The sequence below is a fragment of the Cerasibacillus terrae genome, from assembly GCF_008039555.1.
Lineage (GTDB): Bacteria > Bacillota > Bacilli > Bacillales > Amphibacillaceae > Cerasibacillus > Cerasibacillus terrae.
Map to the genome: position 1 here is coordinate 1 of NZ_VDUW01000014.1, position 57357 is coordinate 57357.

General features: G+C 34.2%; 57 protein-coding genes, 1 rRNA gene, 1 pseudogene and 1 other annotated feature. Of the genes and pseudogenes, 14 read left to right on the top strand and 45 right to left on the bottom strand.

All coding sequences use genetic code 11. The features are described from left to right. Window positions 1-282: 282 nt before the first annotated feature. From FHP05_RS13965 to FHP05_RS15425, 4 genes are all read right to left on the bottom strand, one after another. A complete protein-coding gene (locus FHP05_RS13965; RefSeq protein ID WP_147670382.1) occupies window positions 283-963 on the bottom strand; it encodes a metal-dependent hydrolase in 681 nt (226 codons plus the stop codon). 164 nt (window positions 964-1127) lie between these two features. Continuing rightward, window positions 1128-1796 carry a PspA/IM30 family protein gene (locus tag FHP05_RS13970; protein ID WP_147670384.1) on the bottom strand — a complete coding sequence of 223 codons (669 nt, stop codon included), beginning with the start codon at window positions 1794-1796 and terminating at the stop codon, window positions 1128-1130. A gap of 160 nt (window positions 1797-1956) precedes the next feature. After that, the gene (ald, locus tag FHP05_RS13975; RefSeq protein ID WP_147670386.1) at window positions 1957-3075 is read right to left on the bottom strand and encodes an alanine dehydrogenase; all 1119 of its coding nucleotides are present in this window, start codon (window positions 3073-3075) and stop codon (window positions 1957-1959) included. Window positions 3076-3209: 134 nt separating this feature from the next. Continuing rightward, window positions 3210-3368, bottom strand: a complete 159-nt coding sequence (locus FHP05_RS15425) for a hypothetical protein (RefSeq protein ID WP_191126364.1) — start codon at window positions 3366-3368, stop codon at window positions 3210-3212. A 188-nt stretch (window positions 3369-3556) separates the two neighbouring features. On the opposite strand from FHP05_RS15425, the gene FHP05_RS13980 reads away from it, so the two are divergent. After that, window positions 3557-3988: a universal stress protein gene (locus FHP05_RS13980; protein ID WP_147670388.1), complete on the top strand. Its 432-nt coding sequence runs from the start codon at window positions 3557-3559 to the stop codon at window positions 3986-3988. 200 nt (window positions 3989-4188) lie between these two features. Here the strand turns inward: FHP05_RS13980 and FHP05_RS13985 are convergent, their stop codons facing one another. The 9 genes from FHP05_RS13985 to refZ all read right to left on the bottom strand — a co-directional run bounded on the left by FHP05_RS13985 (window position 4189) and on the right by refZ (window position 12296). Then, window positions 4189-4701 carry a MogA/MoaB family molybdenum cofactor biosynthesis protein gene (locus FHP05_RS13985; protein ID WP_147670390.1) on the bottom strand — a complete coding sequence of 171 codons (513 nt, stop codon included), beginning with the start codon at window positions 4699-4701 and terminating at the stop codon, window positions 4189-4191. Between the two features lie 43 nt (window positions 4702-4744). Continuing rightward, window positions 4745-5737 carry a class I SAM-dependent methyltransferase gene (locus FHP05_RS13990; RefSeq protein WP_230974013.1) on the bottom strand — a complete coding sequence of 331 codons (993 nt, stop codon included), beginning with the start codon at window positions 5735-5737 and terminating at the stop codon, window positions 4745-4747. A 48-nt stretch (window positions 5738-5785) separates the two neighbouring features. Next, window positions 5786-6268 carry a GerW family sporulation protein gene (gene ytfJ, locus FHP05_RS13995; protein ID WP_147670392.1) on the bottom strand — a complete coding sequence of 161 codons (483 nt, stop codon included), beginning with the start codon at window positions 6266-6268 and terminating at the stop codon, window positions 5786-5788. A 19-nt stretch (window positions 6269-6287) separates the two neighbouring features. After that, the gene (locus FHP05_RS14000; protein ID WP_191126365.1) at window positions 6288-6752 is read right to left on the bottom strand and encodes a DUF2953 domain-containing protein; all 465 of its coding nucleotides are present in this window, start codon (window positions 6750-6752) and stop codon (window positions 6288-6290) included. Window positions 6753-7002: 250 nt separating this feature from the next. After that, window positions 7003-7209 carry an alpha/beta-type small acid-soluble spore protein gene (locus FHP05_RS14005; protein WP_147670396.1) on the bottom strand — a complete coding sequence of 69 codons (207 nt, stop codon included), beginning with the start codon at window positions 7207-7209 and terminating at the stop codon, window positions 7003-7005. Window positions 7210-7341: 132 nt separating this feature from the next. Continuing rightward, entirely contained in the window at window positions 7342-8550 is a 1209-nt protein-coding gene (thiI, locus tag FHP05_RS14010; RefSeq protein WP_147670398.1) for a tRNA uracil 4-sulfurtransferase ThiI, read from the bottom strand. Window positions 8551-8556: 6 nt separating this feature from the next. Then, on the bottom strand, window positions 8557-9696 hold the full coding sequence (locus FHP05_RS14015; RefSeq protein WP_147670400.1) for a cysteine desulfurase family protein: 1140 nt from the start codon (window positions 9694-9696) through the stop codon (window positions 8557-8559). A 126-nt stretch (window positions 9697-9822) separates the two neighbouring features. Next, the gene (gene ezrA, locus FHP05_RS14020) at window positions 9823-11511 is read right to left on the bottom strand and encodes a septation ring formation regulator EzrA (RefSeq protein ID WP_147670402.1); all 1689 of its coding nucleotides are present in this window, start codon (window positions 11509-11511) and stop codon (window positions 9823-9825) included. Between the two features lie 179 nt (window positions 11512-11690). After that, window positions 11691-12296 carry a forespore capture DNA-binding protein RefZ gene (refZ, locus tag FHP05_RS14025; RefSeq protein WP_147670403.1) on the bottom strand — a complete coding sequence of 202 codons (606 nt, stop codon included), beginning with the start codon at window positions 12294-12296 and terminating at the stop codon, window positions 11691-11693. A 153-nt stretch (window positions 12297-12449) separates the two neighbouring features. Here refZ and FHP05_RS14030 point away from each other — a divergent pair, with 153 nt between their 5' ends. Beyond that, on the top strand, window positions 12450-12932 hold the full coding sequence (locus FHP05_RS14030) for a GAF domain-containing protein (RefSeq protein WP_147670405.1): 483 nt from the start codon (window positions 12450-12452) through the stop codon (window positions 12930-12932). Window positions 12933-12965: 33 nt separating this feature from the next. Here FHP05_RS14030 and FHP05_RS14035 read toward each other — a convergent pair whose 3' ends face one another. Beyond that, window positions 12966-14780 (bottom strand): sensor domain-containing diguanylate cyclase, encoded by a 1815-nt coding sequence (locus tag FHP05_RS14035; protein WP_147670406.1) that lies wholly within the window; start codon window positions 14778-14780, stop codon window positions 12966-12968. 340 nt (window positions 14781-15120) lie between these two features. Here FHP05_RS14035 and rpsD point away from each other — a divergent pair, with 340 nt between their 5' ends. Then, entirely contained in the window at window positions 15121-15723 is a 603-nt protein-coding gene (gene rpsD / locus FHP05_RS14040; protein WP_147670408.1) for a 30S ribosomal protein S4, read from the top strand. A 95-nt stretch (window positions 15724-15818) separates the two neighbouring features. Here rpsD and FHP05_RS14045 read toward each other — a convergent pair whose 3' ends face one another. The 7 genes from FHP05_RS14045 to cysK form a co-directional block, all read right to left on the bottom strand. Next, complete coding sequence (locus FHP05_RS14045; RefSeq protein WP_147670410.1) at window positions 15819-16244, bottom strand: MarR family winged helix-turn-helix transcriptional regulator; 426 nt, start codon at window positions 16242-16244, stop codon at window positions 15819-15821. Between the two features lie 72 nt (window positions 16245-16316). Next, window positions 16317-17051 (bottom strand): SDR family NAD(P)-dependent oxidoreductase, encoded by a 735-nt coding sequence (locus FHP05_RS14050; RefSeq protein WP_147670412.1) that lies wholly within the window; start codon window positions 17049-17051, stop codon window positions 16317-16319. A 14-nt stretch (window positions 17052-17065) separates the two neighbouring features. Beyond that, window positions 17066-17815, bottom strand: coding sequence for an SDR family NAD(P)-dependent oxidoreductase (locus FHP05_RS14055; RefSeq protein WP_147670414.1), 750 nt, complete (start codon window positions 17813-17815; stop codon window positions 17066-17068). Between the two features lie 309 nt (window positions 17816-18124). Beyond that, complete coding sequence (locus FHP05_RS14060) at window positions 18125-19108, bottom strand: ABC transporter substrate-binding protein (RefSeq protein WP_147670416.1); 984 nt, start codon at window positions 19106-19108, stop codon at window positions 18125-18127. Between the two features lie 21 nt (window positions 19109-19129). Continuing rightward, a complete protein-coding gene (locus tag FHP05_RS14065) occupies window positions 19130-19891 on the bottom strand; it encodes an ABC transporter permease (protein WP_147670417.1) in 762 nt (253 codons plus the stop codon). Continuing rightward, entirely contained in the window at window positions 19824-20666 is an 843-nt protein-coding gene (locus tag FHP05_RS14070; protein ID WP_147670419.1) for an ABC transporter ATP-binding protein, read from the bottom strand. Before FHP05_RS14070 ends, FHP05_RS14065 begins: the two co-directional genes overlap by 68 nt. Window positions 20667-20790: 124 nt before the next feature. Further along, window positions 20791-21717 (bottom strand): cysteine synthase A, encoded by a 927-nt coding sequence (cysK, locus tag FHP05_RS14075; RefSeq protein WP_147670421.1) that lies wholly within the window; start codon window positions 21715-21717, stop codon window positions 20791-20793. A 306-nt stretch (window positions 21718-22023) separates the two neighbouring features. Between cysK and FHP05_RS14080 the strand changes: the two genes are divergently transcribed. Beyond that, a complete protein-coding gene (locus tag FHP05_RS14080; protein ID WP_147670423.1) occupies window positions 22024-22803 on the top strand; it encodes a DUF3891 family protein in 780 nt (259 codons plus the stop codon). Window positions 22804-23005: 202 nt separating this feature from the next. Here FHP05_RS14080 and nfsA read toward each other — a convergent pair whose 3' ends face one another. Further along, window positions 23006-23755, bottom strand: coding sequence for an oxygen-insensitive NADPH nitroreductase (gene nfsA, locus FHP05_RS14085; RefSeq protein WP_147670425.1), 750 nt, complete (start codon window positions 23753-23755; stop codon window positions 23006-23008). 182 nt (window positions 23756-23937) lie between these two features. Next, window positions 23938-25209, bottom strand: coding sequence for a tyrosine--tRNA ligase (gene tyrS / locus FHP05_RS14090; RefSeq protein ID WP_147670426.1), 1272 nt, complete (start codon window positions 25207-25209; stop codon window positions 23938-23940). 61 nt (window positions 25210-25270) lie between these two features. Continuing rightward, window positions 25271-25491 (bottom strand) — a binding site (T-box leader). Between the two features lie 126 nt (window positions 25492-25617). Here tyrS and FHP05_RS14095 point away from each other — a divergent pair. From FHP05_RS14095 to FHP05_RS14110, 4 genes are all read left to right on the top strand, one after another. Further along, complete coding sequence (locus FHP05_RS14095; protein WP_147670428.1) at window positions 25618-28647, top strand: transglycosylase domain-containing protein; 3030 nt, start codon at window positions 25618-25620, stop codon at window positions 28645-28647. Between the two features lie 205 nt (window positions 28648-28852). Then, window positions 28853-29509, top strand: a complete 657-nt coding sequence (locus tag FHP05_RS14100) for an N-acetyltransferase (protein WP_147670430.1) — start codon at window positions 28853-28855, stop codon at window positions 29507-29509. Continuing rightward, on the top strand, window positions 29509-30159 hold the full coding sequence (locus tag FHP05_RS14105) for a CBS and ACT domain-containing protein (protein ID WP_147670432.1): 651 nt from the start codon (window positions 29509-29511) through the stop codon (window positions 30157-30159). Before FHP05_RS14100 ends, FHP05_RS14105 begins: the two co-directional genes overlap by 1 nt. Beyond that, the gene (locus FHP05_RS14110; RefSeq protein WP_147670434.1) at window positions 30156-31322 is read left to right on the top strand and encodes an acetoin utilization protein AcuC; all 1167 of its coding nucleotides are present in this window, start codon (window positions 30156-30158) and stop codon (window positions 31320-31322) included. Before FHP05_RS14105 ends, FHP05_RS14110 begins: the two co-directional genes overlap by 4 nt. Window positions 31323-31360: 38 nt before the next feature. On the opposite strand, the gene motS is transcribed toward FHP05_RS14110, so the two are convergent. The 4 genes from motS to FHP05_RS14130 all read right to left on the bottom strand — a co-directional run bounded on the left by motS (window position 31361) and on the right by FHP05_RS14130 (window position 35532). Then, a complete protein-coding gene (motS, locus tag FHP05_RS14115) occupies window positions 31361-32131 on the bottom strand; it encodes a flagellar motor protein MotS (protein WP_147670436.1) in 771 nt (256 codons plus the stop codon). After that, window positions 32121-32945 (bottom strand): flagellar motor protein MotP, encoded by an 825-nt coding sequence (motP, locus tag FHP05_RS14120; protein ID WP_147670438.1) that lies wholly within the window; start codon window positions 32943-32945, stop codon window positions 32121-32123. The genes motS and motP overlap by 11 nt, the downstream gene beginning before the upstream one ends. Before the next feature lie 237 nt (window positions 32946-33182). Then, entirely contained in the window at window positions 33183-34178 is a 996-nt protein-coding gene (gene ccpA / locus FHP05_RS14125; protein ID WP_147670440.1) for a catabolite control protein A, read from the bottom strand. A 259-nt stretch (window positions 34179-34437) separates the two neighbouring features. Beyond that, window positions 34438-35532, bottom strand: coding sequence for a bifunctional 3-deoxy-7-phosphoheptulonate synthase/chorismate mutase (locus FHP05_RS14130; RefSeq protein ID WP_147670442.1), 1095 nt, complete (start codon window positions 35530-35532; stop codon window positions 34438-34440). A 154-nt stretch (window positions 35533-35686) separates the two neighbouring features. Here FHP05_RS14130 and FHP05_RS14135 point away from each other — a divergent pair. Next, a pseudogene (locus FHP05_RS14135) lies at window positions 35687-36689 on the top strand (cell division protein FtsA); the annotation flags it as partial. 290 nt (window positions 36690-36979) lie between these two features. On the opposite strand, the gene FHP05_RS14140 reads toward FHP05_RS14135, so the two are convergent. The 8 genes from FHP05_RS14140 to FHP05_RS14175 form a co-directional block, all read right to left on the bottom strand. Next, entirely contained in the window at window positions 36980-37408 is a 429-nt protein-coding gene (locus FHP05_RS14140; protein WP_147670444.1) for a YtxH domain-containing protein, read from the bottom strand. Between the two features lie 24 nt (window positions 37409-37432). Beyond that, on the bottom strand, window positions 37433-37840 hold the full coding sequence (locus FHP05_RS14145; protein WP_147670446.1) for a DUF948 domain-containing protein: 408 nt from the start codon (window positions 37838-37840) through the stop codon (window positions 37433-37435). 183 nt (window positions 37841-38023) lie between these two features. Continuing rightward, complete coding sequence (gene murC, locus FHP05_RS14150) at window positions 38024-39328, bottom strand: UDP-N-acetylmuramate--L-alanine ligase (RefSeq protein WP_147670448.1); 1305 nt, start codon at window positions 39326-39328, stop codon at window positions 38024-38026. Between the two features lie 160 nt (window positions 39329-39488). After that, on the bottom strand, window positions 39489-40598 hold the full coding sequence (locus FHP05_RS14155) for a nicotinate phosphoribosyltransferase (RefSeq protein WP_191126366.1): 1110 nt from the start codon (window positions 40596-40598) through the stop codon (window positions 39489-39491). 72 nt (window positions 40599-40670) lie between these two features. Further along, on the bottom strand, window positions 40671-42947 hold the full coding sequence (locus FHP05_RS14160) for a DNA translocase FtsK (protein WP_407923445.1): 2277 nt from the start codon (window positions 42945-42947) through the stop codon (window positions 40671-40673). Between the two features lie 154 nt (window positions 42948-43101). Beyond that, window positions 43102-43710: a YtpR family tRNA-binding protein gene (gene ytpR / locus FHP05_RS14165; protein ID WP_147670452.1), complete on the bottom strand. Its 609-nt coding sequence runs from the start codon at window positions 43708-43710 to the stop codon at window positions 43102-43104. A gap of 19 nt (window positions 43711-43729) precedes the next feature. Continuing rightward, window positions 43730-44536, bottom strand: a complete 807-nt coding sequence (locus tag FHP05_RS14170; RefSeq protein ID WP_147670454.1) for a DUF1444 domain-containing protein — start codon at window positions 44534-44536, stop codon at window positions 43730-43732. Between the two features lie 25 nt (window positions 44537-44561). Further along, window positions 44562-44876: a thioredoxin family protein gene (locus FHP05_RS14175; protein WP_147670456.1), complete on the bottom strand. Its 315-nt coding sequence runs from the start codon at window positions 44874-44876 to the stop codon at window positions 44562-44564. Window positions 44877-44990: 114 nt separating this feature from the next. Between FHP05_RS14175 and FHP05_RS14180 the strand changes: the two genes are divergently transcribed. Further along, window positions 44991-45431: a YtoQ family protein gene (locus FHP05_RS14180; RefSeq protein ID WP_147670458.1), complete on the top strand. Its 441-nt coding sequence runs from the start codon at window positions 44991-44993 to the stop codon at window positions 45429-45431. A 26-nt stretch (window positions 45432-45457) separates the two neighbouring features. Here the strand turns inward: FHP05_RS14180 and FHP05_RS14185 are convergent, their stop codons facing one another. After that, entirely contained in the window at window positions 45458-45973 is a 516-nt protein-coding gene (locus tag FHP05_RS14185) for a DUF84 family protein (RefSeq protein WP_147670460.1), read from the bottom strand. An 86-nt stretch (window positions 45974-46059) separates the two neighbouring features. After that, window positions 46060-47127: a M42 family metallopeptidase gene (locus FHP05_RS14190; RefSeq protein WP_147670462.1), complete on the bottom strand. Its 1068-nt coding sequence runs from the start codon at window positions 47125-47127 to the stop codon at window positions 46060-46062. A 210-nt stretch (window positions 47128-47337) separates the two neighbouring features. On the opposite strand from FHP05_RS14190, the gene FHP05_RS14195 reads away from it, so the two are divergent. Then, window positions 47338-47652, top strand: a complete 315-nt coding sequence (locus FHP05_RS14195; RefSeq protein WP_147670464.1) for a PepSY domain-containing protein — start codon at window positions 47338-47340, stop codon at window positions 47650-47652. A 49-nt stretch (window positions 47653-47701) separates the two neighbouring features. Here FHP05_RS14195 and FHP05_RS14200 read toward each other — a convergent pair whose 3' ends face one another. Next, window positions 47702-48562, bottom strand: coding sequence for a YtnP family quorum-quenching lactonase (locus tag FHP05_RS14200; protein ID WP_147670466.1), 861 nt, complete (start codon window positions 48560-48562; stop codon window positions 47702-47704). A gap of 214 nt (window positions 48563-48776) precedes the next feature. Between FHP05_RS14200 and FHP05_RS14205 the strand changes: the two genes are divergently transcribed. Next, window positions 48777-49061: a YtzH-like family protein gene (locus tag FHP05_RS14205; protein ID WP_147670468.1), complete on the top strand. Its 285-nt coding sequence runs from the start codon at window positions 48777-48779 to the stop codon at window positions 49059-49061. Here FHP05_RS14205 and FHP05_RS14210 read toward each other — a convergent pair. From FHP05_RS14210 to FHP05_RS14235, 6 genes are all read right to left on the bottom strand, one after another. Continuing rightward, window positions 49053-49865, bottom strand: a complete 813-nt coding sequence (locus FHP05_RS14210; RefSeq protein ID WP_147670470.1) for a phosphotransferase family protein — start codon at window positions 49863-49865, stop codon at window positions 49053-49055. The two genes, FHP05_RS14205 and FHP05_RS14210, sit on opposite strands and share 9 nt — an antisense overlap. 99 nt (window positions 49866-49964) lie before the next feature. Then, window positions 49965-50924 carry a diacylglycerol/lipid kinase family protein gene (locus FHP05_RS14215; protein ID WP_147670472.1) on the bottom strand — a complete coding sequence of 320 codons (960 nt, stop codon included), beginning with the start codon at window positions 50922-50924 and terminating at the stop codon, window positions 49965-49967. Window positions 50925-50927: 3 nt separating this feature from the next. Beyond that, the gene (locus tag FHP05_RS14220) at window positions 50928-51854 is read right to left on the bottom strand and encodes a nuclease-related domain-containing protein (RefSeq protein WP_147670474.1); all 927 of its coding nucleotides are present in this window, start codon (window positions 51852-51854) and stop codon (window positions 50928-50930) included. A gap of 1 nt (window position 51855) precedes the next feature. Next, window positions 51856-52422 (bottom strand): RNA 2',3'-cyclic phosphodiesterase, encoded by a 567-nt coding sequence (gene thpR / locus FHP05_RS14225; RefSeq protein ID WP_147670476.1) that lies wholly within the window; start codon window positions 52420-52422, stop codon window positions 51856-51858. 18 nt (window positions 52423-52440) lie between these two features. Next, complete coding sequence (locus FHP05_RS14230; protein WP_147670478.1) at window positions 52441-53169, bottom strand: pseudouridine synthase; 729 nt, start codon at window positions 53167-53169, stop codon at window positions 52441-52443. 13 nt (window positions 53170-53182) lie between these two features. Further along, window positions 53183-54817, bottom strand: a complete 1635-nt coding sequence (locus FHP05_RS14235) for a putative polysaccharide biosynthesis protein (protein WP_147670481.1) — start codon at window positions 54815-54817, stop codon at window positions 53183-53185. 221 nt (window positions 54818-55038) lie between these two features. Here FHP05_RS14235 and FHP05_RS14240 point away from each other — a divergent pair, with 221 nt between their 5' ends. Together FHP05_RS14240 and FHP05_RS14245 are read left to right on the top strand one after the other, a co-directional pair. Next, window positions 55039-55233, top strand: coding sequence for a hypothetical protein (locus FHP05_RS14240; RefSeq protein WP_147670483.1), 195 nt, complete (start codon window positions 55039-55041; stop codon window positions 55231-55233). A 107-nt stretch (window positions 55234-55340) separates the two neighbouring features. Then, entirely contained in the window at window positions 55341-56522 is a 1182-nt protein-coding gene (locus FHP05_RS14245) for a dicarboxylate/amino acid:cation symporter (protein ID WP_147670484.1), read from the top strand. Between the two features lie 525 nt (window positions 56523-57047). Here FHP05_RS14245 and rrf read toward each other — a convergent pair. Beyond that, window positions 57048-57163: ribosomal RNA gene (gene rrf / locus FHP05_RS14250) — 5S ribosomal RNA — on the bottom strand. Window positions 57164-57357 lie beyond the last annotated feature (194 nt).

The following is a 57357-nucleotide window of genomic DNA, read 5'->3' on the forward strand; positions in this document are numbered from 1 at the left end:
GCTTTGGATTTGGACAGGAAACCACCTGTACTTCCATTGTAAAGGATTTTTTTATTGTATGGACATTAAATTATTGAACATTGTTAGTATTTTGAATCAACAGACTTAATTAATGCAATGCTAGTGAGTACCATTATATGTTTTTATAGTCAATATTTATATAGTCATTTTTTACTATATATTATAAAAATTTACATTCTATTATAAAAAATATATAGAAAATGCTAACGAACAGTATTCTTCTCTTGAATCGTTCGTTAGCATTTTCATTCTATATCTTAATTATATTTCCAGAACTTCTCCAACTTTCATTGCTTGTCCTTTTCCTGTTTTTACTTTTTCTGCAAATGCATCTGGGTCTTGCTCAATTACAGGAAATGTATTGTAATGCACCGGGACAATGATATTTGCTTTTACCCAATCAGCAGCAATTAAGGCATCATCTGGCCCCATCGTAAAATTGTCCCCAATTGGAATAAACGCAACCTCTATATCATTTAATTCTCCATACATTTTTAAATCTGTAAATAATGCTGTGTCCCCTAGATGATATAGTGTTTTCCCTTCCACTGTTAACAAAATTCCACCTGGCATTCCAGTATAAACAAAAGTATTATCCTCTTCTTGGTAAGAAGATCCGTGAAAAGCATGGGTGAATTTCACTCGGCCAAATTCAAAGTCATATGCACCACCAAGATTCATTGGATGTGTTTTCACACCTTTTAAACCAAGATACACAGCTAATTCATTCGGTGCAACAACAAGTGCATCATTCCGCTTTGCAATTTCCACCGTGTCCCCAACATGATCATTATGTCCATGTGTTAGTAAAATAACATCCGTTTCAACAGTGTTTGCATCAAGATCACATAATTTATTTCCAGTAATAAATGGGTCAATTAATATGGTATGTTCTCCTGTTTTCACTTTCACGACAGAATGGCCATGATAAGATATTTGCATGCTATCTCTCCTTTAAATCATATGTACCTTTACCATACATCAATTATAACTTAATTGTAAACAGAAAGTTCATTTTTTTACATTTATTATATTTTCTTTCCAACCAAAACACTATAAGATAAGCAAAAAAGAGATTAGCCCATACGACTAATCCCTCTCCATTATTAATCCTCTTTTCCCATTGCTTTTTTCAACGCAGCCAGTTCATCATCAACATCTGAATCTAGTTCAGCAAGCTCATCATCGAGTGAGCGATTTTCTTTTGATAAATCTTCCGTTGTTTCCGCTTCAGCCTCAAATTGCAACACTTTTTCTTCCATTCGTTCAAACCCACGTTTAGAATTATCATTACCAATAGATGACATCGTACGATTAATTTTTGTTCGTGTTTTAGCAGACTCAGCCCTTGCTTGAAGTGTATCTTTTTTTAATTGCATCTGCTGATATTCTTTCTTCATTTCCTTTAATTTACTTTTTAATGTTTCAGAATCCTCTTTTGCCTTCTCATGTGATTCATTTAATAATTGTGCTTGTGACTCGTATTCCTTTTTATCTTGAAGTGCACGACGAGCTAGGTCATCTTTTCCAGCGTCTACCGCTTTCACTGCCTGTTCTTGACGTTTATCCACCATCACTTTAGCATCTTCTAATTTATGCTTTAAAATCTTTTCATTAGCAATTTGTTTTGCTACTGCTTTTTCCACATCTTTTATATCTTCACCCATATCTCGTAAAAATTGTTCAAGCATTTTAACCGGGTCTTCCGCTTTATCAAGCATCGCATTTAATTCAGATGAAACGATTGTTTTCATTCGTTTAAAAAATTGAAACATGTGTGGTTCCTCCTTTTATCTTGTTTACTTTCTATTATGTCATACGAATAACAGGAGCAGGAAGTTTCAAAAACTGTCGATGTTTTTTTCCTGATTATTTCTGCAGGGGGATGCGCGATTAACAAAATAACTCTCCGTTGTGGAGAGTTATTTTGTATCATCACTTATTTAATAGTATGGAAATATCTGTGTGTTCAAGTCCATGAGCTCCTGCTACAGCATGATATGTAACATGGCCATCCATGGTGTTAACACCTTTTAGTAATGCTTCATTATCTGTGATTGCTTGCTCTAGGCCTTTATTGGCGATCTGTTGAGCATAGGGAATGGTTACATTCGTTAATCCCAATGTAGATGTGCGTGGTACGGCACCAGGCATATTGGAAACGGCATAATGTACGACACCATGTTTCGTGTATGTTGGGTCATCATGAGTTGTTACACGGTCACTTGTCTCAACAATTCCACCTTGGTCAATCGCTACATCAATTATAACTGATCCTTGTGACATATTTTTAACCATTTCTTCAGATACCAGTTTTGGAGCTCTTGCTCCTGGAATCAGTACTGCACCTATAACTAAATCAGATTCTGAAACTGCCTCAGCTATATTCATCGGATTTGACATTAGTGTTTTCAAAGAAGAGCCAAAAATGTCATCTAATTCACGTAGACGATTCGGATTTAAATCAACCATTGTAACATCTGCTCCTAAACCGACAGCCACTTTGGCAGCATTAGTCCCAACGACACCACCACCAATAATTGTTACTTTCGAACGTTTAACCCCTGGTATTCCAGCAAGTAATACTCCCTTACCACCATATGTTTTCTCTAGAAATTGAGCACCGATTTGTGTAGCCATTCGTCCTGCTACTTCACTCATTGGAGTAAGTAACGGTAGTGAGCGATTAGATAATTGCACTGTTTCGTATGCAATTGCAGTAACTTTCTTTTCTAATAAAGTATGTGTTAATGTTTCTTCATTAGCTAAATGAAAGTATGTAAAAATAATTTGCCCTTCTTGGAGAAATTCATATTCTTCTGGAATTGGTTCTTTTACTTTCATGATCATTTCATTTTCCCAGGCTTCTTTAGCTGTTGCTACAATTGTTGCTCCAACTTCTTTATATTGTTCATCCGTAAATCCTGATCCTAAGCCTGCATTTGTTTCAATATATATTTGATGACCATCATTTTTCAAGCTCAATACTCCTGCTGGTGTCATTGCCACTCGATTTTCATTATTCAATCTTTCTTTAGGTACCCCGATTTTCATTTAAACACCTTCTTCTTGAGATTTTTAAGATAATATATACATTCTATCAAATATTGCAAAAAATAACATTTATACTCAATAAAGAATGGAAAATAGTCCATCCTACCTGGATAAGATGGACTATTTCCATTTATTTAGTTGCTCTGATTGTTAAATGTGTTTACTCCACGATTATTTTCCAATTGATCCTCGACAACACCACTCTGATAACTTTCTATAAGCTGATTTTTTACAGTTTGAATTCCTTTTTTCTCTTCGTGCAACTTTTTATTTCGCCTTTTTTGATCAGCCAAAAAGAATCCCTCCCTTGTTAGAAACTTATCTGATTGTCGAATAACTTGCTAAGTTCGTATTTAATAAAAGCAAGCTTCCTTTGTAGTTTGTCCATAAAATTGTAATATTGTACTGTTTTATTTTGCCAAAAAATGCAATATTTAATGTATAATAAGTATAGATGGTATTTAGAAAGGGGAGGATGAATATGACTAATTATAAAAATATAATGGTCGCAGTAGATGGATCTAACGAGGCAAAAAAAGCGTTCGATGAAGCAGTTTCACTTGCTAAACAGAATGATGCGAAATTGATGATTGTTAATGTCATTGATTCCCGGTCATTTGCGATGATTGAAGCATATGACAGAACTTTAGGGGAACGTGCTGAAGCACAAGCCGACGAGTTAATGAGTGCATATGTAGAAGAAGCAGAAAAAGCTGGAGTTAAAAATGTTATTAAAAATGTGGAATACGGCTCACCAAGAGTCAAAATTCCTAAAGACATCGCAACTGATTTTGAAGCAGATTTAATTGTCTGTGGTGCAACTGGACTAAGTGCAGTAGAACGTTTCTTAATTGGAAGTGTTTCAGAAAGCATCGTCCGTTTTGCTAAATGTAGTGTTCTTGTTGTTAGATAATGAATGAAAAAAAGTTTCTCTGTTTTCAGCGACAGAGAAACTTTTTTAATGAGTTGAATAAGATTTTTAAAAACATAAGCTATTAGAGAGTTTGTGAAGGTAATGAAACTTTACATAAGGCCACTTTCGTATAATTTAGTGAAATATTTCCCATAAAAGTAACCAATCATTAAGAATAAGTTTCCGCAAATTATGTATGCCTAGCTAATATCTTTTTTTATCTCATTTACCACATGGCTTAACTCAGGTAAAATAAGTTTATTCATACCTAATGTTACTGCTCCAGATGAGCCTGGCATAGAAAAAACAGCTGTGTGATTTGCCACACCGGCAATGGCCCGTGAAAGAATTGCTGCAGAGCCGATATCTTTTTCATAACTTAATAAACGAAAGATCTCACCAAAACCTGGTATTTCTTTCTCGATAATGGATTCGACGGTTTCTATGGTAACATCCCGATAGGCAATGCCTGTTCCCCCATTTGTTAATATAGCATCTACTTCTGGATGATGTAATCCTACTTCTATTGCTTCACGAATATTCGATACCTCGTCTTTTACAACGACTCTTTTGAACACAGAATGTCCATTATCTTTAAGTAATTTCTCTATTACCTTACCGCTTTTATCTGTATCCAATGTCCTTGTATCACTAATTGTAACAATCATCACATGCACGACTCGTTTTTGACGCTTGTGTTCATGTACTGACATGCTATTCTCCCCTTATATGAAAAATTCCTTCATTATGTTCTTGTTATTTTTCAGAAATATTTTCTAAAAACCACTGATTCATTTGCTTCACGATATCTGCCATTGCAGCTTCGTTTTTAAAAGATGGTAATTGAACTAGAAGTGGTTGTTTTGGTGTTGAAGTATGTTCTCCCTTTTTTTGTAAAACAAGAATACTCTTGGTATTTTTATCTGTTTTAAAAATACTTTCAGGAAGTTGTAAAAGTCCAACAATATGAGCATGTTCTCTTAAAAACTGATGCAATTTTTCTGCTTGATCACTAGTAAATAAGAAATTTGGAATTAAAAAAATGAGATAACCAGCTTCCTTTGTATACATTAAACTTTGCTCTATTAATAAGTGATGGGCATAAGATTGACCATCATCTGCTTTCAATTCAAATTCACTTGCACGTACATCGTCTGGATAGTAACCTACTGGTAAATCAGAAACAACTAAATCAACAGGATCTATTAAAAATGGTCGCATACTATCTTGTTTGAAAAATTCAATATCCATTTTTTGTAAGTTGGCACTTGCCAAAGAAAGCTGAATTAATGTTGGATCAATATCATTTCCATATGCTTCTACCTTATGATTAAATTGACTTATGACGGTTGTAAGTAAGTTAGATGTCCCACAGGCAGGGTCAAATATTGTAGTTTTCTCTTTGTTTCCCATAAGTTTCTCAGCAACATAGCCGGTAAAAAGAGCCACCGCCTCTGGAGTCATCAAATGTTGTTGTTGAGTAGCATCTTTCATACCTTTTAGAATAGCTAATTGAACTGCTTTTCTGATTTCAAGTTGTTCAAAATGAATCGGTTGGATCTCATTCAATGCTTTTTGTAATTTATTATCTAAGATCTCGTTACCTGATGTTGGGACTTCCTGAAAAAATAGTAAGTCCATTGCTTGAGCTAAACATTCTAAATATGGTTCTTCACGATGTTTCTCTAGGATATTTGCTGTTGCATCAAGCCATGAGTATAAGTTTTCCACATTGTTTATTTTTGGCAAATAAAACTCCCCCAATCTTCTTCACATGGAAGTATGTCTAGCCTCATATTATATCATAAAATTATTATCACTTGTGTCATCACGCCTTCTAGATCTTCTCTTTTTCCTATCTGATTTCTCTGTTTCCTCTGTTGAATCATCTGTCCTTCTTGGTGATTCAGAAAAAATTTGTTCGACTTTGTCAATAGCTTGTGGTGCTAAATCAAGTAATTTCTCATACAGATGGACATGTTCGTTCATATGAATCATCTTGACCCCTTTAGAATGAACGATTAAAAAAGCAATGGGTGTAACTGAAACACCGCCACCTGCTCCACCACCAAATGGAAGATTATTATCTTGACTTTCCTGATCTTGTTGAGAAAATTCACTTCCACCTGCAGCAAAACCAAATCCTAATTTAGAGATAGGGATAATTAGTGTTCCATCTGAAGTTTCTACAGGATCACCAATAATGGTATTTACATCAATCATCTCATTTAAATTTTCCATAGTTGTAGCCATTAATTTTTGAATCGGATGTTCTTCCATGTCATTTCTCACCTTTTCTTCATTTTATTTGTCGAAGTTTAAATAGTAACTGTATTCCCTTATAAAGAGAAACAGAACTAATACTTTTCATTTCCATACAAAATATTTTTGTCTGAAAATTTGGTTCAATGGAAATCGATGGATTCATTTCTTTATTCATATAAGTATCTAACATACCGAGTAACTTATATTTAATAGACCATAAACTTCCAGATAAAATAGCTGTCCAATTGGCTTCTTTTGTTCCAATAACTGTTTTCCAGTGAAATGTGTGAACATAGATAGTTCGTCGAAACAAAGGTAGGATTTTTCTCATTTGATTCATTTTTTCAGTGAATGGTGTTTTTTTGTAGTCTTCTCCATCAAAATATTCTTCTATTTGTTTAACGATAGAAGATAAATGATTAGATAAAGAAGGTTCCCATATAAGATCTTTTTTATAAAAGGTAATCCCCCAGAATGATACTCTAATTGTTATTTTCATTCTTTCATTTCTAATATTTAACATATAGGTTAAATAAATCCGGGAAAAAATAATCATAATGATTATGATCAAAAAGACTAAAAATATAATTCCATACATCCATTCACCACATCACTTTAAAAATAACTTTTTCTCCTTATATATCTTGTTTCATTTTTTATGATTTATGATATTTTTTTTCATTCTTTTACGTATTTTAAAAAGGGCCATCCAAATGAATGGATGACCCTTAGCCATTTCTATTTTATTGTTATTGTCCTTGCCCACCACTAAATTGTTGTTGAGCCATTTGAACTAGGCGTTTTGTGATTTCTCCACCTACAGAACCGTTTGCTCTAGAAGTTGTATCAGCACCAAGTTGAACACCAAATTCTGTAGCGATTTCTGTTTTCATTTGTTCAAGTGCTTGTTGTGCACCAGGAACTACTAGTTGGTTAGAGTTATTTCTGTTTGGCATGTCTTTCACCTCCCTTGTACAAATAGAATGTGTAAAAAGGGAGACAATCATGCATGAATTCAATTGGTAAGTCTTGTAAATCAATGTAGTATTTTCTAAGATATAAATATTGTTTTAGAAAATAACAAACCATTAAAATAAATCATCAAATCGTTTATCTTCACTTTGTTCATCTGATACAACAATCTTCTGTATCTTTTGGACGGCTTCTTCTATGAATGGTTCAAAAGCAAAGTCTGCTTCAAATTGGTTTACTTTTTCTCTTTTTGGTTTTGTTTTTGGAGCTTTTGGCACAAAAATGGTACAACAGTCTTCATATGGCCGTATCGAAATATCATATGTGTCAATTTGTTTCGATATTTTGATAATATCTTGTTTATCCATTGCCACTAATGGTCGTAGAATCGGATAATTGGTTACTTCATTAATTGTGTGCATGCTTTCCATTGTTTGGGAAGCGACTTGACCAAGACTTTCTCCTGTAGTAAGGGATAAGATTTGGTGATTTTCACAGACTGCTTCACTGATGCGGAACATCATACGACGCATAACAGTCATTGCATAGCTTTCTGGAATTTCCTGAAAGATTTTCTGTTGTAATGTTGTAAATGGAACAACATGAATTTTTAAACGATGACCGAAAGCTGTCAATTTCTCCGCAAGATCGATTACTTTTTGTTTAGCACGGTCACTTGTAAACGGTGGTGAATGGAAATGAATTGCTTCTATCTCTACACCACGCTTCATCATTAAGTATCCTGCAACAGGACTATCAATTCCACCAGATAGTAAAAGTAATGATTTTCCAGATGTTCCAACAGGTAGACCTCCAGCACCTTTGATTACATCTGACGTGATATACGTCGCATCTACACGTATTTCTACATTTATTTCTACATCGGGTTGATGCACATCCACTTTAAAGCCAGATGTATGTTTTAATAAATAAGCACCTAAAAGCTGATTCATTTCCTGTGAGCCGGTTGGAAATGTTTTATCAACACGACGTACGGCAACTTTAAATGTTTTTGCTTGAATCGAGTTTTCTAAAGCAAATAATCCAGCTTGTTTGATTTGTTCTAATTCATTCGAAACCTTTATGGCTAAACTTAAACTGTGAATACCAAAGATGTTTTTACATTTATCGATAATTGGTTGTGGATCCTGCCCATGAAGCATAATAAACATTCTACCACGTGTTCGCTTTATTTTTATATTTGGAAATCCTTTTAATTTATGCTGTATATTTTGCTGTAATTTATTTAGAAAATGTTTTTGATTTTTTCCTTTCAACGCTAATTCACCATAGCGAATTAATATATGATCAAATTCGAATTCCATTAACATCTACCCCATTATTCCTCGTAATTTTGTTATGATTCGTTTCATTGTATGAATAAATGTATCAATTTCTTCTTTTGTTTGTTCGTAAGACAGACTAACTCTTAATGCTGATGTCGCATTTTCATCATCTTTTCCACATGCAGCGACAATCCTACTATAATCAGATTGCTTTGAAGAACAAGCTGATTTTGTAGAAATATAAATTTCTTCAGAAGCCAAAGCGTGAATCAATACTTCTGGTTTTAAACCTGGTAGAGAAAAATTCATAATATGCGGTGCTGCATTTTTAGGCGTATTAATGAAAACCCCTTCTATTTTTTCCAATTCTTGTCGTAATAATTGATGTAATTGGAACAGATACCTATTTTTTTCTTTCTCTTTTTCTTTTATTAAGCGCATAGCTTTTGTCATGGACACCGCTCCTGCCACATTCTCCGTTCCTGCTCTGAATCCTTCTCCTTGTTCTCCACCATGAAATAAAGGAAATAAAGAAACACGGCTTTGTTTATAAAGAATTCCATTCCCTTTCAGTCCATGTATTTTATGTGCTGATATCGTATATAAGTCGATATGGCTTTCTTTTATATTCAAAGGAACCTTACCAAAACCTTGTACATCATCAACATGAAAAATAACTTTTGGATATTTTCTTAAACGCTCACCAATTTCTTGAACCGGTTGTATAGATCCAATTTCATTATTAACATGCATTACGGATATGAGAATGGTGTCATCACGAATTGCTTGTTCAATCATCTCAGGTGATACTATTCCATCCTGATTTACAGGAATGTATGTAATTTCGAAGCCTAATTTTTCTAAAGCAAGACATGTATTATATACGGACGGATGTTCAATTATTGTTGTAATAATATGTTTCCCCCGTTTTTGGTGTTCTAAGGCAACTCCTTTTATAGCTAGATTATTTCCTTCTGTTCCACTTGCTGTAAATATAATCTCCTCTGGTAAAACACGTAATATTTTTGCTGCTTGTTTTTTAGCAGTTAAAAGCAATTGTTCGGCTTCTCCACCAAGTGGATGAATGGAAGACGGGTTTGCATAAAAGGACGTTGATACTTGTTGAAAACTGTGAAGTACATCTGGATGTGGCTTTGTAGTTGCACTATTATCTAAGTAAATCATTGCGTAGCCTCCTTAAGTCTAAGAAATCAAAACAGAAGGCTGACTATGGAAAAAAATTCCATAAGACAGCCTTCATCAACGTTTCATGATTGAATCATACCATGAAAATCATGCAGTGAAAATATTTTACACAATGGATTGTAATTCTTCAATTCGTTTTAATGCACCAGGTTCCACTTCTTCAACCGCTTTTGCCGCTTCTTCTAAAGCAGCTTCATATTCATACTTTCTGAATAATTGTTCTGCTTCAGCCAACTTTCTAGCTAAAATTGGATATCGACTCCGATAACGATTGGCATATTGAATGACTTGCTCTGTTAAATAAGCCTGATCCAACATGAAGTTTGTTTGTTCTAAAAGATACTCTGTAGCAGTCTTGGCTTCACCCAAAGCTTTTTGAACTTCTGTCATATCAAGTGGTTGTTTTTCTAATACGTGTAGGACATAATCGTTTTTTTCTTTGGTGTCTTCTAGTATATCTAAAATAAAGTTCGGAATACCTGGAATATTACTTTTTGCTAACTTACGATATGTATCTTGACTTTTTTGACGCATTTGGAGGAGCTCTTCTTTTGCCTCTAATTCATCACGCCGTAGATTTTGCAAGTCCTTTTTAAATGCAATATGTTCTTCCTTTATTTCTTCTAATTGTTGCCATTCTTTTTCCAGACGCTCTCGCATCTCAATATATGTCCCTTTTTCATTTTCCAATGCGTTAGAAATTTTCTCATATTGTGCTTGTAGATGATCGATTGTTTTTTCAATGGACATATATTTTTCCATATCACCATCATCCAGGTAATAGGTCTGTTTCAAGTAATCCACTTCTGTTTTGGTTTCAGAAAAAGTAGCTGCAACCTCTTCAAGTGCCTTCTGATAACTTGGAACATGTGATTCAACATAATTCTTAGCAATAGCTTCTTTCTCTAATACATCATAAATTTCTTTTATTCGTTCATCTATTTCCGAAATCATTTGCCTACTCTCATCTATCTCCCCTTTTTCAAGGGCCAGTACACCATCGTGAAGACGTTTTTGAGATTGTTTAATTTCTTCTTCAAAATTAAATTGTTTAATCGGATATCCATCTTCTATCATTTCCTGAACACCAGCCAGGAGTTCATTTAATTCACTTGGAAGTTGATCTTTACATGCTTTATATAAATCCGGAAATTCTTCTAATTTTTTTTCAACGGTCGCCAATGCTTCTTTCAATCCATCTACAAGTTCTTTTGCTTCTAAGTAATTTCCAGACTGGACAAGTTCATGATATGTAGCAATACCATCTTCCGATTGTTTCAATTCTTTTTCAAACCATTGATCGGCCTTTCCATATTGATACCGCTTCTGCGAAATGACTTTTTGTAGTTTTTTAAGAGTGGGCTCCATTTGTTCTATTTCTTCCCGATTTTCCTTTTCAGTGTCTATCAATTGGTCTAATTCTACCAAAATATTTTCAATATCTTTTTCAACTGATTGTAATCGTTCATCTGTATTTTCGATGACTTTTTTTGCTGTTGGGAATCGATAACGATCAGATGCCTCTTCCGCTTCAAATAACGCTTCTTCCACATCTGATAAATCCTTTGTTACAATTGTTTCCCAACGTTCTTTCCATTCTTCAAATTTTTCTTGTGTTTCCCCAGAAAGATTCAATTTTTTAATACGTGCTATTTGCCCTGCGACATTCCGATTCATAATGTCTAATTTCCAACTTTCCTGTCGGTCAACTTCATCATACATTCGCTTTCGAAAAATTAATCCAGTAATTAAAATAATAATAATTAGTAATATCGCGATGATGATATATATCATACAAAACCTCCTAGCTAGCTATCCCTTGTAAGAGGATCTTTACTTATTTTCCATTTATTACATATATGTACTAAAAAATGTAATTTCCTTTTAAAATATCACTATATAATTAATAATACCATGTTTTGACGGTTTTTGGCTAAAATTTACTTCTTTTTATTTGGAATTTCAACATTTTTCTATGCTTCAATCACGGAATCTATCCATTTATATATAACACTCACATAGTTTTCAGTAAAATAATCCTTCCCCGTCACACCAATTGCTTGACTTTTCAATTCACTATGAAGAAGATAAGGCGTAGAGAACATTCCAAGTAATTGCATAAATAAAAATGGATGTTCTTTCTTAGAAATACTTTTTTCCTCAAGAATGGTATAAAATATTTTTTTAATATAAAAACTTTCTTTTGCCAAATATGTAACAACCATTTCTCTAACAAAAATAGAGTCAAATGCAAGTTCACGATAAATAAAACAAGATAATTGTTCATACTCTTGTTTAAATTGAATAATGGTTCGAATTAATTTCTTTAGACGTTCCACTGCAGGTAAGTTTCTTGTTTTAAAAAACGCTGCTTCTAGTACAGCTAAATAATCTTCAAAATAAGAAGTAACAGTATGTTCTAGTAAACCTTGTTTTCCTTTAAAATAATAACTAATTGCTGATAAATTGACATCTGCTTCTTTTGCAATATCGCGAACAGATGTTCCTTGGAATCCTTTTTGATAAAATAAAGAAGATGCAATTCTCGTTATCTTTTGTTTTGTTGGCTCACTATTCATCTTTTTTCAACTCCTCGTATGCTAGAATATGTTAGATCCCCTTAGTTCTAACATACGACAATAAAAGCAACATCTCCTGCATCTAAATGTCGACAAAAAATTTAAAAGGATCATATTTTGTCAAAATAAAAAGAAAAGAAAGGATGTTTACATATGTTTCAAACAGTTAATTATTCAGGTGACATACATAAGGATTATGATTCTTTATTCCAGCAATTACAGGCATTAATACACGATGAAAAAGATCATATAGCTAATCTAGCAAATGCAGCTGCCTTATTAAATCAGTTTTTAGAAGAAATTAATTGGGTTGGTTTTTATTTATGGAAAGAAAATGGACTTGTCCTAGGACCATTTCAAGGATTACCTGCTTGTATCCGCATCCCCTATGGAAAAGGTGTTTGTGGGACAGCTATAAAAAAAAGACAAACCATCAGGGTTAATGATGTGAATCATTTCCCAGGCCATATTGCTTGTGACAATCGAAGTCAATCTGAAATTGTTATTCCAATCATTATAAAAGATGAAATTTATGGTGTGTTAGATATTGATAGTCCAATTAAAAACCGCTTTCATGATATAGATCAAGTTTACTTAGAAAAATTCATCAAGATTTTAAAGGGGGCACTTCTATAAAAAGATGGTGTTTATATATCAAACACCATCTTTTTATAGAATGGATTTCATGATCACACAATTCTTTCCAGAATTTTTTGCTTCATATAAAGCTTGATCTGTACGGATGAATAATTCGACTACCGATTTAGGAATCGCATCATTCCATGCCGAAACTCCAGCAGAAACTGTAATTTGTGGATTTGTGTCCATTTCTACTTCCCTACTAATTCTTTTTGCTATTTCTACACCCTTTTCCTCCAACACTCCAGGTAAATATACAGCTAGTTCTTCTCCACCCCAACGTGCCGCAATATCTTCCGTTCTTGTATTTCTTTGGATAATGTTTGCCACTTGTTTTAATACTTTATCACCTATGTGGTGCCCAAATGTATCATTTATTTTTTTAAAATCATCGATATCGAATAATATTAATGTCCCCTGCCCTCGTGTTTTCATATGTTTATGTATCTGTTTATCTAAATGGTTTCGTGTGTACAATTTTGTTACATAATCTGTTTTCACTGTTTGTTTCAATTGTTTCATTAAAAATGCATTTAAAATAGATAAAGTAGAATGCATAATAAGAGATTGTATTGTCTTAAAATTTTCAAATGTGAAGTAGTTTGGTTCCTCGTGTAAAATAATGACCGACCCATACGTAAAAACATCATGTTTCATCGGGATTATCATAACCGAACGATATGGAATGCCATCTATTAAGTTGAAATCACCAGCAAAAAAAGGTTCTTGTTCATTTCTATGTGTTAAATAATGGGCGAGGACCTGTCCTTCTTTCGTATGAAAATAAGGGGTACTTTCTTCTAACACGGATGGCTCCGTTTCCCCGATTTTAACAAAGCCTAATTCAGAACAATCGCATATACTCATTACCTTCTTTCTAACGATTCTAATAATTTCCTCTAATTTCATATTTGAATTTAGCATTTTAGATGTTTCGTTTATCAATTTCAAACTCTCTATTTGCTCGTTTGAACTTTGATACAATGCAACATTTTCAATTGCCTTTCCTGTAAAGCTTGCTAATTGTGATATAAAATCAAGTTCATGTTTAGGAAAATTAATAGCATCATTCGTCTCAACTTCTAACACACCATAGATAGCCTGTTTTCCTTCTAATGGCACATATAGTTTCAAACGTTCTTGATATTTATCTATTTCTATTTGGGGCTCTCCCGTTAAAAATGCGGTCATACTCAAATGATACCCAAATTTCCCACTAAAATTTAACAATTTAATCGGTAATGATGGATCAACTTTATATTCTTGAGACAATAAAACATTGAATTTAAAATTTGGATAGAGGTTCTGGATAGAGGTTAAAAGTTCTTCTAATATATTACTTTTGTCTACTTTTGAAAATAATCTAGAAGAAAAGGAGTTGGCAAACTTCATCCTATTCTGTTTTATCTTCATCTGATGATAAGTATGTAATAGTTTAAATAGTTTTTCTGATTCTTTTTGAATGATTGACATATGTAGTTCATCCAATGTATTTCTGGTTTCTGTACAACTGATAATATATCCAAATGCTTTTTCTCCAATGTTTATTGGGATGATTATATTTCCTTTATCTATTTGAAATGGTATTTTTTTCTGAAATTCAGATAGAGGAATAGTTTCTTGTAAAGATGTTACTCGATATTTCGGATAAACAGTCATTCGTTTATATTGATTATTCCATTCGTCTAAAATATATATCGCTATCTGTTTGTGTTGTAGGATATCAACTAATTGTCTTGATATGTCTAATAACATCTTTTTATTTATACTCAGGGAATTATTATTTGTTATAATGTCAAAAAATATATTTTTTAATTTCATCTGGAGTACTGATTGTTCATTCATATTAAGATCACCTAATCAGAAGGACTTATTGTATAGTTCTTTATAACTACTATATGAATATTATTATAACAGATATAGTCATTTACTCCTATTTTTATGTATGGTTATCTTTCATATATGTTTTTGTTGACTTACTTCTAAAAAAAATATATACTAGACTTTGTGTAAAATAATAAGTAGCCTAAGTGAACCGCCGCTTGCAAGTATTTTATTCCTCAAAAAGAGGTGTATCGTGTAACCCTCAGCTGCTGGGGCGATGGTGCATGAAAATAAAATACACAACGGATTGGGGCACGCTCCGTTTATTTTATGCAAATAAACTACAAGGAGGAAATGTCCTATGTCACGATATACAGGTCCAATTTGGAAAAAATCACGTCGTTTTGGCATTTCACTAACAGGAACAGGTAAAGAATTAGATAAACGTCCTTATGCACCAGGACAACATGGTGCAAACCAACGCAGAAAGCTATCTGAGTATGGCTTACAGCTTCAAGAAAAACAAAAATTACGTTTTATGTACGGTTTAAATGAGCGTCAATTCCGTAATTTGTTTGACCGTGCAGGAAAAATGAAAGGTGTTCACGGTGAAAACTTCATGGTTCTTCTTGAATCACGTCTAGACAACCTTGTTTACCGTCTTGGCTTTGCACGTACACGTCGCCAAGCACGCCAATTAGTAAACCACGGTCATATTACAGTTGATGGGCAACGTACAAATATTCCATCATACTCTGTAAAAATTGGTCAAACAATTGGTCTACGTGAAAAATCTAAAAACCTAGATATTATTAAAGAATCTATCGAAGTAAACAACTTTGTACCTGAGTACCTCACATTTGATGAAAACAATCTAGAAGGTTCGTACACAAGACGTCCAGAACGTGCTGAATTACCAGCTGAAATTAACGAGTCTCTAATCGTTGAGTTCTACTCTCGTTAATAAAGTTGCTTAATTGAATTCAGTATTTAAAGTCCCCAAAACCTTTATAAATAGGGTTTTGAGGACTTTTCTTATTCCAGTTTTGTAAATAAAACTCAATTCCTAATAGAGTCATTTAATTTCCTGTAAATGGATAATAGTTGTTGTTGTTCCTCAGCTGTTAATTTATCAAACAAATTTTTACGAAGTGTTTTTCCCTCTTCATTTGCTTTTTTGACCAAATCGAGTCCCTTATCAGTGATAGCTAAATAAATAATTCTACGATCATCATCGTCTGCAAGTCGAGTGGCTAACTTTTTTTGCACGAGTTTTTCTGATAAGTGAGTTAAAGTTGGAGGAGTCAACCCTAAGGTTCTCGCGATATCTGATGGACGACTTTTTCCGTTATCCTTAAGGTGGCTAAGCACAAGAATATGAGAAATACCAAGGCTTTCATTGAACATTTTATTCCATTGAATAATTAAATAGTTCGTGACCTGATCCATGGAATGAATAAGTCCAAAAATGTTTTTTTCTTTCATATACGTATACCCCTACTTTCTATAATTGAAAAGCCCCTTGGATTATAGGGGCCTCATTGAATATAGTATATTTTATTGAGCAGAAAATCCACCGTCAATCACCAATTCCGCACCAGTGATAAAAGAAGATTCATCAGATGCTAAGAATAACGCCGCATTTGCAATATCTTCAGGTTGACCTAATCGTTGAAGCGGTGTTGCTTGAACCAAGCGACCGAGAAGATCTTTTGATGTTTCCAACGATTTTGTCATTGGTGTTTCAATAATCCCAGGAAAAAGTGTATTTACACGTACTCCTTGATGCCCAAAGGTTGTTGCAGCTGCTTTAGAAATAGCACGAACTGCACCTTTAGAAGCCGAATAGTGGTTAAAACCTTGCCCGATTTGTGCAGTATAAGAAGAGATATTTACAATAGATCCTTTCTTTTGTTCTGCCATATAAGGAGCAACATGTTTCATACCAGCAAAAGGACCAAAACCGTTAATAGACAGCATTTTTCCCCAGTCATCAAGATTAATTTCCTGATATTGTTTTTCCGATGAAATACCTGCATTGTTCACGAGAATATCAATTTTACCGAAATGATTGTTTACTTCCTTGGCTAGTGCTTGCCAATCTTCCTCTGAAGAAACATTTAACTTCATTCCATATACGTTTTCTTTTTGACGAACTCTTTCAAGTGCTGCCTCATTAATGTCGGCGGCAATGACGATAGCTCCTTCTTGGCTGAATAATTCAACCATACGTTCACCAATACCTGATGCTCCACCTGTAACTATAGCTACTTTATTATCTAACCTTCCCATACTTCATTCCTCCCTTAACGTAACTTAATACTTCCACCATCTACCATAAGTGTTTGTCCAGTTATATAATCCGAATCATCGCTTGCTAAAAAGACAGCTACTCTACCGATATCTTGTTCTGTGTCACCAAGCCGACGAAGTGGAATTTTATTAATCATTGCATCGTATGATTTTGGATCGTTTTGACGCCATTGTTCAACACCAGGAGTGAGTGCAATAGGTGAGATTAAGTTGACATTAATACCGTCTGGTCCCCATTCATTCGCTGCAACTCGTGAAATTCCTCGAATAGCTTCTTTTGCCGCTGCATAAGAAGTTTGTGTAGGTTGTCCATCCAGGCCTGCTCCTGAAGCAAAGTTAATTACTTTACCCTTAGATTTTTTCAATTCAGGGTAAGCAGCTTTCATAAAATAGAAAGTTGGATAAAAACCAGTTCCAAAAGATAAATCGAAGTGATCTTCTGTTGTCTCAACGAAAGGCACCTGTCTTGATACATGTGCATTATTAACTAAAATATCTAGCTTGCCAAATTTTTTCACGACTTCATCGACAACTTTATCGGCATTTTCTTTAATGGATATATTTTTTATAAAAAGCAAGCCTTCTGTAAATTTATTAACTTCAGCTAAAGTTTCTTTTCCTTTTTCCTCATTCACATCAACAATGGCGATATGAGCCCCTTCTTTTGCCATCGCTAGGGCTATTCCTCTGCCAATACCAGAAGCACTCCCAGTTACTATTCCGACTTTTCCTTGTAATCTCACTTGAAAGACTCCTTTCTGTTTATATATAATTACTTAGATGTCTAATCATTTAACATCTAAATAATAGCAACTTTTAAAATGAATTGCAACAAAATAAACTTAAATGTGTATGTCAAAACTTGATATAATTATATTTACATTCATGAAAAGGCCTCTTTCTAATGTGTTTGCCTGGAAAGCACACACGAAAAAGAGGCCTTTTTACTAATGGTTTATTTTCCTACCCCGGGTACAATTTTATACATATTTCGTTTTAAAAATACTCTACTAGATATTTTTTAATAATTTCACAAGTAAACTCAAAGATATTTATTCTTTTAATGCATTTATAATCGATAAATCAAATAAACCATCAATATCATTTGAATCGACATAATCAGCATTTTTACTAATATCTGCCATTTCCTGAATAACTTGTTCATTAACATTTGTTGTCACTTCTAAGCGATTAAATGCTGCTTCTATTTCTTCCTTATCAATTTCCTTTCCTGTTAAATCTTTAATATGTTTAATCACCAAGCCTTGTGCTTTTTCTGGATTATCCTGTATAAATTCAATTGCTCTCTTATGCGCTTTAATATATGATTTTGTACGTTCTTCATCTTCTACAAATTTACTTGTTGCTGCTACAACTGTATTCGTTGATTCTTTTCCCCAAGCAAATTCATCCCAATCTAATAGCAATTTTCCATCTGCTTGTGTTTCTAACGTATATCCCCAAGGTTCTTGTGTTGCAGCTGCTTCGACAGATTCTTGAGTAAATAATGTGACCGTCTCCGCAGGTGCCGCCGCAAATAATTCTACTGTACCACCACTAGATGTAGCATTTAAATTTACATCTTGTAATGCCTTACGAAGCATGATATCTTGTGTGCTACCAATCACAGGAATCGCCACTCTTTTTCCATCTAAGTGTTTTAAACTTTCAACACCACTTCCTTTCGCTGCAACAAGTACTGCTCCTCCGTTCACTGCACCGGAAATGATATGAAATCCAGGATTTTTTACATATATATTTAATAATGGTCCCGGGCCAACCGTTCCAACATCGATTTCATTTGTCTGCATGGCCTCCATAAATAGACCACCATTATTAAATGTCTTCGTTTCAATTTTCATATTTTCACCAAACTCTGTTTCAAAATACCCCTTTTCCAATCCTACAATTGTCGCAATATGTGTCAGGTTAGGAAAATAGCCAATTTTAACTATTTCCTCTTCTTCACTTGAACATCCTATTAAAATTCCAATAAATAATGTAATAGAAATAAAGATTACTAAAAGCCTTTTCATCGATAAATCCCCCTTTAATATTTATGTTGCTTGATTTATGCCCCATTTTGTTTGAACCGAACGTTCTAAACGTACAAATACAACACGATCCATCATCGTTCCAATCACCGCAATGATAATCATGACGGAAATAACTAAATCCATTTGACCTAAGGCGCGGCCATTTTCTAATAATTGTCCCAGCCCGCCACCAGCTCCTAATAGTTCCCCAGCCATTAATGCTCGCCAAGCAAAAGCCCAAGATATACGTAATCCTGAGAGTATTTGTGGAATAGAAGCTGGTATAATTACAGTTTTAATAAAATGAAAACCACTAGAACCAAGTGTTTTGGCGACTCGTTGATAAAGTTCGGGCACATTTTTGAATCCGCTTGTTGCACTCATCGTCATAGTCCAAGTTGCCCCAATCGTTACAATAAATAAAATGGCAAAATCATTTAAACCGAACCAAATAATCGCAAGTGGAAACCACACAATACTTGGAATTGATTGGAATGCTGTTACAAGAAAGCCAAGTGTATCTTCAACAAATGTAAACCGCCAAATCAAATAACCTAATATAAAACCAAGAATGACAGCGATTGAAAAGCCAATTAAAATTCTCTTAAAGCTTATAATAATAGCTTTCGTTATCTGACCATCTATTAACCCATTAAAAAGGGTTGAAAAGACTTGCGTCAAACTAGGAAACATAAAATCTGGCAAACCTGAAAGTCTAGATGTCATTTCCCAAATGATTGCTATCACTCCGATGAATATAATTCGTCTGAAAGCTGTATTCATCCCCCATTTCCTCCTTCCATACTTTATCTATTTCTGTCTGAAGGATTGTTAATATTTTTCTTTCCATCTTTAATGTAACCGAGTTCGGCATCATACTGTCTTTCATCGCAGGAACGGTAATAATTTCTTTTATTTTTCCAGGTCTTGTTGCAAGTACAACAATTTTTTCTGATAATTTCACCGCTTCGCGAATATCATGAGTTACAAAGAATATCGTTACTTTCGTTTCTTTCCATATATCTAATAATTCATTATGAAGCATCATTTTCGTTTGTTCATCTAATGCTGAAAAAGGTTCATCCATCAGTAAAATATCTGGCTCCATGACAAGGGCTCTTGCAATTGCTACTCTTTGTTTCATTCCACCAGAAAGTTGATGTGGGTAAGAGTGGATATATTGACTTAAATGGACCATTTTTAATATTTCTTTCGCTTTCTTTTCTGCATCTATTTTTGAAATTTTTTTAAGATGTAATCCATACATGACATTGTCTAATACCGTTAGCCAAGGAAATAAACCATCCTCTTGGAATACAACGACACGGTCTGGGCCTGGCTTATTAATCTTTTTACCTGAAACAGATATAAAACCAGAATCAGCCTTTTCTAATCCTGCAATAACATCTAATAATGTTGATTTTCCACAACCTGATGGCCCTACAATGGAAACAAAACTCCCTTTTTCAATTTCCATCGAAATATTATCTAATACCTTTACTTTCTCATTTTGATCATTCGTAAAGCTCTTATTAATTCCCTCTATCTTCAAATACATTTTTTTCACCCTAACTCCTTTTAACACATTAAACCTATTAGTTTACTAGGTATTACTCTTAAAAAAATATGGAAGTTCTTGTATACACAATATCCATATCTTTTTATTAATAGCTATAATGATACTAGTCAAATAAATCACTCGATAAGTATCTTTCTCCTGTATCAGGTGCAATACATACCACAGTTTCATCTGGACTTAGGCGGCTTGCTACAAGAATTGCAGCATATACGGATGCACCACCAGATGGCCCTAATAATATGCCTTCTTTAGATGCTAGAGAATGTACCGTATCATAGGCATCTTGATCTTCAATTTGAATTATTTCATCAAAGATATTTGTATTTAAAATATCTGGAATAAAACCTGGACTCGTTCCTACTAATTTATGTTTTCCGGGTTTCCCACCAGATAAAACTGGCGAACCTGCTGGCTCAACAACATGAATTGATATGTTTTCATCGTATTCCTTTAAAGCTTCACCTGTTCCTGTGATAGTACCGCCCGTACCTGCAGTACAAACAAAGGCTGATAAGTTTTTTTCTACCTTTTCCATTGCCCTCATAATCTCTTTTGCAGTAGTAAAACGATGAATATCTGGATTTGCTTCATTTTCAAATTGCATCGGAATAAAACTATTCGAAATATCTTTAGCTATTTCTTTTGCTTTTTCAATTGCTGCTGGCATTTTTCCTTCACTAGGGGTAAAGACAACTTCTGCACCAAATGCTTTTAAAATATTGACCCGTTCTTCTGTAGAAGAATCTGGCATGACAATAATTGTTTTATATCCTTTTGCTGCTGCATTCATCGCAAGACCAATCCCTGTATTTCCTGATGTTGGTTCGATAATGGTAGCACCTGGTTTTATGAAACCACTTTTTTCAGCTTGATCAAGCATATAAAATGCAGCACGGTCTTTCACACTTCTGCTTGGATTAAAATATTCCAACTTAACGTATACTTCTGCACCGTTCGGATTTACAATTCTATTTAATTTAACTAAAGGAGTATCACCAATTAAATCCACCATACTATGAACAACTTTCAAAATAATTCTCCCTTTCTATAAAGTTTACAATTCATTATAACAAATAATTTATATTATTCCTACCTGTTTACAGGGTTTTATACATACCATTTTTCTAAATTCCTTATAGTTTCTCTATACTATTCCAGTATATAATTTTTGTGCATGATATTTCACACCAACAAATCTTCCATGTTTCAAATAAACGAGTTTTGAAATTGAATCAATACCTTTAAACATTTAAAATACTATTAAAGGAAAAAGGAAAAGGATGTATCTACATAAAGATAAATCATTTTCTCTCTATTCCATGAAAGGGTGTATCAAATGATTGTTCGTGAAACAAACAAGGCTTTCATTATGATTGAACAGCACGAGCATGCTAGGGTGGCTGCTAATATAATGACCGACCTGAAACCACATTTATTGAAGAGAGATAACTTCTGGAATTCCGTGATATACGCCATTGAACAGCATGACTGTGGATGGAAACCATTTGACAAGGAACCTTTTTGGAATGACAAGAAGCATGCTCCATACACATTCATCGATTTCCCTTTATTACCCAAGCTAACGTTATACAAGCAAGGGATTGATAAGGTTGAACAAGTAAATCCATATGCAGCACTCTTATGTAGTGAGCATTATGCCCGATTTGTGAAACATCATAAGATAGACGAGGTTAAGTATTTTTTAAAACAAGAAAGAAAACGTCACGAACGAATCATCAAAACCTTTCCCCATTTTAATCAAACGTTATTTGATTTGCATTATAATTTGCTACAATTTGGAGACAATCTCTCTTTATATATATGCTTAAATGAACCTGGGGTTTCAAAAAATCAAGAACACTCATTTTTCCGTGAAGGGATTCCAATACCTACTTTGATGCAAGACATGGCAGAAAAGCGAATCCAAGTGGAATGGAAAAATGAGAGAACTATCTATTTAGATATGTTTCCATTTATACGACCTATACCCGTTACTTTTCAACAAAAGGTTGTTTCTAAGGAGGACATTACCACACACGGACTACTTGAAAGTTATTCGAGTACCGCATTTGAAAAAGTGAAATTCAACTTCAATCGGTCTAAAGAAATAAAGTGAAACTTCAATCAGTGGGAGTTTTCTTCTTCTCCCACTGATTGTTAGTTGAACGAATCGGGCCTTTACTGGCTGTTGATCCTCCACTTATAATTCTTAAAGTATCTCGAATTCTTGAAGTGGAGATCTTACAGCCTAGTTAATCTGCGATAATAAGTGAGTAAAAAACACCTGTGTGATATCTATTTCATCACACAGGCACTTTTTATTTTCTATTCATTTGCTTCCCTTTTATAAATGGTCCAACATCTAATCGTTGTGGAACTTTATATTTACGAATCATCTGTTTTGTCCATGTATCTGACCTGACATTAAATGATCTGTTGCTGTAATACTCTTTTAATGTCGCATCAAAGTCTTGTACATATTTATCCTGTTCCGGATGCTTTTTATATGTATTTTCATGGTAAATGACTTCCATTGGAAAACGGGGTTTCTTCTCCGGTTCATGATTCGGATATCCCATTGCCATACCAAATAATGGGTATACATAATCAGGTAGTTGAAGTATGTCACTTACACGCTCTATATCATTTCGTAAACTCCCCAAATAACAAATCCCTAACCCAAGTGATTCAGCGGCAATGGCAGCATTTTGTGCAGCAAGTGCGGCATCAACCGTTGCAACAATAAATTGTTCGGTACTTTCTAAGTTTTCTTCCATCACTTGTTTTTCTTCATCTTGTGCCTGGATTGCTTGAATTCGACTTAAATCTGCACAGAATACAAAAAGTTGACCATTTTTTTCTACATAGAATTGACCAGATACTTCCGCTAATTGTTTCTTGATTTCTGGGTCGGTTACACCAATTATTGTATAAGCCATCACATAACTTGATGTAGAAGCCTGTTGTGCGGCCTGAATAATGATACGAATTTGTTCATCCGACAGCTTTTGATCTGTGAATTTTCGTATAGAACGGTGATTTAATATTGTCTCAATTGTTTCATTCATTATGTATCATCCCCTTATTTATACACGTATCTCTATTCATTTTACTTATATATTCATCTGAAGCGCAACTAATTTGCTGTTCTATTTTGTATTAATTTTGTATTTTCAGTTATATATATACAAACAATGAAAAGGCTTTTCTCCTAAATAAAGTTTTAGAAGAGAAGCCTTTATTATAATTTTTATTTATATTTGATTAGGAAATATCTTTTCTTTCCACGGCGAATAATAGTAAAGGTACCTTCCATTCGATCTGCTTCGGAAACAGTATAATTTACTTCTTGTTCACGTTCTCCATTAATGTAAATTGCTCCATTTTTAATATCTTCGCGTGCCTGACGTTTAGATGAAGATATCTTCGCATCGACTAATAAATCAACTAAGCCAATTTCTTCCTTGTCCATTTCATATGTTGGCACATCTTTGAATCCTTGTTTAATTTCACTTATGGATAATTGTTTCAAGTTTCCACTAAACAATGCTTCTGTAATATTTTGTGCTTGTTGTAGTGATTCTTCCCCATGAACCATTTTCGTAACTTCCTCAGCTAGGCGCTTATGGGCAAGACGTTTTTCTGGATGATTTTCCAGAGATTCTTCTAATTCTCGTACTTCTTCCTCTGGTAAAAATGTAAAATAGCGAATAAATTTCATCACATCGCGGTCATCTGTATTGATCCAGAATTGATAAAACTCATATGGACTTGTTTTTTCTGGATCCAACCAAATAGCTCCACCTGCTGTTTTACCAAATTTCGTTCCGTCTGCTTTGGTAATTAGTGGAACCGTTAAACCAAATACTTTTACCTCTTCATCTTGGTTTTCACGTGTACGGCGAATTAATTCCATCCCAGCAGTAATATTCCCCCACTGGTCACTTCCACCAATTTGTAATGTCATATTTTCTTGTTCATGTAATTTGACATAATCAAGAGATTGTAAAAGCATGTAACTAAATTCTGTATAGGAAATTCCATCTTCAATTCGGGATGATACAGCATCTTTTGCTAGCATATAGTTTACTGTAAAATGCTTTCCAATATCACGTAAGACATCAATAAATGTTAAATCTGCTAGCCAATCATGATTATTTCTAGCGACAACAGGATTTTCTCCCTCGTCAAACTCTAAAAGTTTGCCAATTTGTTGTTTAATCTTTTCTGCGTATCCTTGAACAACTTCCGCTTCATTTAAAGACCGCTCTGTGGAACGACCACTAGGGTCACCAATCATTCCTGTTCCACCACCTATTAAAGCAATTGGACGATGACCAGCTTTTTGGAAACGTTTTAACATGGTAATCGGTAGCAAGTGTCCAATATGTAGACTATCTGCTGTCGGATCAAAACCACAATATAATGTGACTTGATTTTCTGCTAGATGTCTTCTTAATCCTTCAAAATCTGTTACTTGGTTAATCAACCCACGTTTTTCTAAATCCTGTAAAATATCCATCAGTATTCACTCTCCATCAATTCATCTTTATTTTAGAAAACAAAAAAACTCCTCCTCTTATAAAAGGGACGAGTTAAACACGCGGTACCACCCTTGTTGCAATAGGTATTGCCACTTAGGATTTGTTAACGATGAGTTCACCGTCTTTTTCATCCTAACAAAAATGGACAAAAAAGAAGCTCCAGAATGTAATTCACTTGCAAATATATACTGACTTACACCAACCGCCAGCTCTCTTTGATAGGGATTTGCTTCGTTACTTATTTCCTTCTTCGCTTTTTCATAAAATATGAGATACTATATTCTTACCATATATAAAAATAAAATGCAATGATAATCTTTTATATATATATACCAAATATCGCGCTTATGCTATAATATAACATGATATTTTAGGAGGTTTTTAATGTGGATGTAAAACAAATTCTCCAAAACTTTTATAAAAAATTGCGAAACTTATGGAACAAGGGTGAAATCCAACGTTCCTTTCGAATTAGTTATGATGTCATTTGGAATATAATTTTATTTTTTATCATCATTGGATTTATCGGTTTATTCCTTGGACTTGGTGTTGGTGCTGGTTACTTCGCCTCCTTAGTCAAAGATGAACCAATCCGTAGCCATGAAAGTATGGAAAAAGCAATCTATAATTATGAAGAAACAACGAAACTATATTTTGCTAATAAAAAATATATGGGAGATGTTCGTTCTGATCTGCATAGAGAAGAAATTACATTAGATAAAGTATCTGATACATTGATTCATGCAGTAATTGCTACAGAAGATGAATATTTTAATGAACATAATGGAATTGTTCCGAAAGCAATTGTTCGTGCAATGGCACAAGAAGCACTTAATTCAGATACAAAAACAGGGGGAAGTACACTCACCCAACAATTAATTAAAAATCAATTATTAACAAATGAAGTTTCTTTCGATCGAAAAGCAAAAGAAATCTTACTAGCGATGCGATTAGAAAACTTTTTTGAGAAAGAAGAAATTTTAGAAGCTTATTTAAATGTCATTCCCTATGGAAGAAACTCTTCCGGCAGAAATATTGCAGGGATCCAGACAGCTGCACAGGGTGTTTTTGGAATTGATGCGAAAGACTTAAACATTCCACAAGCAGCTTTTCTAGCAGGAATGCCTCAGAATCCTTATAAATTCACACCTTTCGCACTTGGTGGTGAACTAAAAGATAAAGAAGGACTAAAACCTGGTATAGAGCGTATGAAAGTCGTTCTTAAAAGAATGCAAGAAGAAAACTATATATCAGAAAAAGAATATCAAAAGGCAGTTTCCTATAATATTGTAGAAGATTTCACAGATAAAAAGGATTCTTCTAGAGAAAAATACCCATACGTTGTCAAAGAAGTTCAAAACCGAGCAACAGATATTTTAATGGAACATTTAGCGAAAGAAGATGGCGTATCAAAAAAAGAACTTGAGAAAGATGAAGAACTTGAAAAAAAATACAAAATCTTAGCTAAACGAGATTTAAAAATGAAGGGATATCGAATCTATTCAACTATCGACAAAAAAATCTATGATAGTTTTCAGAAAGTCGTTGAAAACTACCAACACTTTGGACCGGATCAAATGAAGGAAGTTAAAGATGAGGAAACTGGAGAATTTAAAAACATTCCAGATCCTGTTCAAGCAGGAGCATCATTAATAGAAAATAAAACTGGTAAAGTGCTTGCATTTGTCGGCGGGCGTGGATTTGATATCGATGAATATAATTATTCTACTGAAGTATATCGTCAAAATGGAAGTACAATGAAACCATTAGCAGGATATGCTCCCGCTATGGAAATGGGATATATCCAACCAGGAACACCGATTGCAGATATCCCACCAAGAGGTGGTGGTGGACCAAAAAATTATGGTGGCACCTATTATGGTTTAGTTTCTGCCCGTGAAGCACTGGCTCGTTCCTATAACGTATCTGCTGACAGACTTTATAGAGAAATAATGCATACAAATCCTGTCAAGACATATTTGAAAAAAATGGAGTTTCCAAAATTAAAAGCTGAAGAAGGATTATTACCTTCTACTGTTCTTGGTGGTTTAGAAACAGGTGTGACAGTAGAACAAAATACAAGTGCATTTGGAACATTTAGTAATCAAGGAAAATATGTTAAACCACATATTATCGAGAAGATTACAACGAAAGATGGAAAAATAATCTATGAACACAAACCTAAACCAGTTAAAATCTTTTCACCACAAACAGCTTATTTAACCTATGATATGTTGCGTGATGTTGTTCGTTCCGGTACAGCCGCTTCTTTGCCATCTCAATTACACCATAGTGCGGTTGATTGGGCAGGGAAAACAGGAACAACAAATGACTATAAGGATGCATGGTTTATTGGTACCAACCCAAATGTAAGCCTTGGAAGTTGGATTGGTTATAAATCAAATAAATCATTAAATTACTGTCCAGGATGTTCTTTATCTTATAGTCAAAGAAATTTAAAATTCTGGGCTGAATTAGCTAATGCTGCTACTGCTATTAACCCAGAATTAATTGCTCCACAAGAACGCCTAAAACGTCCAGATGGAATTGTTAGTCGAAGCATTTGTGCTGTTTCTGGTCTGTTACCATCTGAATTATGTAGTAAGGTTGGATTGACACGAACAGATATATTTAATGCAAAATATGTTCCAACAAAGGTAGATGACAGTTTAGTCGGTAGTGGAGGATCAGGTTTAGTAGTTGTCGATGGAAAAACCGTTCCAGCAGGACCAAAAACACCAAAAGAGTTTGTTAAAGCAGGTGGTGGATTTGCCTTTAACCCTGACTTCATCAAGCGTAAGGGATATGATTATCTTGGCGACTTGTCGCAATTGATTCCTAGACGTGGTAACCCTGAAGTTTGGGGGAAAATAGGCGGGGCAAAAGGGCAAACAAGTAGTGCTATAAAAGACACAGGAAAATCACCTGCTTCGCCAACATCTGTAAATGGTGCAGGTAATAAATTATCATGGGGTAAACCAAGTAGTAAGAATATTGTTGGCTACCGAGTCTATCGTGCAGATAATCCAAATGGATCTTTTAGCTTAATCGGAAGTACCACCAATACTAGCTATTCTATTGGAGGAAAAGCAGCTGCATACCAAGTAAAAGCTGTCGATTACTTTGGAAGAGAATCCTCCTCTTCTAAATCAGTATTGATTGGAAAGCCAACAGAAACAAAACAGAAAAAAGAACCATCAAACGATACCGAGGAAAAGAAAAACGAAGAAAAAGATAAGCGACAGGAAAAAGATACAGAAAAAAAGCCCGAATCAAATAAAGAAACAAATGACCAAAACAAAAATGAACCACAGAAAGACAAAGCAGTGGAGGATGATAAAGAGAATTCTCCAAATAAACCAGACTCTAATGATCAAGACTCAAGTGATCAAGATGAAAAAGAAGTAGAAGACTAATCATTTATTATTGATGGAATAAAGAAGAGGACTTTCCTCTTCTTTTCTTTATCGCAGTTTAACCGGCTCTAAGACCCCACTGATTAAAGTTTCACTTTATCATAAGAATAATTTTAAAACTTATTCACATCTACCACTTATATTAAGTATAAAATTCTGTATAATAAAGTTACATAGATTATTATAGTTTTAAGGGGGTACTGTGGTGAGGCATAACAAGACCTATTATTCTAGAACGAAACAAACTACCCATGGTGATGTGATCATAGAAGGACCTGTCAAGCCTGAACAATTGCAGAATTATAATTTTGACGACGGTTTAACAGCATTTCGTCCGCCTAAGAAACAATTTGAAGCATTATTAAAAATTGCCGCCTTTCCAGAAGGCCGGATTATAATTGCAAGAACTGAAGATACAATTATCGGGTATGTTACCTTTCTTTATCCAGATCCATTAGAAAGATGGTCAACATTCGATATGAAAGATTTGCTTGTATTAGGGGCAGTAGAAGTTACTCGTCACTTTCGCCAATTTAAAATTGCTTCTAGTTTATTAGAAGTCTCCATGATGGATAAATTTATGGAAAATTACATTATTATCTCGACCGAATATTATTGGCATTGGGATTTGAGAGGTACTGGATTAAATGTATGGCAATATCGTAAAGTGATGGAGAAAATGATGGCTAATGGTGGATTATTACCTAAAACAACAGATGACCCTGAAATCATCTCCCATCCTGCTAATTGTTTAATGGTTCGAATTGGAGAAAATGTTACAGAGGAATCTTTGGATACATTTCGTACACTACGTTTTTTAAGCAAATATAGGCAACAAAAATCATTAGGAGGTGGAGTTTAATGCTTGTAGAGAAAATTATGAAAAAAAACGTCATTACTTTGTCTTCCACTGCCACTGTTCTTGAAGCACTACAGTTGCTTCAAGAACATCGAATACGACATATTCCAATCATCGACAAGGAAAAGCATGTCATCGGGATTGTTTCCGATCGTGATGTTCGTGTTGCAAGTCCTTCTATTTTAGATAAACAAGCAAATCAACAGGTTCTAAAAAAGGAGATAAGAGAAATCATGAGCACCCCAGTTGTTACCATTCATCCACTCGACTTCGTGGAAGACATTGCTAAAATATTTTATGAAGAAACATTTGCATGTCTTCCTGTCGTTCGGGAAGGTAAATTAGTTGGGATTGTAACAGAAAAAGATATGCTCTATACACTGATTCAACTAACTGGGACACATATGCCAAGTTCTCATATTGAATTAAAAGTACCCCATGAACCGGGAAACTTAGCATCTATTTTAGCTGTCTTTGGAAAAAGAAAACTAAATATAACTTCTCTTTTAATTTACCCAGACCACGAAGATTCGAATTATAAAATTGTTGTTATCCGTGTACAAACGATACATCCACTTCCTGTTGTAAAAGATTTGCAAACGAACGGGTTTGAAGTGATTTGGCCAAAGCCTTTACAGGGGGCAGAAGAATGACCTGTAAAAGCTCTTTTGTATATTCAAAAAATCTATTAAACTATCACTTTTATGCAGATCACCCGTTTAACCAGATCCGAGTTCGGTTGACAAAAGAATTATTAAAATCAATGAATCAACTCCATGAACATTCCATTATGAATCCAAGGATGGCAACAGATGAAGAATTAGCATTATTTCATGACAGGACATATATTGAAGCTGTTAAATTAGCAAGTAAAGGAGAGCTGCCATCAAGTAAACAAGCTGATTTCGGATTAAATACAGACGATACACCAGTTTTTGAAGGGATGCATGACGCTGCTGCTTTAATTGTTGGTGGAACATTAGAGGCTATTGATGCAGTTTTACAAAACAAAGTATCTCATGCATTAAATCTAAGTGGTGGATTACACCATGGATTTAAGAGAAAAGCATCTGGCTTTTGCGTTTATAATGATGCAGCGGTTGGTATTCAATATATACGAGAAAAATATAATATGAACGTACTTTATATTGATACAGATGCCCATCATGGAGATGGTGTACAGTGGGCCTTTTATGAAGATCCTCATGTCTGCACTTTATCCATTCACGAAACTGGTCGCTACCTTTTTCCAGGAACGGGTTATGTAAATGAACGTGGTATTACAAAGGGATACGGATATAGTTTTAATATCCCCTTGGATGCATTTACACAAGATGAATCTTTTATCTCAATTTATGAAAACGCATTCAGGGAAATAATTGACTTTTTTAAACCAGATGTGCTGATTACACAAAATGGTGCAGATGCTCACTTCTTAGATCCTCTCACACATTTAAATTCAAGTATGAAAATTTATGAGCAAATTCCACTTTTAGCCCACCAATTAGCACATGAATATTGTGAAGGAAGATGGATTGCACTTGGTGGCGGCGGGTATGATCTATGGAGAGTTGTTCCAAGAGCATGGGCACAAATATGGAAAGTAATGAATGATAACCAACCTTTTACAGGAAAACTACCAAATGATTGGCTCTTAAAATGGCAAAAAGAAGCACCTGTCACATTACCAACATATTGGCATGATCTTGAAGAAGATATCCCCGTTATTCCACGTAAAGAAGAGATTATGGAGAAGAATAACCAAATGTTAGAACATGCTTTAAGCTATATAAAAACACAAAGAAATTTAAAATAAGAAGGACACATTAAAAGCGTCCTTCTCTTCCTTTATAATTATTCCTCTTTATCTCCATGTTCTAATACCACTATTTCAACACGTCGATTTTTCTCCCAATTTTTCGGGGAGTCGTTTTGTACTCTTGGTCTTGTGTCGCCATATCCAGCAAGGGAAAACCTAGATTTATCAAAATGAAATTCTTCAATTAAATAACGTACAACACTACTTGCTCGAGCACCTGATAGTTCCCAATTGGATGGATAACGAAAAGTAGAAATTGGACGATTATCTGAATGTCCCTCTACTTTTACATGATTAGGAATGTTTTTTAATAAGGAACCTACTTTATTTAAAAAAGGTTTTCCAGAATGAAGAATATCTGCTTCTCCTGTTTCGAATAGTATTTGTTCCTGTAAAACTAACACAACACCCCGGTCTGTTCGGTTTGCGGTAATCACATTATGTAAGTCATTTTCGTCTAAATATCCTTCTACATCTTTCACCAATTTATTTAATGCGTCTTCTTCATTTTCATCCGATTGTTCTGATTGTTTCGTCGGTAAATCATAGTCATTTGGAGATTTTCCTTTAGTCAATTCTCCATGGTTGGGCGCTGGGTATTCTACTGGTACTGCTGATGGTTGAAAGTCAAAAATAGCTCGATTCCGAAATGAATCAGACACAGCTTGAAATTTAATCGAATCAATTCGTGACATAGAAAATAGTAAAATGAAAAAAACGAGTATTAGTGTAATCATATCTGAATAAGTAACCATCCATTTTGGAGCTCCCGTATTTTTTCTTCTTTTTATTTTTCTACGCTTCATGAATCGATTCCTCCACGATTGGTGTTTCTTCTCCCATAGCTTTTATCTGTTTTATATCACTTTCTGTTAAAAAAGCACTTAGCTTTTCTTCTAAAATACGTGGATTTTGGCCAGATTGCACACCGATTACACCTTCGATAATAATTTGTTTTAAAAAGATGTCTTCCTCTGTTTTCGTTTCCAATTTATTTGCCATTGGTATAAAAACGAGGTTTGCGAGAATTGTTCCGTATAATGTTGTCAGTAATGCTACAGCCATACTTGGTCCTAAGGATTCAGGGTCTTCTAATGTTGTTAACATAAGAACGAGTCCAACTAATGTTCCAATCATTCCCCAAGAAGGTGCATATTCTGCACATTTCTCTATGATTTGACGACCACGGTATTGTCTTTCTTCCATCGCTGTAATTTCTGCATTCATAATATCATTAATCATTTCTGGTTCAATGCCATCTACTGCTAAATGAATTCCTTTCTTTATGAAGGGATCATCTACATTTTCTAATTCATTCTCTAATGCAAGAATACCTTCTCTTCTTGCACGTTCAGACAAATGAACAAATAGAGCAATTAAATTAGGAAGACGTTGGTCATTTTGATGAAATGCCTCTTGCATTACTTTCCCAGTCATCTTAATTTGCTCTTTGTTAAATGAAATAAGTAAGGAGGCAAGCATCCCACCAAAAACAATTAAAATAGACGAGAAATCAAAGAATGTAGCAGCATTTTCACCGCCTCTTGTTGAAATTGCTACAATAAGCATAATAAAACCTAGTGTTATACCAATAGGAGTCAAAAAATCCCGTTTTCTCATAGTCTCTCTCCTCAACCTTGTTGATTAATGAATAAACACATTTACAGGAACAAAAAAATGCATGTCCTTTTATTTCATAGAGCTGGCTCCAGCTCAAATGAAAAACACCCGCTTCTTGAGAGCGAGTGTATTATGCCGTCAAGTTGCGAAATAGGTGTAATTCCAATCCAGGTAAAATAAATATTTTTACTGAATTTATCTTTATTAGCTATTACACATTTATTATCGGCATAAATTTTATTTTGTTGAGTTTCTTTTTACAATTCGATGAGGTAAAATCACTGTTGACTCTTCTACCTCTTCTTTATTCATTAATTTCGTTAATAAACGCATCGCTACAGCACCAATATCATATGTCGGTTGGTCAATTGCTGTTAGAGTTGGACGAACCATTGTGGAAAGCCTTGTGTTATTAAAACCAAACACTTCCAAATCCTCTGGAACCTTTAATCCAAAGTCTTGTGCACCATGAATAACTCCCATTCCTAGTTCATCAGAAGCAGTAAATACAGCAGTAGGTCTATCATCTAATTTCAATAGTTGCTCTGCTGCTTTCATTCCTGAATCATGTGTGTATTGTCCATGAATAATATAATCATCATTAATAGGAAGGAATGCCTCTTTTAATGCTCGAATATACCCCTTATATTTCAATTGGTTTATAATTGCTTCTTCATTTTCAGACACAAAAGCAATTCGTTCATTTCCTTGGTCAATTAAATATTTCGTTGCTTCATAACCCGCTTTTTCATAATCTATATTTACAGAAGGGAGTTTATCATTTTCATCATACGTAGTAGCCAATACAACCGGTACTGATTCCCCTTTAAACTGTTCTAAGTGTTCATCTGAAATCGTATCACTCATGAACAAAATACCATCCACCTGTTTTTCATACATGGTATTAATTAATTGTAATTCTCTTTCTTTATTTTGGTCGGAATTATTTAAGATAATATTGTATTTATACATGGTAGCAATATCTTCTATTCCCCGAGCCAATTCCGCAAAAAATATATTAGAAATATCCGGGATAATCGCTCCTACTGTTGTTGTTTTCTTGCTAGCTAATCCACGAGCAACCGCATTTGGTCGATATCCCAGACGTTCAATTGTATCCAATACCTTTTTTCTTGTGGATGGTTTCACATTTGGGTTACCATTAACTACCCGTGAAACTGTTGCCATTGATACATTTGCTTCTCTTGCCACATCATAGATTGTAACTGTCATACTAATTCCTCCATATTTTGTTCATTTACAATGATACCCTTTTTCAATGAACACCATTCAGATTCCATTTTGTCTGACTTTATCATACGCTAAGGAAAATAAAAATTCAATTCAAAGAACTAAACTACCTTAACAAGTGTAGTTAGCAAGCTAACGATATTGATTTTTCAAATAATAACTTCTTATTAATAATAAAAATATCCCCTATAAGTATCAGATTTGATTTACGCAATCTGTACACTTATAGGGGAACATATCATTATCTTACAGGTACTTCCGTTCGAATTCGATTTTGCAAATCCTTTAGTTCTTCCATAAAATGATCAAACATTGGAATATCCATCTGCTGGGCAGAATCTGATAGAGCTACTGCTGGATCCGGATGAACCTCTGCCATGACTCCATCTGCGCCGATTGCTAATGCTGCTTTAGCGGCTGGAAGTAATAAATCACGTCTTCCGGTAGAATGTGTAACATCCACTATAATCGGTAAATGTGTTTCTTGTTTTAAAATAGGAACTGCAGAAATATCTAGTGTGTTTCTTGTTGCTTTTTCATATGTTCGAATTCCACGTTCACATAGAATAATTTGCTCATTTCCTTGAGAGATAATATATTCCGCTGCTTTCATGAATTCTTCGATAGTAGCTGACATTCCTCTTTTTAACAAAATAGGTTTCGTTGCTTTACCGGCTGCCTTTAATAATTCAAAATTCTGCATGTTCCGTGCACCTATTTGAATAACATCAAGATATTGCTCTGCTTCTTCTATATGTGCCGGGTTTACAATTTCACTTATAACTGCTAAATCATATTTATCTGCAATATCTTTTAAAATTTGTAATCCTTCAAAACCCAATCCTTGAAAATCATAAGGAGATGTCCGCGGCTTAAATGCCCCACCCCTTAATAGTTTTAATCCCTTTTGTTTCATTGCTTTTGCAACATGTTCTACTTGTTCATAACTTTCTACAGAACAAGGTCCCATAACATATTGTGGGGATCCATTTCCAATAGCAGTGCCTTTAACCGAAATAACAGTATCTTCTGGTTTCCGTTTTCTGGATACGAGTAATGCTTTTCGATGATCATCTTCTTGAAGCTCTAAACTAGCTTTAAAAATCTCTTTGAAAATATGTTCAATCGTAGAATCTTCAAATGGCCCATCATTTTTCCTTACGATGCTATTTAACATTTCTCTTTCTCGTATAGGGTCAAATTTTTTCATACCTTGTTTTACTTTAATTTTCCCTATTTCTTGAACTAATGCTGCTCGTTTATTTATAAGTTCAAGTAACTCTAAATTCAGTGTATCAAGTTCTTCACGATGTTGATCCATTTTATTACCAGACATTTTCGACACTCCTTTAATATTTTTAAAATTATCCATATTTTAATAATTGTTTTTCATTATAACAAATTAGTACTACTTTGGCTAATAGTTTTTCCTTTATTCAAAATAAGTTTATAATATATATTTCTAGTATATTTTAGGAGAGAAAACATTCATGAAAAAACATATTTTTGCACTTGATATTGGAACGAGATCTGTTACAGGAATTATTTTAAAAAAAGTAAAGAATCAATTTGAACTTGTTGATTATTGTATGAAAGAACATCAAGCACGTTCCATGCACGATGGCCAAATTCATGATGTAAAAGAAGTCTCTCATGTTATTAAACTAGTAAAGCAGACACTTGAAGATAAGCACGGACCATTACATCATGTATGTGTAGCTGCTGCCGGCAGATCATTAAAAGCAATACGAGCATCAACAGAATTTGCTTTAGAACATAGACCAATTATATCAGAAGAAACAATAAAACACCTTGAATTAAGTGCTGTCAACCAAGCACAAAAAAAGCTATTATCCAAAGAGGATGTTATAACCCCTGCAAATTATTATTGTGTTGGTTACTCTGTCTTACATTATAAATTGGATGGGGAAACAATTGGTTCATTGATTGAACAAAAAGGAGAGTTTGCGACTGTTGAAGTAATTGCTACTTTTTTACCAAAAGTAGTTGTTGAATCACTTATCGCAGCATTAAAACATGCAGAGTTAAAGATGCAATCATTAACATTAGAACCTATTGCTGCTATCCATTTATTAGTTCCTGAATCCATGAGAAGACTAAAACATCGCTTTAGTCGATGTTGGTGCTGGTACAAGTGATATTGCACTTACTTCAGATGGCACTGTTATTGCATATGGAATGGTCCCAATGGCAGGAGATGAAATTACAGAAGCAATTAGTGATCAATATCTACTCGATTTTCCCGTGGCAGAACGATCAAAACGAGATATCGTTTGTAAAGGAAAAGCAGTAGTAACAGATATATTAGGGTTTGATAGGGAAGTATCCATTGAAGAAATGATACATCATATTTATACACCGATTGAGCAATTAGCAGCATCTATTGCCGAGGAAATACTTTGTTTAAATTCAAAAGCACCTAAAGCCGTCATGTTAATTGGAGGTGGAAGTCTTACTCCTAAATTACCAAAATTAAATGATCAATTACAACTAGTGAAAAAAAAGCAACAACCCTTTATTTTTCAAGATATTTTTCGTTTTATTGAATTTTCCACGGAGAAAACAAGAGGAAATTATCGTTTATTAAAAAATGGACTAACAACTAGTTTTGATGCAGAAATTCATCATGGAGATCAGCTTGCCATAGAATGGTTTTATGTTTAAAAAAGTATTTTCTTCATATACACATACTTGTTGCTAACACTGAAATTCTAAAAATACCCATAATAAAAACAGGCTAGTGATCCCTAGCCTGTTTTATATTATTCTTTGTCGATTTTTTTTGCTGTTTCTTCTAATTTTTCAGCAACTTCTTCTAACGCTTCTTCAGCAGATTCCAATGCTTCATCTTCTATATTTCGGAGGTCATTTATTTTTTTCGTTGCGGTATTTTTTAAATCTTTTGTCTTATTTGCCACCGTTTGTGATAGTTCGGATGTTTTACTTGCTGCTTTATCCTTCCATTCACCACCAACAATAAGTGCTTTATCTTTTAATTCGATACCTTTCATTTGTGCCGTTTCTTTCCATTCATTTGCACGAACAACAGCTTTTTGAGATTCAGCAGTAATATCTCCTCTTAACTCTCTACCTGACTTCGGTGCAAATAGCAGAGCTAAAGCGGCACCTGTAGCAGCTCCAATAACTGCTCCGATAAAAAAATCACCTGTACGACCATTATTTTGACTCATTTAAAGAACCCCCCCAATAAATGATTATTTATTTTTATTTTTTCTCCAAAGCTCCAAAAGAGCGGAACCCCATTTTACTGCCTGTGATGCTTGTTCTTGATTTTCAGATGCGTCACGGCTAATTTTGTTTGTAATATCGCTTAAAGATTGATTAAAATCATTAATAGTTTCCCCTAGACCTTTTACACCATCAAAAACACCATCTAATTTAGCAGTTTTTTGGTTTACATCTTCTGCTAAATGATTTGTTTTCTTTAATAATTCAGTCGTCTCAGATGTTATTCCTTCAATTTGTTTTTCAAATCCTTCTAATGTGTCTGCCACATTATTCATTGTGCGTGAAACAGCTTTTAGCGTAATCGCTAAATAAACTACAAGTACTGCAAACGCTACTGCCACAATTAATGCTGAAACATATAACAAGCCTTCCATTTTCGAACAACTCCTTCTGGCGATTTAGAATTCAATTTAAAATGTATTATTATTTTATCATTTACAACGAATGATGCTTGTCCAAATACAAAATAAGTAGATATGACTAATTTTACCATATATGGACAACCTTGTTCAATTAAACTGATATTTTATTCATATTTAGGGAAAAAGCGTGATTAATCAATTACATGGAACACATGTTTTTTCATATGCTTGTTGGAACTTTTGAATGTCGCCTGCCCCCATAAAGATAAGAACACTATCTTTATATTGTTTAAGTATTTCTGTCTTTTCAAGATCAAGCAAGGAACTACCTTCGACAAGCTGAATCAATTGTTCTATTTTCATTTGCCCAGAATCTTCTCTTGCTGAGCCAAAGATATCACATAAATAGACATGATCTGCTAAATTTAAGCTATTAGCAAACTCTTGTAGAAATGTTTTTGTACGTGTAAATGTATGTGGTTGAAAAATCGCAATAATTTCCTTGTCAGGATATTTTTTTCTTGCTGAATCAATCGTTACTTTAATTTCAATAGGATGGTGCGCATAATCGTCAATTAAAACTTGGCTACCAATCTTTTTTTCAGTAAAACGACGTTTCACCCCTTTAAAAGAGGAGATTTCCTTCATTTCACTAGCTTCAATTCCTTCATAATGGCACATTGCAATAACAGCTAATGCATTTAGTACTTGGTGATTGCCATACATTGGAATTGAAAATGTGTCATAATACGTATTTCGTACAAAAACATCAAATGTCGTTCCTTCATCTGTCTCCGTGATATTCTGTGCTTGAAAGTCATTAGAAGCAGATAAACCATAATATACTACAGGAACCTTTGCTTGAATCTGCTGTAGATGTTCATCATCTCCACATGCAATAATTCCTTTTTTTACTCGGTCCGCCATTTCTTGAAATGCTTGAAATACATCATTAATACTGGAAAAATAATCAGGATGATCAAAGTCAATGTTTGTCATAATTGCGAAATCTGGTTCATAACTTAAAAAATGACGTCTATATTCACATGCTTCAAACACAAAGTATTTGCTGTCAATATGCCCTTTACCAGTTCCATCCCCAATTAAATAAGAAATTGGATAAGACTCATCTAGAACATGTGCCAACAGACCTGTTGTCGATGTTTTTCCATGTGATCCCGTTATTGCAATACTTGTATATTGTTTTAGCCATTCACCTAGGAAATCATGATAACGATAGAAGGTAACGCCTTGTTCTTTAGCTTCTTTCACTTCGATATGTTCATCCGAGAATGCATTTCCCGCAATCACAATTAAGCCTTCTTGTATATTTTCCTTAGAAAATGGGTAGATTGGAATTTGCTTTGCACGTAATGCCTCTTCTGTAAAAAATGTTTTTTCCACATCTGAACCTTGTACTTTCTCTCCAGAGTCATGAAGTATTTGTGCTAATGCACTCATTCCAGTCCCTTTTATACCAATAAAATGGTAAGTTTTCATAAAAAAGAACCCCCAAATATGTGTGTAAAGCATATTCTTACAATATGCTTTTTACAAATCATTGTAGTAAACACCATTTTTAAATATCTTTGTCATTATACCATTTGTATTATAGCAGAACAAAACCTAGATGGAAAATAAATATCCATTTCGTTTATATTTATTGTTTGTGATATTCTACTTTCTCCAAACGTGGATTTGGCCGATGCCGGCGTCCTTCCTTCGCACAAGGTGTTCCATTCAATAAAACATTATCACCTGTAAAGCCAATATTAATCTTTAATAAACTGCCTCCTACTCCATACATATCCACAGGTACACCTTGTTGTTCAAAATATTGTATTCGTTTTTCTGTAAATCCTCCACTTACCATTATCTTTACATGTTTATACCCATCATTATCTAATGCTTTTCTTAATGCGAAGACAAGTTCTGGATTTACTCCTCGAGGGTCAAACGTTCCCATTTGATGATGATTTCTAAGGAAATATTTATCAACCAGCGTGCGGGAAGTGTCTAATCTAACTCCTTTTAATTCTTGCCCAAATTCACGCGCCACTTTCAAAGAATCTGTAATCACATCGTTATTAAAATCGACCAATGCTACTAAGTCATCTTCTGGAAATATTTCATGATATGCACGAGTTGCTGCAACAACATCTCCACGAAACATTTGAATTAATGCGTGTGGCATTGTTCCCATTCCCTTTTTCCCCCACCATTCATTCATTGCATGTGTTGCTTGGGCAGTAGAGCCACCAATAAAAGCTGAGTACCCATCTCCAGCTTGTTGTGTGTAGTGATCGTCTCGGTCCCCCATGAAAATTACTGGTTTTTGTTTTCCAGAAGTTCGTGCCGCTTTTACAACATTATATACATTTGTAGCTACAGAAGTTCTTCTTGCTAAAATCCCATCAATAATCCCCTCTAAAAAGCCAAATTGTTGGTAGGAACCAGAAATAGTTAATACAGATTCAAATGGTTCTATTTTGTCTCCATCTTTTAAAGAATGGATTTCTAATGTTTCCGGTTTATCTGCAAATGTATGAACAAGTGCAATCGCTTCATCTGTCCCACATAATACAGCATGCTCTTTTTGGAAAAATTGCATTGTCACATAATTGTCTGGTAGCTTTTTCTCAGCAATTTCCCGTGTTTTTAAAAAATATACAGCTGAGAACCAGCCTTCAGCGATTCTTTCATCAAATTTAAATGTTTTATTCGTTAATCGATCAATCTTTCCAGCCAATTTTTTCTCGATTTCTTTCATTGTTTTCTCCCCGATATGTTTTATAGTTATCTTCATCATATAAAACCAAATTCAAGTTAACAAGCCCTGAGATTAAATTTCCTGTTCATTTTCATTTTGAATTTGTTCATATTGTCCTTTAGATAGTAACACCTCTCGTGGTTTACTTCCATTCTGTTCAGAAATTATACCACGTTTTTCCAATGAATCAACGAGTCTTGCTGCCCGATTATAACCAATTCGAAATTGGCGTTGCAATAAGGAAGTACTTGCTTTATCTACATCCATAACAAATCGAATCACATCTGATAATAATTCATCTTCCTCTTCTTCAGTAACTACTTGTTCTAAAAGTGTTTCTTGTTCAAAAGCATAGTCTGGTTTTGCTAGTTTACGTACATATGCTGTAATCCGTTCAATCTCATCATCTGATACGAATGGACCTTGTAAGCGGACGCTCTTGCCTGCTCCATTTTCTAAGAAAAGCATATCCCCTTTTCCGAGTAGTTTTTCAGCACCAGCATGATCGATAATTGTTCTTGAATCTACTTGAGATGAAACACTGAATGCAATTCTTGTCGGTATATTTGCTTTTATTAAACCTGTTATAACGTCAACAGATGGACGCTGTGTTGCTACTAATAAATGAATTCCTGCTGCTCTTGCCTTTTGAGCAATGCGACAAATAGCATCTTCCACGTCTTGTGGAGATACCATCATGAGGTCTGCTAATTCATCAATAACGATAACGAGATAGGGCATTTTTTCTTCCATGCGACCTTGTTGGATGACTTTTTCATTAAATCGCCCAATATCACGAACTCCTTCTTCCACAAACCGTTCATACCGTTCTTCCATTTCATTTACAGCCCATTTTAACGCTGCAGTAGCCGCTTTTACATCTGTTATAACTGGTGATATCAGGTGTGGAATACCGTTATATGGGGCTAACTCAACCATTTTAGGATCAATTAGTAAAAACTTTACATCTTTATAGCTCGATTTATACAAAATACTAACTAAAATAGAATTGATACAAACACTTTTTCCTGATCCAGTTGCACCAGCAATTAAACCATGTGGCATTTTATCAATAGTTGTTATAACAGGTGTTCCTTCAATATCTAGTCCAAGTGCTACGGGTAATGAAGAAGTACTTTTTTTGAAAGCATCTGTTTCAAAGATTTCTTGTAATGTAACCATTCGCGATGTTTGGTTTGGAACTTCGATACCAACTGTATTTTTCCCTGGAATCGGGGCTTCAATACGAATATCTTTTGCTGCCATGTTTAATTTTAAGTCATCACTTAAATTACGTATTTTACTTACTTTAACTCCAATTTCAGGTTTCACCTCGAATCTTGTAACAGAGGGTCCCTGGGAAACACGTACAACCTCTGCTTGAACATTAAAATGTTTCAATGTCTTCTCAAGCAATGTCGTTTGTTCTTGAATCCATGGTTGAATATTTTGATTATCTGTTTCTGAGTCATTCAATAAATGTAAGGGTACATGTGTATGCTTCATTTTTTGCTGCTGTTGAAACTTTTCTTGTTGCTCATGTATTCTTTTTTTATCCCGTGGTGTCATGATTACATTAAATGGCGTTTTCCCAACAGTAGATTGTTGCTTCTTTTTCTGTTGTTTTTCTACATGATTCTTTTTTCTTAATTCATTACTTTTTACTTCGTTTACTTTTTCACTTGCTAAATCTTCCGAACGATGTCTTTTCTTTTCATCATGTTTGATCACATTTGAAGCTAGAGGCTGTTTTTCTATTGTTGCTGCTACTTCGTTTGTTTGGTTACGAACAAACAAATCATTTTCTTGTATGTGTTCTGTCTTGTCGATAGATTTTGGATGTATTTGACTGGATTCTTTTTCTTGTTGTACTTTTACTTTCGTTTGATTATTTTTTTGTTTTTCTTCATTTCTCTTACGCAGAAATGTCGGAACTTGTTCCACCTGTCTGTTCTCCCTGCGCTTTTGATATCCATAAATAGGAGATGCGACTCTACTTGGTCGAAAGGGGGCACGTTTTCTTTGTTCTTGTTTAGTAGATTCTTTCTTTTTAACCTCTAATGTATCTGTGCTCACTTGTTTTTCTATATGTCTCCGTCTTTTATAAGCTGGGACTTCTACTGTTTCTTTATCCCTTTCTTTTGGACGGTTTGGTTGATCAGGTATAAGTGGAAATGGGAATTTTTTTTGATTTGGATATTGATAAGTCACTTTTGTTTTTATTGGTGGCTCTTGTTCAATTTTGAATTGTTTTGCAGGATTATATTCTTCTTCCACTTCAACTTCTACTTCTTCCCACAAAATTTTTTCAAGTTTTTTCTTAATTCGTTCCCACATAATGTCACTCATTTCTTAAAAATCTTTTAATGTTATTTTACCAGTTTTTTTTAGATTGTGTAGGAATCTGGTAGAATACTTCTTTTTCACCTAACTTTTAGTATTATCCTTTTCCACAAAAAAAGCAACCTATCTCCATTTCTGGAAAAGGTTGCTTATCACATCATTAAAAGTTGAAAGCTGATCCTGTTTGGTATGATTCATCTAGTACGTAAATCCCTTTTTCTTCTGAAGGTTGTGGTAAGCCGAGTTCTCTCTTAGAACAAATCATACCACTTGATGGAACACCACGTAATTTAGTTGGCTTTATTTTTAAACCACTTGGCATCGTAGCACCTGTTTTCGCTACAACAACTTTTTGATTTTCATCCACATTTTGAGCACCACACACAATCTGTAATACTTCATCACCTACATCAACTTGACAAACACTAAGTTTATCTGCATTTTCATGTTGCTTTTTCTCTGTCACATAGCCAACTACAAACTTAGCACTTAAGTCAAAATCAAGTGAATCATCGACTCCTTGCTCACTAAATAATTGTTTTATTTCGCTTAACAGTTCTTCTGTTAGGCGAATTTTGCCAGTTTTCTCTAGTTTAAAATGAGAGGAAGCTTCAAAAATATTATATCCTAATAATTCCCCATCTTTTCCTTCAATTTTTGTTATTGGTCCTATATTTTTATGTGTCACATCATAACGATTTACATCTGTATCTGTTACCGGAATCATTAACACATCTCCAACACCTACTGGATTATAAAACACGTCCATATTTATCCCTCTTCTCGCTTTATTTTTCTGGTTTATTCTTTGCCATAATAAAAATTGGTATTAATTTATTATCTTCAAAAGTAAATGAAAGTGCCGTAATTGGAATTCTTCCTTCTGTAAAAAATTGCATCGTCATGTGTGCTAAAATATCATATCCTGTTTTATTTTCTACATCTGCAAAAATAAGAACATCCTGATGTGGTACAGCTACAACTAATTCACCTTTTGCGTTCTCTTTCATCTCTGTTAAAAAAGACTCATTTAAAAGTCGGCTTGCATCGTAACCATCTTGTGTTGCAACAAAATAAAAATCATTTCCTGCAACACGATCCACTTTATATTCTGTTGATAGTGATCGTAAATTGAACATGGCCATTTCATCTAATTGAGATTGAGTCCATTCGGATTTTTCAAGCATGGAAGCGTCAATCAATCGATAGGATTTTCCTAAATCAAGTGCGTAAAAAATACGCGTTTCTGCTGTATGTTCTTTAAATATGAGCTTTTCCCCTGCGTTTGTTTCAACAGGAAAAGAAGTTGCTCGAATAACTGGAAAAATGTGTTTTTCCATTCCCTCTAAATCATGTTTTTGATGCATGATTTTAAGTGATTCTTGAATATGTTCAAGGATAGCATCAACGGCTTCTTCACCCTGTTCATTATACTTTGCAACAATAGTTGGTAAAGTGATTGTCACACCTTGTTTCGTATCTTTCCACTCAACACGAAACGTATCATTATTTCGATTATATGAGGTACGATACTTATCATTAGACAATCTTTCCTCTAGCATTCTCTTCAATTTCAAACTTGTCATTTTTTTCATGATTTGCCTCCTAAATAGGCTACTCTTACTTCGATAAATCGTTGATAAAATCTATAATTTCTTCTTTTGTTTTACGGTTTTTACTTACAAATCTCCCTATTTCTTCTCCATTTTGAAATGCAATAAAACTTGGAATACCAAATACATCATATTCTTGACATATACCCATAAATTGATCTCTGTCTACTAATACAAATGTATAATCTGTAAATGTATCCACTAATTCTGGATAAAACGGTTCAATCACACGACAATCTGGACACCAATCTGCTGAAAAAATGAAGATTGTCTTTTCATTAATAAGTTCCGTAAATTGCTCTTTAGATTCAAGTGTTCTCATAAAATCAACTCCCTTTTTAATACTAACTATGATTAGCATTTGTTGCAATAATAGTAACTTTTCCTTTGTATTAACAGAAAATTTCGTATACAATGCTACTTGGAGGGGATTTATATGGAATTAACAGTATATCTCGCTGGACAAATTCATGATAATTGGCGAGAAGAATTCGAACAAAAAGCAAAAGAAAGAGAGTTAAACTTAAAATTTGTAGCGCCACAAACAAATCATGATCGTTCAGATGATATTGGAGAAGCTATTCTAGGAAAACAACCAAATAAATTGTATAGAGATCATGTAGCCTCAAATGTTAACAATTTACGGACACAAGTCCTTATGCAAAAGTCCGACATTGTTATTGCATTATTCGGCCAAGAGTATAGACAGTGGAATACAGCAATGGATGCAAGTGCTGCAATTACATTGAACAAACCAACCATTATCATTCGCCCTGAATCACTTATCCATCCACTGAAAGAACTGTCTAATAAAGCAAATGTCACTGTCGAGACGGTTGACCAAGCCCTTGAAGTATTAGCATATATTTTTGAGTAAGTAATTGAGTACGCGCAGAAAGGGTTTTACTGCGCGTTTACTTTTTTTGAATATTCCCATTGACCACGTAATAACTTGACAACATGTGTAAATAAATCAGAGCGTGTAATGAGTTGATTGGTAAAAATACCGATTGTTCCTTCTTTTTTACGAATATCCCTTTTACTTACATATTCATCGATAATATCCCCTAATTCCTTGCCTGCTTGTAGACCTTCCGCAATATCTTCTGGTAAAGGAATTCGCGCACCACTTGCTGTATATAGGAGATTTTCTGGTGTAACAAGTGCTCCCCAATTACACAGATATAGTTGATTTTCCAAGTACATGACGCCACCCTCTAAACCAATTCCTAATACTCGTTTCGAAACATCGACGCACTGTTTGGCACGATTAATTGCTCCAAGCCTTGTCTCTTCATCAGAAAAGGGTTGTTCAGAGACATGGGAAGACACATTTTTTCCAATGATATTTGCGTCGGAAAACACCCGTTTAACTGCATTTATTTTTGTGGGATTGGTTGAACCAACCTGAACCTCCATAAAATATTTCCCCTTCATTCATTTACTTTAAATCGTTATGAAGCCTCCCATCTTATGGATGAGAGGCAAAGTAATTCAATCTTTTATTAGCTATTCTTCCGTATTAAATCAACCGTATTTTGATCGGTTGTTTTAACTAATTTCGTCAGTAATTCTTTAGCAGCTGCATAATCATCTACATGGATAATGGATGCGGATGTGTGGATATAGCGAGAACAAAGACCGATTACCGCTGATGGAACACCTTCGTTAGAGATATGTACACGACCTGCATCTGTTCCACCTTGGGATACAAAATATTGGTAAGGGATTTTATTTTGTTCTGCTGTATCTAATACAAATTCACGTATGCCACGATGAGTAACCATGGAACGATCATAAATACGTAACAAGGCACCTTTGCCTAATTGCCCAAATTGATTTTTATCACCTGACATATCATTTGCTGGGGATGCATCCAATGCATAGAAAATATCTGGTTGAATCATGTTTGCTGCTACTTGGGCACCACGCAAACCTACCTCTTCTTGGACAGTGGCACCTGAAAATAACTGGTTTGGAACAGTTTCATTTTGTAATTCTTTTAATAGTTCAATAGCTAAACCACAACCATATCGATTATCCCATGCTTTCGCCATTATCTTCTTATTGTTCGCCATTGGTGTAAACGGACAAACAGGAACAATGGCCTGGCCAGGTTTTATACCTATTTTCTCGGCATCCTCCTTATCATCTGCACCAATATCGATGAGCATATTTTTTATTTCCATTGGTTTGTTTCTTTTTTCTTCTGTTAATAAATGTGGAGGAATAGAACCGATTACTCCAATAACTGGTCCATCTTCTGTCATGACCTGTACACGTTGTGCTAATAATACTTGATTCCACCACCCACCAAGGGTTTGAAAACGAATCATTCCATTTTCAGTAATTTGTGTAACCATGAACCCTACTTCATCCATATGACCTGCAACTAACACTTTCGGTCCATCACCATGTTTCACTCCAAATACACCACCAAGATTATCTTGGATGATTTCATCTGCATATTTATCCAATTCTTTTTTCATAAAAGAACGAACAAGATGCTCATTTCCTGGAGCTCCTTGTAATTCTGTTAATGTTTTAAATAGAGTCAGTGTTTCCTTTTCCATAATTCATATTCCCACCTTTTTACAATATTTACATACTAGTATAACGAAAAAAAGTACTATTTCCTATAATTATAAAGTGATATTTCAATTAGCGGGGGTCTTACAGCCAGTTGATCTGCGATAAAATATACTTTTATTTCTATTTCAAGAGTTTTACGGTATACTAAAGATGGAACAATTAATTCTATTATTCATGCAAGAGGTGATTAAATGAGTAAAAAGAAAGTTATTCTTGCGGCTGGCTTAGGAGTTGCAGCTGGTTACTTAGCAAAAAAACAGATGGATCAGTATCAAAAAACAACACCTGAAAAAGCATTAAAACAAGCGAAAGAAACATTTAAACAGCAAGGTCCAATCAGTGGTTCTTGGATTTATATGAAACCAGAACAAGTAGAAAGAAATGGACTTTTTTATGATGCATATCGTGGTGGGATTACCCGCAATATCGATGGCGAAAACAAACAATATGAGTTTTATGTAGATGTTGATACAGGTGCTGTTATTGATTCAGTTGAAACGGCGTAAATGATTCACTTGAAAAGCCCATTTTCTAACGGGCTTTTCTTTTTGTGTACTACATTTGATATGTATATTGTTTACGCTTTAACTCATTTGTTTTTTCCCCAGATGAATCAAATTTAATTGCTCGATAATAAGCATCATGATAAAAAGTAAACCATGCATTTTTCATATAACCTTTCTCCATCCATTTTTCTTTTTGATGCACAGATGTAACTGGATAATCATCATACGCCAATGCCCATAATACAGGCTGATGAGCATGTGTTGGCATTAAATCTGCCATATGAATAAAACATTCTTCTCCATCTTCAAAGATAAGGATGGAATGCCCTTCACTATGACCACTAGTATGAATCAACCTTAGTCCCGGAATAATTTCTATTTCCTTTTCAAATGTTTGTACTTGGTTGATAATTGGTTGCCAATTTATTTCCCAATACGTATTCTTAGACCGGATATTGGGATTCCGCATTTCACTCCATTCTATATCAGAAACAATTATCTCAGCTTGTGTAAAAATAGACTGAAATTTATTATCTGATTGTCTGTTCGTTAAACCACATGCATGATCAAAATGTAAATGGGTCATTAAAACAAAGTCTATATCGTGTACAGTTAATCCTAATTTCATTAATGACTTCTCTAAAGAAGATTGTTCATGAACACCGAAATTACGTATTTGTTTTTCGGTTAATTTATCATTCCCTATCCCCGTATCGATTAAAATATTTTTCCCATCAACCTGTAATAAAATAGGATCTGTTCTTAATTCTATACGATTTTTGTTATCATATGGATATTTTCTACTCCATAATGCTTTTGGAACAACCCCAAACATTGCTCCACCATCTAAAAACATTACACCACCATTTAGCCATGTCAGTTTGGCTCGACCTATTTGCAATGATTCCATTTATCTCATTCCTCGCTTTTTTAGTTAAGTGTATCGAAATAAACATTTCTATGCAAGCGCATACATTTTTTTGAAGAATGATATATGAATAATTAAACTTTATACCGGCACAATATGGTTGATAAATATTACCTAAAAATAAAGTGACCAATCAGCATAAGGGTGTTCACATATTATTTCTAGTTTTAAATAAGCTATAATAGAGGTGATTTTCATGCAAATAAATACAAACCATCAATTGGAATTATTACATGATATATTAGATGAACATTTAAGTGAAGCTGACTGTAATATTACAGAATACAGTCAAATTAAACGACTTGTTCAATCCATGATTTCTAAGAACAAAGTTACAAATGAAAATCTGCTCCAACAACTTCCTGAGATGTATCATTATGGCTGGCAGGGAGAGCGTGTTCAAAACACAGAAGAACATACCATAACAAATCAACAGAATATTGAAGTTTGGTTGGAGACCATCAATCAGGTATTACGTTAAAAAAGTTTGAACATCATTTACTAATTCTTTTAAATCCAACATCCGATTTTGAACTGCTGTTGTTTCATTGCGCAAATAATGCCATATCAGGTAATCTAAACAGTTGATAATTAAATACCAATACATTCGTTTTAATGTATCTGTATGAAGTGATATCCCAAATGGTTTCAACCAATTATTCCAATCTTCTTTAGGAATGTACCATTTTAATACATGTCCATAATCAATAATTGGATCAGCAATCATCGCATTCTCCCAATCAACAAGATATATTTGTCCAGAGTTATCTAATATGATATTGTGATGATCGATATCACCATGGCAAACAACAAGCTTTTTATTGTCGGTTACTGGTAAAAAAGTATCCAAAATATGAATTGCTTGACGTATTTCTCGGTGTTGATTAGACAATTCCTGTATACGAGTATGGTTTGTCAACTGTATGAACCGTGACATAGCTGTTTGTGGTCTTTTGCCTAAACGCATTAACATATACAATAATTCTGAGGAATAATGTATTTTATATAATAAATTAGCAACATTTTCCTGCTTCATTTCTTCTTGATTTAATGTTCGACCATCCATCCATTCCTGTGCGGTAATAACATCCCCGTTCTCCATTCGTCTTGTCCAGATTAATTTCGGAACGATTCCTTCTGCAGACAAGACTGCTAAAAAAGGAGAAGAATTACGTTTCAAAAATAAACGTTTATCACCGTTTGTAGCAATATATGCATCACCAGTTAAACCACCAGCTGGTGTTATAATCCATTCTTTACTTAATATTTTCTGAAACCATTCCACCGTTCATTCCTCAAATCTATAAGTAATTATGCCATTCTAATAGACAGACATGTTATAGGTTACAGAAAAGCTGTCCATAATGCAAGAATGAGTTTTTATTTAACTTATTTTTTTGATTTCACTTTCCTCTCGCTCTGTTCCCAATATATGAATTGGGTACGTTTTCTTTACAATAGTACATGATTGAAGGGGAGCTATTTTATCTGTTTCCCCATCTACCTGATAATCAAGTTGTTTATTACTTATTATTTTTAACTTTTCAGCCTCGACAACAGTCACTTCTGAAAAGTTCACATGCCCTCCCCATAATACCGTCAAAAACACACCTAAAACTTTTAATTTAGATACAGAGTGGATCATTAATATAGAAAACTTATCTGGCTGAACTTTAGCTTCTGGTAAAATTTTCAGACCTCCACCCAAGTATGGGTGATTACCAACTAGCACCATGAAACAACGGTTATATCGGCGCTTTTTTCCGTCAATTTCCAACTCTACATTAAAAAACTGAAAGCGAAATAAAACAGAAATGAGTGCAGATAAATAACTTAATTGCCCGAGGTGTAATTTATTTAAAAATTTTTTCATACTAGATTCATTAGCACGCTTTGCAACCGCTGCATCAAATCCAAACCCAATACTATTTACAAAGTGTTGACGCTTTTCATCAATTTTATATGTACCCAACCAATAAGGAGAAGCTTCCCGATTCTTTATTATTTCATGGAAGATTCGGATTGGGTTTCTCCCTAACTGCACTCCTCTTGCAAAATCATTCCCAGAACCTCCAGGAATAAATGCAACTGGGATATTCGTATCATTTGAGAGACCATTAATTACTTCATGTAATGTGCCATCACCACTTATAACAATGATTGCTTCAACTTTTCTCTGATTAAGATTAATAAGGTTTGCTGCAATTTCTTCTGCATGGCCATCGTATTTTGTGTAATAAACTGTTTCATTTATTTCTTTAAATAGTTCTGTTTTCCTTATTTTAGAAAATATTTTTTTTGACTTTCCGTTACCAGCAATTGGATTAACAATAAAAACATACATTTTTTATCCCTCATCTGCTAATGAAAAAGAATCTGTTTCTTCTTCCCATTCCGGTCTTCTGATTGATGCTGACTGGCAATATTTTAAAATCATTTCTGTTACTTTTATTTGTTGGCCTTTAAGCGGAGTAGCAAGAGAACGACATTGCAAAAACCAATCTTCATAATCATTTTTTCCGATAATATATGTATTGTATGGTTTTTGGGTGTAAACAATATGATTTGTCTTAGATATAACCAATTTACGGACAGGATAATTCACTTGTTCATTTTTTAAAATACTTTTAACAATTTGTTCTGTTCGTTTTAAAGCAATGATTGGGCTAACTATCTTTAACTGTTGTCCACCTTTGTATACAGTCCAATGGCGTTTATCATCAATTTTAAATAATGCATCTCGATTTGTTTCTTCTAATAAATAAATAATTTCAATTCCTAATGGACTAATTAAAATAATCTCTCCATCAACCGGAGCATTTTTTACAGCAAAAACAGGAAAATAAAGTAAAAAGTAATTATCTGGAAAGCGTTGTAAAAAATAGATTAATGTCTTATCTTTATATACTTTTTCATCAACTAAGGAAACATCAGTTATTGTCGATGTAGCCCATTTTAATTGAAAAGGGAAAAGTCGATTTAAAAAAACTTGTTTCAATCCCTCTTCCGTCTCGGGAATACCATTTATTTCATCTTCTGTTTTTTCGGTTTCTAATTCCTTATCTTTTCCGGATAGAAACTTCCATGGAAGCCTATTAAACAAAGGTTTTGGTATTTCTTCAGATTCATTTGCCTTTATTTCATGCTTATCTACCCAACGATTATAAAGCTTTTTCCAATTTTCTTGCTTTAAGCGGATAAATTGTGTTGGATAACGATACGTATTCCATTCATACCGAGAAATATAGTCATATAATTTAACTAGTTGTGCCATGTTATTCACCACGTAATGGATATGTTCGTATACATTTATATTTTGGAGATTGTTTTGGATTAATTTGATATATTACAACCTGATTAACAAAAAGTTCTTTATATTGCCCTTGATATCGTTGTTTTAATGGCTCCATCGGTAAAGATATGGAAGGGTCTTTCCATTTTTTCGCAAGAGTAATATGTGGGTTATACTGTCTTTTCTCTTTAGGAAATCCAATTTTTTCAGCCAATTTCTCTACTTGTTTTTGTAAATTAAGGAGATTTCGGTGATGTTCCACACCAAGCCACAGTACCCTAGGAGATGTTTGGTTACCAAACGACCCCAATTTCCCTATCTGCATCGTGAAAGGTTGTAATGTAGAAATATACTGCAGCTTATGGTCAAGTTCTTTCAATTGGTTATCATTCATATTCCCAAGAAATTTCAATGTAATATGAAAATCACTCGGATGTGTCCATTGTTTATATGGAGCTAATCGTTTTAAATCTGTTTGCCATAGAGAATAATATTGCTTTATCTCAGAAGGTAATGGAATAGCAATGAAGTAATGTGTATTTTTCTTCATATAAATGCCCCCTGGCTTCTATTTATTACTTAGAAAAAGAGACTTACAATAAGCCATTTCCTGATTAGTTAATTCCCGATAGTCCCCTAGAGATAGTGAAGAATCTAATATAATTTCTCCCATCCGAATTCGTTTTAAATACACGACTTCTTTACCTACTGCTTGAAACATTCGTTTCACCTGATGGAATTTCCCCTCGGTAATAGTTACTTTCACTTCTGAAATTTCATCTTGTGATAAAATATGTAACTGCGCCTCTTTGGTCATATACCCATCATCTAATAACACTCCATTTTGAAACGAATTCACATCTTTATCATCTACTACACCACGAACCTTTGCATAGTACTCTTTTTCTATACCTTGCTTTGGTGAAAGGAGACGATGGGCGAGCTTCCCATCGTTCGTTAATAATAAGAGTCCTTCTGTGTCTTTATCTAATCTCCCCACCGGAAATGGCTTGGAATATTGTAATGGTTCTGCTAATAAATCAATAACTGTTTCATGAATATCGTCTTCGGTTGCCGAAATGTATCCCGGTGGTTTATTCAACATAAGATAAATAAATTCGCGATATGTAACAAGCTCCCCATTCACATCTATTTCATCTACTTCTGGATCAACATGGATACTTCCAGCTTTGACTCTTGCGCCATTAACCATTACCTTTCCTTTTTTAAGGATTTTCTTCACATCTTTCCTACTTCCGTAGATGCCAACATTTGCTAATAATTTATCAAGCCGCATATCTACTTCCACCTCATTTTTTAAAGATACGAGTTATCCCTTTCATTTTTGTTTTTAATTTATCCTCAAGTCCCGCTCCAAAAACATGCTCGAATAACGTAGACGCATAGGCTAACCATAAATATACTCCTCCACCGACGTTTACACCGATGAGCATCATCACTGTTGTTGCCCATCTTTTCGTTTCATACGGTAGAAAGAATTCAAATATAAATTTTAAAAACAAAATAATAATAGCCATAATGGCAGAAAAAATCAGAACAAGAAGTGTTCGTTTAAATAATTGCTTAAATGAAAAATTAACAGCCTTTTTCATGTGCCAAAGATTTAAGCATACTGCCGTTCCTGCAGCGATTGCAGTACCAAAAATTGCTCCTTTTGCACCAAACATATGGATTAGTTGAATATTTAATGCAACTTTTAAAAACAATCCTGCTGATAAGCTAATCACAGTAAATCCTTGTCGATTAATCCCCTGTAAAAGTGATGATGAAACAGTAAATAAGGCAAATAACAAGGCCACTGGTGCATACCAAGCAAGAAGTGAACCCGTTATTTCGATATTGTCTAAACCATATAACGAACCATAGATTTCATCTGATAACATTAATAACCCAACTGCAGCAGGAATAACAAGTACTGCAATAATTTGTAATGCTTGATTAATTTGCTCATGTATTCTTTTTTTATTTTTTTCAACAAATGATTTTGTCAAGGCTGGTAAGATAGCTAAAGATAATCCTGTAGCTATTGTCCCTGGTATAATGATTAACTTATGACCATATAAATTAATAGCAGCATAAGATATTTTATAATCATTCTGTCCAATAGCGTGCATCGCTCGTTCAAACGTAAACATATCTACAAGTTGATATAATGTTGTTGCCAACCCAACAATAATAAAAGGTCCAGCATATCTAAATAATTCCTTAAATAAATCTTTCATTGGAATATCATGGGTATACTGTTGTTGAGTTATATTTTCTTGAATATAGTCTTTACGCTTCTGCCAATAAATCCATAACACAACACATGAGCCAATAGCACCAACGAAAGCTCCAAATGTTGCTAGACCAACTGCAGTAGCAATAGTTCCATCAAATACTTTAATAACTAAGAATGCACCAGCTAACACAAATACAATTCGTACAATCTGCTCAATAACTTGAGAAACAGCAGTAGGTCCCATGGATTGGTATCCTTGAAAGAAACCACGAACAATACTCATGGAAGGAATGATTAATAAAGCAAAACTAACCATTCGAATAACCATTTTCGTGTCCTGTTGCATGGATAGATCATTTGGCACAGCAAATTCTGCTATTTTTCCAGCACCAAAAAAAAGTCCTAAAAAGGATAACAAACCAGTTACTGCCATTAAAGTAATACCCGCTTTAAACATTCGTAAACCAGTCTCATAATCATTTAATGAATTGTATTTCGATACAAATTTTGATACAGCTAATGGTACACCTATTGTGGATAAACTAAGGAAGATATTATATGGGGTATACGCAAAACTGTATAATGTTCCCCCTGTATCTCCAACTAAACCGTTAAAAGGTATAACATAAATCATTCCTAAAAATTTTGATAAGAAAGATGCGAACGTTAAAAGCATTGTTCCTCTTACAATCTGATTTGACATGACTTCACCTGCATATACTTCACTATTTCTTTTTGCACTACACGTTATTTTATCATATATTGGTAAAGAGAGTCGAAATTTATAGGTTTTATTTTAAATAAGTAGATGGAAAACCCATCATGCACATAAAATGATGGGAGATGCTTCCATGAATGAAATCCTTCTCTATAACAAATGCTAAGACTGTCTTTAGCATATCATGCGAAAGGATTTGATTGTGAATGGAGAGAAATAATAATTGGATTCCACTGCTTGCATCAGTAGGAATTGGAGCTGCAACATTTTATTCAATGAAAAGAAGCAATCGAGATTTAGGTCAAACTGTTCAAAAAATGTTACCATTAGTTTCTCAAATAAGTAACATGAATATAGAACAAACAGATTCTCAAACACTTGGCCCTCATGGTATGAGTTAAAAGACTTTTAAAGCGCACAATTTTGTGCGCTTTATCATTTTTTGTTTGGTTTTCATTACAATTTGGTATACTTAAGGATATCTTTATATAAAAAAGGAGGGAAAAACATGAAAGGGTTTGGTTTATTAATAAAAATAATCATTGCAATCATTCTTGGAGTTGCGATAGGATTTATTTCTCCTGAATGGCTTGTTCGTATTTTCGCAACCTTTAATGATTTATTTGGCAACTTTTTAGACTTTATTATTCCATTAATTATTTTAGGCTTTATTGCAGCAGGTATTGGTACATTGGGAAAAGGTGCAGGAAAATTACTCGGATTAACTGCAATCATCGCCTATGCTTCAACGATAATTGCTGGTGTTATTGCTTTCTTTGTTGCAAAGAATGTATATCCATTTATGTTAAAAGGGCAGTCACTAAAAACTCTTAGTGATCCATCAGAAAGTCTTGCAACATCTTTTATTGAATTAGAAATAACTCCACCAATTGATGTAATTACAGCATTATTACTAGCCTTTGTTTTAGGTTTAGGGATGATTTCAATCAAAGGAAATACAATGATAAATGCCATGAATGAATTACGAGACATTATTCAGTTGGTTATTGTAAAAGTTATTATTCCATTTTTACCATTTCATATATTTGGGATCTTTGCCAATATGACATATGCTGGCCAAGTAGGTACAATTTTAAATGTGTTTGCCAAAGTATTTATCATGATTATTCTTTTGCACATTCTTTATTTAATAGGTCAATATACGGTTGCTGGAACCCTTAGCAAGCAAAATCCATTGACTGCTTTAAAAACAATGTCACCAGCTTATTTTACAGCTTTAGGGACTCAATCATCAGCAGCAACAATTCCTGTGACATTAGAGCGAACAAAGCAATTAAATGTTCGTGAACGACTAGCAGACTTTACAATTCCTTTATTAGCAAATATTCATCTATCTGGTAGTACAATCACACTTGTTAGTTGTTCGATGGCTATTATGTTTTTACAAGGTAATCCTAATATATTTTCCGATTATTTTCCATTCATTTTAATGCTAGGAGTTACTATGATTGCAGCTCCTGGAGTTCCTGGGGGAGCCGTAATGGCAGCACTTGGCTTGTTGGATTCCATGTTAGGATTTAACCAAACAATGTTATCACTTATCATTGCATTATATATAGCGCAAGATAGTTTTGGAACAGCATGTAATGTTACTGGAGATGGTGCCATCACATCGATTGTTCATTCCATTAGTAAGAAAAAGGATATCACATCTACAACCACATCATAACATGAAAAACCGCAAGTTTATAAGAGCTTGCGGTTTTTTTCTGTATTGTAATGAATAACTTTTTAGCATTTATATTTTCCTCATATTCTTTCTTATTCTATACGCCCTTAGAGAGAAATCAATTCCTAAAAATAATCTAATGTTATCACTGTTACTCTTGTTATCTCTAACATACTCCTAAAAATACACATTTCTTCAACGTTTCTATATTTAAAAAGATTTTTTCGTATCTCATAAGTGATAACGATTACTCTTATCGAGGAAATATTATCCTAACCTTTTTTATAATGAACTTGTAATTAGTTTCAATAAAGTTGCCTTCCCCCGGGTATTCGCTCACTGGTAGATCTTATTGCTTTTTCGTATTTCACAATTACCTTAGTCAATGTGGAAAAATCTAGTGCTACATTTTCTTCATCTACCAATCATAGCTAGTTTATGGCAACTTATGTTTCCCCAAAAACAACTTCATTTTTCATACATAAAAAAGCAGGATACACATTTAATGTGTATCCTGCTTTTGTTGCCTGGCAACGTCCTACTCTTGCAGGGGCTATGCCCCAACTACCATCGGCGCTGAAGAGCTTAACTTCTGTGTTCGATATGGGAACAGGTGTGACCTCTTCGCCTTCATCACCAGACAAGTATTATTTTTAAAGACAAGAGATATTATACGCATTTCTATCAAAAAATGCAAGTCTTTTTTTAAAAAAAGTTATACCTTGAAAACCAAATAAGAAGTGTACCATTTATCAATAACAATGTATCTAGTCAAGTCCTCGATCAATTAGTATCCGTCAGCTCCACGTGTCACCACGCTTCCACCTCGGACCTA

Excerpts from the sequence above, each read along its gene's own strand:
- FHP05_RS13965 (WP_147670382.1), bottom strand. The coding sequence starts at position 963 with ATGCAAATATCTTATCATGGCCATTCTGTCGTGAAAGTGAAAACAGGA.
- FHP05_RS13970 (WP_147670384.1), bottom strand. The coding sequence starts at position 1,796 with ATGTTTCAATTTTTTAAACGAATGAAAACAATCGTTTCATCTGAATTA.
- ald (WP_147670386.1), bottom strand. The coding sequence starts at position 3,075 with ATGAAAATCGGGGTACCTAAAGAAAGATTGAATAATGAAAATCGAGTG.
- FHP05_RS13980 (WP_147670388.1), top strand. The coding sequence starts at position 3,557 with ATGACTAATTATAAAAATATAATGGTCGCAGTAGATGGATCTAACGAG.
- FHP05_RS13985 (WP_147670390.1), bottom strand. The coding sequence starts at position 4,701 with ATGTCAGTACATGAACACAAGCGTCAAAAACGAGTCGTGCATGTGATG.
- ytfJ (WP_147670392.1), bottom strand. The coding sequence starts at position 6,268 with ATGGAAGAACATCCGATTCAAAAATTAATGGCTACAACTATGGAAAAT.
- FHP05_RS14000 (WP_191126365.1), bottom strand. The coding sequence starts at position 6,752 with ATGAAAATAACAATTAGAGTATCATTCTGGGGGATTACCTTTTATAAA.
- FHP05_RS14005 (WP_147670396.1), bottom strand. The coding sequence starts at position 7,209 with ATGCCAAACAGAAATAACTCTAACCAACTAGTAGTTCCTGGTGCACAA.
- thiI (WP_147670398.1), bottom strand. The coding sequence starts at position 8,550 with ATGGAATTCGAATTTGATCATATATTAATTCGCTATGGTGAATTAGCG.
- FHP05_RS14015 (WP_147670400.1), bottom strand. The coding sequence starts at position 9,696 with ATGATTTACTTAGATAATAGTGCAACTACAAAGCCACATCCAGATGTA.
- ezrA (WP_147670402.1), bottom strand. The coding sequence starts at position 11,511 with ATGATATATATCATCATCGCGATATTACTAATTATTATTATTTTAATT.
- refZ (WP_147670403.1), bottom strand. The coding sequence starts at position 12,296 with ATGAATAGTGAGCCAACAAAACAAAAGATAACGAGAATTGCATCTTCT.
- FHP05_RS14030 (WP_147670405.1), top strand. The coding sequence starts at position 12,450 with ATGTTTCAAACAGTTAATTATTCAGGTGACATACATAAGGATTATGAT.
- FHP05_RS14035 (WP_147670406.1), bottom strand. The coding sequence starts at position 14,780 with ATGAATGAACAATCAGTACTCCAGATGAAATTAAAAAATATATTTTTT.
- rpsD (WP_147670408.1), top strand. The coding sequence starts at position 15,121 with ATGTCACGATATACAGGTCCAATTTGGAAAAAATCACGTCGTTTTGGC.
- FHP05_RS14045 (WP_147670410.1), bottom strand. The coding sequence starts at position 16,244 with ATGAAAGAAAAAAACATTTTTGGACTTATTCATTCCATGGATCAGGTC.
- FHP05_RS14050 (WP_147670412.1), bottom strand. The coding sequence starts at position 17,051 with ATGGGAAGGTTAGATAATAAAGTAGCTATAGTTACAGGTGGAGCATCA.
- FHP05_RS14060 (WP_147670416.1), bottom strand. The coding sequence starts at position 19,108 with ATGAAAAGGCTTTTAGTAATCTTTATTTCTATTACATTATTTATTGGA.
- FHP05_RS14065 (WP_147670417.1), bottom strand. The coding sequence starts at position 19,891 with ATGAATACAGCTTTCAGACGAATTATATTCATCGGAGTGATAGCAATC.
- FHP05_RS14070 (WP_147670419.1), bottom strand. The coding sequence starts at position 20,666 with ATGTATTTGAAGATAGAGGGAATTAATAAGAGCTTTACGAATGATCAA.
- FHP05_RS14080 (WP_147670423.1), top strand. The coding sequence starts at position 22,024 with ATGATTGTTCGTGAAACAAACAAGGCTTTCATTATGATTGAACAGCAC.
- nfsA (WP_147670425.1), bottom strand. The coding sequence starts at position 23,755 with ATGAATGAAACAATTGAGACAATATTAAATCACCGTTCTATACGAAAA.
- tyrS (WP_147670426.1), bottom strand. The coding sequence starts at position 25,209 with ATGGATATTTTACAGGATTTAGAAAAACGTGGGTTGATTAACCAAGTA.
- FHP05_RS14105 (WP_147670432.1), top strand. The coding sequence starts at position 29,509 with ATGCTTGTAGAGAAAATTATGAAAAAAAACGTCATTACTTTGTCTTCC.
- FHP05_RS14110 (WP_147670434.1), top strand. The coding sequence starts at position 30,156 with ATGACCTGTAAAAGCTCTTTTGTATATTCAAAAAATCTATTAAACTAT.
- motS (WP_147670436.1), bottom strand. The coding sequence starts at position 32,131 with ATGAAGCGTAGAAAAATAAAAAGAAGAAAAAATACGGGAGCTCCAAAA.
- motP (WP_147670438.1), bottom strand. The coding sequence starts at position 32,945 with ATGAGAAAACGGGATTTTTTGACTCCTATTGGTATAACACTAGGTTTT.
- ccpA (WP_147670440.1), bottom strand. The coding sequence starts at position 34,178 with ATGACAGTTACAATCTATGATGTGGCAAGAGAAGCAAATGTATCAATG.
- FHP05_RS14130 (WP_147670442.1), bottom strand. The coding sequence starts at position 35,532 with ATGTCTGGTAATAAAATGGATCAACATCGTGAAGAACTTGATACACTG.
- FHP05_RS14140 (WP_147670444.1), bottom strand. The coding sequence starts at position 37,408 with ATGAGTCAAAATAATGGTCGTACAGGTGATTTTTTTATCGGAGCAGTT.
- FHP05_RS14145 (WP_147670446.1), bottom strand. The coding sequence starts at position 37,840 with ATGGAAGGCTTGTTATATGTTTCAGCATTAATTGTGGCAGTAGCGTTT.
- murC (WP_147670448.1), bottom strand. The coding sequence starts at position 39,328 with ATGAAAACTTACCATTTTATTGGTATAAAAGGGACTGGAATGAGTGCA.
- FHP05_RS14155 (WP_191126366.1), bottom strand. The coding sequence starts at position 40,598 with ATGAAAGAAATCGAGAAAAAATTGGCTGGAAAGATTGATCGATTAACG.
- FHP05_RS14160 (WP_407923445.1), bottom strand. The coding sequence starts at position 42,947 with ATGAGTGACATTATGTGGGAACGAATTAAGAAAAAACTTGAAAAAATT.
- ytpR (WP_147670452.1), bottom strand. The coding sequence starts at position 43,710 with ATGGACGTGTTTTATAATCCAGTAGGTGTTGGAGATGTGTTAATGATT.
- FHP05_RS14170 (WP_147670454.1), bottom strand. The coding sequence starts at position 44,536 with ATGAAAAAAATGACAAGTTTGAAATTGAAGAGAATGCTAGAGGAAAGA.
- FHP05_RS14175 (WP_147670456.1), bottom strand. The coding sequence starts at position 44,876 with ATGAGAACACTTGAATCTAAAGAGCAATTTACGGAACTTATTAATGAA.
- FHP05_RS14180 (WP_147670458.1), top strand. The coding sequence starts at position 44,991 with ATGGAATTAACAGTATATCTCGCTGGACAAATTCATGATAATTGGCGA.
- FHP05_RS14185 (WP_147670460.1), bottom strand. The coding sequence starts at position 45,973 with ATGGAGGTTCAGGTTGGTTCAACCAATCCCACAAAAATAAATGCAGTT.
- FHP05_RS14190 (WP_147670462.1), bottom strand. The coding sequence starts at position 47,127 with ATGGAAAAGGAAACACTGACTCTATTTAAAACATTAACAGAATTACAA.
- FHP05_RS14195 (WP_147670464.1), top strand. The coding sequence starts at position 47,338 with ATGAGTAAAAAGAAAGTTATTCTTGCGGCTGGCTTAGGAGTTGCAGCT.
- FHP05_RS14200 (WP_147670466.1), bottom strand. The coding sequence starts at position 48,562 with ATGGAATCATTGCAAATAGGTCGAGCCAAACTGACATGGCTAAATGGT.
- FHP05_RS14205 (WP_147670468.1), top strand. The coding sequence starts at position 48,777 with ATGCAAATAAATACAAACCATCAATTGGAATTATTACATGATATATTA.
- FHP05_RS14215 (WP_147670472.1), bottom strand. The coding sequence starts at position 50,924 with ATGTATGTTTTTATTGTTAATCCAATTGCTGGTAACGGAAAGTCAAAA.
- FHP05_RS14220 (WP_147670474.1), bottom strand. The coding sequence starts at position 51,854 with ATGGCACAACTAGTTAAATTATATGACTATATTTCTCGGTATGAATGG.
- thpR (WP_147670476.1), bottom strand. The coding sequence starts at position 52,422 with ATGAAGAAAAATACACATTACTTCATTGCTATTCCATTACCTTCTGAG.
- FHP05_RS14230 (WP_147670478.1), bottom strand. The coding sequence starts at position 53,169 with ATGCGGCTTGATAAATTATTAGCAAATGTTGGCATCTACGGAAGTAGG.
- FHP05_RS14235 (WP_147670481.1), bottom strand. The coding sequence starts at position 54,817 with ATGTCAAATCAGATTGTAAGAGGAACAATGCTTTTAACGTTCGCATCT.
- FHP05_RS14240 (WP_147670483.1), top strand. The coding sequence starts at position 55,039 with ATGGAGAGAAATAATAATTGGATTCCACTGCTTGCATCAGTAGGAATT.
- FHP05_RS14245 (WP_147670484.1), top strand. The coding sequence starts at position 55,341 with ATGAAAGGGTTTGGTTTATTAATAAAAATAATCATTGCAATCATTCTT.